54 protein-coding genes, 1 pseudogene and 1 riboswitch (2 of these 56 cut by a window edge) are annotated in these 57,671 nt (G+C 41.7%); of the genes and pseudogenes, 9 read left to right on the top strand and 46 right to left on the bottom strand.

Annotated elements, in window-relative coordinates:
- Positions 1-1,173, bottom strand: partial view of a DNA internalization-related competence protein ComEC/Rec2 gene (locus CXF88_RS10910; protein WP_277949090.1) — the beginning only. The gene continues 1,278 nt to the left of window position 1, outside the view; 1,173 of the gene's 2,451 nt are visible here — the first part of the coding sequence; the start codon lies at positions 1,171-1,173; the stop codon falls past the left edge of the window.
- Positions 1,174-1,249: 76 nt separating this feature from the next.
- Between CXF88_RS10910 and CXF88_RS10905 the strand changes: the two genes are divergently transcribed.
- Positions 1,250-1,756 carry a DUF2062 domain-containing protein gene (locus CXF88_RS10905; protein WP_101086854.1) on the top strand — a complete coding sequence of 169 codons (507 nt, stop codon included), beginning with the start codon at positions 1,250-1,252 and terminating at the stop codon, positions 1,754-1,756.
- Between the two features lie 72 nt (positions 1,757-1,828).
- Here CXF88_RS10905 and CXF88_RS10900 read toward each other — a convergent pair whose 3' ends face one another.
- A complete protein-coding gene (locus CXF88_RS10900; protein ID WP_101086853.1) occupies positions 1,829-2,260 on the bottom strand; it encodes a MarR family winged helix-turn-helix transcriptional regulator in 432 nt (143 codons plus the stop codon).
- Between the two features lie 199 nt (positions 2,261-2,459).
- On the opposite strand from CXF88_RS10900, the gene CXF88_RS10895 reads away from it, so the two are divergent.
- On the top strand, positions 2,460-3,254 hold the full coding sequence (locus CXF88_RS10895) for a siderophore-interacting protein (RefSeq protein WP_101086852.1): 795 nt from the start codon (positions 2,460-2,462) through the stop codon (positions 3,252-3,254).
- Between the two features lie 212 nt (positions 3,255-3,466).
- On the opposite strand, the pseudogene CXF88_RS10890 reads toward CXF88_RS10895, so the two are convergent.
- The 5 genes and pseudogenes from CXF88_RS10890 to CXF88_RS10870 form a co-directional block, all read right to left on the bottom strand.
- Positions 3,467-3,708, bottom strand: a pseudogene (locus CXF88_RS10890) (DUF3624 domain-containing protein).
- A gap of 14 nt (positions 3,709-3,722) precedes the next feature.
- On the bottom strand, positions 3,723-4,304 hold the full coding sequence (locus CXF88_RS10885) for a GNAT family protein (RefSeq protein WP_101086851.1): 582 nt from the start codon (positions 4,302-4,304) through the stop codon (positions 3,723-3,725).
- A 24-nt stretch (positions 4,305-4,328) separates the two neighbouring features.
- Positions 4,329-5,570: a lipoprotein-releasing ABC transporter permease subunit LolE gene (lolE, locus tag CXF88_RS10880; protein WP_101086850.1), complete on the bottom strand. Its 1,242-nt coding sequence runs from the start codon at positions 5,568-5,570 to the stop codon at positions 4,329-4,331.
- Positions 5,567-6,277: a lipoprotein-releasing ABC transporter ATP-binding protein LolD gene (lolD, locus tag CXF88_RS10875; RefSeq protein WP_197708448.1), complete on the bottom strand. Its 711-nt coding sequence runs from the start codon at positions 6,275-6,277 to the stop codon at positions 5,567-5,569. Before lolD ends, lolE begins: the two co-directional genes overlap by 4 nt.
- 8 nt (positions 6,278-6,285) lie before the next feature.
- Positions 6,286-7,530 (bottom strand): lipoprotein-releasing ABC transporter permease subunit, encoded by a 1,245-nt coding sequence (locus CXF88_RS10870; protein WP_101086848.1) that lies wholly within the window; start codon positions 7,528-7,530, stop codon positions 6,286-6,288.
- A gap of 157 nt (positions 7,531-7,687) precedes the next feature.
- Between CXF88_RS10870 and CXF88_RS10865 the strand changes: the two genes are divergently transcribed.
- Genes CXF88_RS10865 through CXF88_RS10855 form a run of 3 tightly spaced genes read left to right on the top strand, consistent with a single transcriptional unit; the run spans position 7,688 to position 12,860 of the window.
- On the top strand, positions 7,688-8,287 hold the full coding sequence (locus CXF88_RS10865) for a hypothetical protein (RefSeq protein WP_101086847.1): 600 nt from the start codon (positions 7,688-7,690) through the stop codon (positions 8,285-8,287).
- A 54-nt stretch (positions 8,288-8,341) separates the two neighbouring features.
- Positions 8,342-11,878, top strand: coding sequence for a transcription-repair coupling factor (mfd, locus tag CXF88_RS10860; RefSeq protein ID WP_101086846.1), 3,537 nt, complete (start codon positions 8,342-8,344; stop codon positions 11,876-11,878).
- Positions 11,868-12,860, top strand: a complete 993-nt coding sequence (locus CXF88_RS10855) for a peptidoglycan binding protein CsiV (RefSeq protein WP_101086845.1) — start codon at positions 11,868-11,870, stop codon at positions 12,858-12,860. Before mfd ends, CXF88_RS10855 begins: the two co-directional genes overlap by 11 nt.
- A 138-nt stretch (positions 12,861-12,998) precedes the next feature.
- Here CXF88_RS10855 and nagZ read toward each other — a convergent pair whose 3' ends face one another.
- The gene (gene nagZ / locus CXF88_RS10850) at positions 12,999-14,024 is read right to left on the bottom strand and encodes a beta-N-acetylhexosaminidase (RefSeq protein WP_101086844.1); all 1,026 of its coding nucleotides are present in this window, start codon (positions 14,022-14,024) and stop codon (positions 12,999-13,001) included.
- 233 nt (positions 14,025-14,257) lie between these two features.
- Here nagZ and CXF88_RS10845 point away from each other — a divergent pair, with 233 nt between their 5' ends.
- Positions 14,258-15,634: an L-serine ammonia-lyase gene (locus tag CXF88_RS10845; protein WP_101086843.1), complete on the top strand. Its 1,377-nt coding sequence runs from the start codon at positions 14,258-14,260 to the stop codon at positions 15,632-15,634.
- A 210-nt stretch (positions 15,635-15,844) separates the two neighbouring features.
- Here the strand turns inward: CXF88_RS10845 and CXF88_RS10840 are convergent, their stop codons facing one another.
- From CXF88_RS10840 to CXF88_RS10830, 3 genes are all read right to left on the bottom strand, one after another.
- Positions 15,845-16,312: a CreA family protein gene (locus tag CXF88_RS10840; RefSeq protein ID WP_101086842.1), complete on the bottom strand. Its 468-nt coding sequence runs from the start codon at positions 16,310-16,312 to the stop codon at positions 15,845-15,847.
- Between the two features lie 325 nt (positions 16,313-16,637).
- Positions 16,638-18,044 carry a molecular chaperone gene (yegD, locus tag CXF88_RS10835; RefSeq protein WP_101086841.1) on the bottom strand — a complete coding sequence of 469 codons (1,407 nt, stop codon included), beginning with the start codon at positions 18,042-18,044 and terminating at the stop codon, positions 16,638-16,640.
- A gap of 254 nt (positions 18,045-18,298) precedes the next feature.
- Positions 18,299-19,387, bottom strand: a complete 1,089-nt coding sequence (locus CXF88_RS10830) for a rhodanese-related sulfurtransferase (protein ID WP_242445136.1) — start codon at positions 19,385-19,387, stop codon at positions 18,299-18,301.
- A 237-nt stretch (positions 19,388-19,624) separates the two neighbouring features.
- Between CXF88_RS10830 and CXF88_RS10825 the strand changes: the two genes are divergently transcribed.
- Complete coding sequence (locus tag CXF88_RS10825) at positions 19,625-20,341, top strand: glutathione S-transferase (protein ID WP_101086840.1); 717 nt, start codon at positions 19,625-19,627, stop codon at positions 20,339-20,341.
- 176 nt (positions 20,342-20,517) lie between these two features.
- Entirely contained in the window at positions 20,518-20,718 is a 201-nt protein-coding gene (locus CXF88_RS10820) for a hypothetical protein (RefSeq protein WP_101086839.1), read from the top strand.
- 205 nt (positions 20,719-20,923) lie between these two features.
- Here CXF88_RS10820 and CXF88_RS10815 read toward each other — a convergent pair whose 3' ends face one another.
- From CXF88_RS10815 to hinT, 11 genes are all read right to left on the bottom strand, one after another.
- On the bottom strand, positions 20,924-21,472 hold the full coding sequence (locus tag CXF88_RS10815; RefSeq protein WP_101086838.1) for an NAD(P)H nitroreductase: 549 nt from the start codon (positions 21,470-21,472) through the stop codon (positions 20,924-20,926).
- Between the two features lie 158 nt (positions 21,473-21,630).
- Positions 21,631-22,224, bottom strand: coding sequence for a DoxX family protein (locus CXF88_RS10810; RefSeq protein ID WP_101086837.1), 594 nt, complete (start codon positions 22,222-22,224; stop codon positions 21,631-21,633).
- A gap of 92 nt (positions 22,225-22,316) precedes the next feature.
- A complete protein-coding gene (locus CXF88_RS10805; protein WP_101086836.1) occupies positions 22,317-23,162 on the bottom strand; it encodes a DUF6279 family lipoprotein in 846 nt (281 codons plus the stop codon).
- A 320-nt stretch (positions 23,163-23,482) separates the two neighbouring features.
- On the bottom strand, positions 23,483-24,481 hold the full coding sequence (locus tag CXF88_RS10800) for a phosphotransferase (protein ID WP_101086835.1): 999 nt from the start codon (positions 24,479-24,481) through the stop codon (positions 23,483-23,485).
- A gap of 36 nt (positions 24,482-24,517) precedes the next feature.
- Positions 24,518-25,228 (bottom strand): nicotinamide riboside transporter PnuC, encoded by a 711-nt coding sequence (pnuC, locus tag CXF88_RS10795; protein WP_101086834.1) that lies wholly within the window; start codon positions 25,226-25,228, stop codon positions 24,518-24,520.
- A gap of 5 nt (positions 25,229-25,233) precedes the next feature.
- Positions 25,234-25,494, bottom strand: a complete 261-nt coding sequence (locus CXF88_RS10790; RefSeq protein WP_101086833.1) for a hypothetical protein — start codon at positions 25,492-25,494, stop codon at positions 25,234-25,236.
- Between the two features lie 53 nt (positions 25,495-25,547).
- On the bottom strand, positions 25,548-27,749 hold the full coding sequence (locus tag CXF88_RS10785; protein ID WP_101086832.1) for a TonB-dependent receptor: 2,202 nt from the start codon (positions 27,747-27,749) through the stop codon (positions 25,548-25,550).
- Positions 27,750-27,804: 55 nt separating this feature from the next.
- Positions 27,805-27,912: riboswitch (TPP riboswitch) on the bottom strand.
- Positions 27,913-28,037: 125 nt separating this feature from the next.
- Positions 28,038-28,430 carry a YcfL family protein gene (locus CXF88_RS10780; RefSeq protein ID WP_101086831.1) on the bottom strand — a complete coding sequence of 131 codons (393 nt, stop codon included), beginning with the start codon at positions 28,428-28,430 and terminating at the stop codon, positions 28,038-28,040.
- Between the two features lie 37 nt (positions 28,431-28,467).
- Positions 28,468-28,935: a PaaI family thioesterase gene (locus tag CXF88_RS10775; RefSeq protein ID WP_101086830.1), complete on the bottom strand. Its 468-nt coding sequence runs from the start codon at positions 28,933-28,935 to the stop codon at positions 28,468-28,470.
- Positions 28,932-29,441 (bottom strand): PaaI family thioesterase, encoded by a 510-nt coding sequence (locus CXF88_RS10770; protein WP_101086829.1) that lies wholly within the window; start codon positions 29,439-29,441, stop codon positions 28,932-28,934. Before CXF88_RS10770 ends, CXF88_RS10775 begins: the two co-directional genes overlap by 4 nt.
- Positions 29,441-29,794 (bottom strand): purine nucleoside phosphoramidase, encoded by a 354-nt coding sequence (gene hinT / locus CXF88_RS10765; RefSeq protein ID WP_101087215.1) that lies wholly within the window; start codon positions 29,792-29,794, stop codon positions 29,441-29,443. The genes CXF88_RS10770 and hinT overlap by 1 nt, the downstream gene beginning before the upstream one ends.
- Positions 29,795-29,997: 203 nt before the next feature.
- On the opposite strand from hinT, the gene CXF88_RS10760 reads away from it, so the two are divergent.
- The gene (locus tag CXF88_RS10760) at positions 29,998-31,755 is read left to right on the top strand and encodes a PDZ domain-containing protein (protein ID WP_101086828.1); all 1,758 of its coding nucleotides are present in this window, start codon (positions 29,998-30,000) and stop codon (positions 31,753-31,755) included.
- A gap of 142 nt (positions 31,756-31,897) precedes the next feature.
- Here the strand turns inward: CXF88_RS10760 and CXF88_RS10755 are convergent, their stop codons facing one another.
- From CXF88_RS10755 to rpmF, 24 genes are all read right to left on the bottom strand, one after another.
- Positions 31,898-32,749 carry a CsgG/HfaB family protein gene (locus CXF88_RS10755; protein ID WP_101086827.1) on the bottom strand — a complete coding sequence of 284 codons (852 nt, stop codon included), beginning with the start codon at positions 32,747-32,749 and terminating at the stop codon, positions 31,898-31,900.
- Positions 32,750-32,751: 2 nt separating this feature from the next.
- Positions 32,752-33,153, bottom strand: a complete 402-nt coding sequence (locus CXF88_RS10750) for a curli assembly protein CsgF (protein ID WP_101086826.1) — start codon at positions 33,151-33,153, stop codon at positions 32,752-32,754.
- A gap of 12 nt (positions 33,154-33,165) precedes the next feature.
- Positions 33,166-33,744 carry a curli production assembly/transport protein CsgE gene (locus tag CXF88_RS22060; protein WP_242445135.1) on the bottom strand — a complete coding sequence of 193 codons (579 nt, stop codon included), beginning with the start codon at positions 33,742-33,744 and terminating at the stop codon, positions 33,166-33,168.
- On the bottom strand, positions 33,741-34,373 hold the full coding sequence (locus CXF88_RS10740; RefSeq protein WP_101087213.1) for a response regulator transcription factor: 633 nt from the start codon (positions 34,371-34,373) through the stop codon (positions 33,741-33,743). Before CXF88_RS10740 ends, CXF88_RS22060 begins: the two co-directional genes overlap by 4 nt.
- Before the next feature lie 137 nt (positions 34,374-34,510).
- Entirely contained in the window at positions 34,511-36,049 is a 1,539-nt protein-coding gene (locus tag CXF88_RS10735; RefSeq protein WP_101086825.1) for a curlin, read from the bottom strand.
- Positions 36,050-36,079: 30 nt separating this feature from the next.
- Complete coding sequence (locus CXF88_RS10730) at positions 36,080-36,613, bottom strand: curlin (protein WP_101086824.1); 534 nt, start codon at positions 36,611-36,613, stop codon at positions 36,080-36,082.
- A 493-nt stretch (positions 36,614-37,106) separates the two neighbouring features.
- Complete coding sequence (locus CXF88_RS10725) at positions 37,107-38,897, bottom strand: bifunctional protein-serine/threonine kinase/phosphatase (RefSeq protein WP_242445134.1); 1,791 nt, start codon at positions 38,895-38,897, stop codon at positions 37,107-37,109.
- Positions 38,898-39,011: 114 nt separating this feature from the next.
- Positions 39,012-40,478, bottom strand: coding sequence for a NarK family nitrate/nitrite MFS transporter (locus CXF88_RS10720; RefSeq protein WP_101086823.1), 1,467 nt, complete (start codon positions 40,476-40,478; stop codon positions 39,012-39,014).
- 11 nt (positions 40,479-40,489) lie between these two features.
- Positions 40,490-40,816: a nitrite reductase small subunit NirD gene (gene nirD / locus CXF88_RS10715; protein ID WP_101086822.1), complete on the bottom strand. Its 327-nt coding sequence runs from the start codon at positions 40,814-40,816 to the stop codon at positions 40,490-40,492.
- Positions 40,813-43,416 (bottom strand): nitrite reductase large subunit NirB, encoded by a 2,604-nt coding sequence (nirB, locus tag CXF88_RS10710; RefSeq protein ID WP_101086821.1) that lies wholly within the window; start codon positions 43,414-43,416, stop codon positions 40,813-40,815. The genes nirD and nirB overlap by 4 nt, the downstream gene beginning before the upstream one ends.
- A gap of 242 nt (positions 43,417-43,658) precedes the next feature.
- On the bottom strand, positions 43,659-44,351 hold the full coding sequence (locus tag CXF88_RS10705) for an ANTAR domain-containing protein (protein ID WP_157822792.1): 693 nt from the start codon (positions 44,349-44,351) through the stop codon (positions 43,659-43,661).
- A complete protein-coding gene (locus tag CXF88_RS10700) occupies positions 44,339-45,559 on the bottom strand; it encodes a glycosyl transferase (protein ID WP_157822791.1) in 1,221 nt (406 codons plus the stop codon). Before CXF88_RS10700 ends, CXF88_RS10705 begins: the two co-directional genes overlap by 13 nt.
- A complete protein-coding gene (gene cobA / locus CXF88_RS10695; RefSeq protein ID WP_101086818.1) occupies positions 45,552-46,436 on the bottom strand; it encodes a uroporphyrinogen-III C-methyltransferase in 885 nt (294 codons plus the stop codon). Before cobA ends, CXF88_RS10700 begins: the two co-directional genes overlap by 8 nt.
- On the bottom strand, positions 46,436-49,240 hold the full coding sequence (locus CXF88_RS10690; protein WP_101086817.1) for a molybdopterin-dependent oxidoreductase: 2,805 nt from the start codon (positions 49,238-49,240) through the stop codon (positions 46,436-46,438). The genes cobA and CXF88_RS10690 overlap by 1 nt, the downstream gene beginning before the upstream one ends.
- 511 nt (positions 49,241-49,751) lie before the next feature.
- Entirely contained in the window at positions 49,752-50,087 is a 336-nt protein-coding gene (locus CXF88_RS10685; RefSeq protein WP_101086816.1) for a cytochrome c3 family protein, read from the bottom strand.
- A 406-nt stretch (positions 50,088-50,493) separates the two neighbouring features.
- A complete protein-coding gene (locus tag CXF88_RS10680) occupies positions 50,494-51,369 on the bottom strand; it encodes an NAD(P)-dependent oxidoreductase (protein ID WP_101086815.1) in 876 nt (291 codons plus the stop codon).
- A gap of 13 nt (positions 51,370-51,382) precedes the next feature.
- A complete protein-coding gene (locus CXF88_RS10675; RefSeq protein ID WP_011636973.1) occupies positions 51,383-51,871 on the bottom strand; it encodes an acyl-CoA thioesterase in 489 nt (162 codons plus the stop codon).
- Positions 51,872-52,021: 150 nt separating this feature from the next.
- Positions 52,022-53,260 carry a beta-ketoacyl-ACP synthase II gene (gene fabF / locus CXF88_RS10670; RefSeq protein ID WP_101086814.1) on the bottom strand — a complete coding sequence of 413 codons (1,239 nt, stop codon included), beginning with the start codon at positions 53,258-53,260 and terminating at the stop codon, positions 52,022-52,024.
- A gap of 162 nt (positions 53,261-53,422) precedes the next feature.
- Positions 53,423-53,656, bottom strand: a complete 234-nt coding sequence (gene acpP / locus CXF88_RS10665) for an acyl carrier protein (protein WP_011496723.1) — start codon at positions 53,654-53,656, stop codon at positions 53,423-53,425.
- A gap of 163 nt (positions 53,657-53,819) precedes the next feature.
- On the bottom strand, positions 53,820-54,566 hold the full coding sequence (fabG, locus tag CXF88_RS10660) for a 3-oxoacyl-ACP reductase FabG (protein ID WP_011636971.1): 747 nt from the start codon (positions 54,564-54,566) through the stop codon (positions 53,820-53,822).
- A gap of 10 nt (positions 54,567-54,576) precedes the next feature.
- The gene (gene fabD / locus CXF88_RS10655; protein ID WP_101086813.1) at positions 54,577-55,503 is read right to left on the bottom strand and encodes an ACP S-malonyltransferase; all 927 of its coding nucleotides are present in this window, start codon (positions 55,501-55,503) and stop codon (positions 54,577-54,579) included.
- 32 nt (positions 55,504-55,535) lie between these two features.
- Positions 55,536-56,495 carry a beta-ketoacyl-ACP synthase III gene (locus tag CXF88_RS10650; RefSeq protein WP_101086812.1) on the bottom strand — a complete coding sequence of 320 codons (960 nt, stop codon included), beginning with the start codon at positions 56,493-56,495 and terminating at the stop codon, positions 55,536-55,538.
- An 8-nt stretch (positions 56,496-56,503) separates the two neighbouring features.
- Positions 56,504-57,532: a phosphate acyltransferase PlsX gene (plsX, locus tag CXF88_RS10645; protein ID WP_101086811.1), complete on the bottom strand. Its 1,029-nt coding sequence runs from the start codon at positions 57,530-57,532 to the stop codon at positions 56,504-56,506.
- A 15-nt stretch (positions 57,533-57,547) separates the two neighbouring features.
- Positions 57,548-57,671, bottom strand: the 3' portion of a protein-coding gene (gene rpmF, locus CXF88_RS10640) for a 50S ribosomal protein L32 (protein WP_011636967.1). Its footprint extends 47 nt past the window's final position; the window shows 124 of its 171 coding nt (coding positions 48-171); the start codon falls outside the window, past its right edge; it ends in the stop codon at positions 57,548-57,550.

Genomic DNA, 57,671 nt, shown 5'->3' with positions numbered 1-57,671 from the left:
CAGCGCTAAACGCCATTGAATAGACCACAATATAATAAGTCCATGTAAAATTTTATCCTTAAGCTGTATAGCTTTTTGGATACATTTGTCCCTCAAAGTGAACTTAGAAACTTCAATGTCTGGGTTAACAAGAGCAGTGCTTAAGCTAGAACGTTGATCTACCGAATCAGGTTTCACCGACAATAAAATAATCACCAATGCACCAAAAGATAACCACAACCCTGCACCTAGTGACGCAAAAGGATCGACCAACAATACAAAAAATAATGCATATACAAGTCGATCCCAATGATGACTAAATTGTTTAATAAAGCTGAATATCATCAATAAAAATAGCATCAGCAATGCGCGTTGAGTGGCAATAGCAAACCCAGATAAGTAGCCATAACCTAAGGTAAATGCTGCCGCAAATACCATTGCGAGTTGGATTTTAGCCAAATGCTGCCAAGAGAAAGCATAACGACTTACCCCAATCAAAATGCCATAGAATAAACCGAAAACCACCGCCAGATGTAAACCTGAAATCGCGACTAAATGCCCTGCCCCTGTCTGCCGCAACTGCTGCCAACGTTCAGAGGTTAACGCGCTTTTATCACCAAAAATCAACGCTTGTAAAATATCGCCCTGAGAAAAGTGTGCCAATAAAGGCGATAATGTTTCCATGATCTGTTGACGCATCGATCCACTGTGACTAAGCAACTCAGCTTGCTTAACTCGACCTTTGGCGACAATATGTTTACTAATAAAGTACTTTTGCTGGTTAAAACCACCTTGATTTTGGATACTCGAAATCCCTTTAACCTTTGCACTAAATTGCCATATTTGGCCAACAACAATTTTATCTGGCTTTTGCCATGTTAATCGGTAATATCGCTGCACATTATTAAGCGACAACGTCTCTAAAAAAGCGTCTTGATAAGGTTTTGCCATGACGCGCACATCAAAACTAATCCAGTCGCTGTTTTGGCTAACTAGTGATACTATCTGCGCCTTAAACTCGATTTGTTGCGACTTTTCAGCATATTGATGCATATATAGACAATGAAACAACAGGCTCAGCCAAATGACGGCGAATAAACAGCCAGCCATAAGCGGCCCTTTGCGAAGGCAAAGAAGCATAGCCAAGAATAGAATGGGCAAACACCATATTGGTGCCAGCGAAGGCCATAACATCGCTGATAAAGAACAGGCGCAAAAGCCATAGATAAATCGATTCATAATGAATTAGTTAAGACATTAATCGACAAATATGCCAAAAAAATTAATACAAAGATTTATGCCAAAACCAGAAACACTTCGTGAACATAAGTATTTACGGATGTTTGGCACACTATTGCACAAACCTAATTTATGGGTATTAAATCGCAAATCAGCGCCAGGAGCCTTTGCTGTTGGGCTATTTGTGGCTTGGATCCCCATGCCATTTCAAATGGTCGTTGCTGCTGGATTTGCCATTATATTTAACGTCAACCTTCCGGTTGCTGTGGCGCTGGTATGGATAACAAATCCACTGACGATGCCTATAATGTTTTATGGTGCCTACTTGTTAGGCGCTAAAATCCTAGGTCATAAAGCACAAGCATTTCAGTTTGAAGCCAGCTGGGCATGGATTGAAGCATCTGTATCAACCATCGGCCCACCCTTTCTCGTTGGTTGCTTAGCTCTTGGCATTATCAGTGCGCTAGTTGGGTTTATTGTCATTAAAAGTATGTGGCGCTATTCAGTTTTGTTTAAATGGCAAAAGCGTAAAGGTTAGAAAGTCTTCGATTGATTGGCTACTTTACCCATGTACTCGTATTAAGGTCGGTATAGCGGCCTTTTCTATGGGCTAAAGATGTTGATTTAAATTTTGCGCCATCTTCTTTGCTAAACGCGTAAAATCCGTAATTTCTTGGTCTGTTAATCCACTTTTCATTAACTCATTCACACGTAATTCTGCAATAGACAATTTCATAACAACCTTAACTCCCGCAGGGCTTAAACCTAAAAAATAGCTGCGTTTATCGTTAGGATTGTTTGACTTTTCAGCATACTTCAGATTAATTAACTCTTTGATCAACCGCGCCAGTTGCGCCTTATCAATCAATGTTTTCTGCACAATATCATTTGCTGTTACTTTTTTATCTTGATTAGCAATAATTTTTAATACCCGCAAATGTAACGGCGTTAACCCAAATTCAGCACTATCAATAGCATGACGCAATGAACGCTTTACACTGTGTAATAAATTAAACAGCGGCTCTTTTATATTTTCAGACATAAGACATCCTCAAATTCATTTTAATACCCCATAAACAGCATCAAATTCAATTACAACAAACAGCAACTAGTTGACTTTATCAACAACTATCAATATAGTTGATATTATCTACTAACGACAAGGGTAATGCAATTATCAGTTACAGCAAACGAATAATTACTCCCAACGTTTTGCTAACCCATACGACAGGCCAGTTAATATGAATAATCCACCAGCCAAAAAATCACCAGCCAGATTAACTTTTATCAGTGACATCATTGAAATCAGCCCTTATTTACGAAGAGTGGTGTTAAGTGGTGAGCAACTGGCCAATTTCCCTGTCGATCAACAAGGGGCCTATGTAAAAGTATTAATCCCGCAACCCGGTGCAACAAGCGTAAATATGACATTAACCGGTCCTAATGCTGCGATTAAGCGCTCATATACCATCAGGGAGTTTGATCATGTGCTTGGCCAACTTAGCTTAGATTTTGTGATAAATAAGCACACGGGGCCAGCAACCGATTGGGCAAAATCAGCTAACGTTGGCGATACTGTGGCAATTGCAGGGCCAGGGCCATTAAAAATGAATCGATTTGATGTTAGTAACTACCTATTATTTGGGGATTCCACGTCTATCAATGCCGTTGATGCATTGATAAAGCGGATCCCCGCTACAGCTAAAGGGCATATCATTATGTTGGTGAATAGCCAGCAAGAGCAAACACTGCTCAGCCAGCACCCATTATTGAAAACCCATTGGTTAGTACTTAATGACGGTATCACTGCTGAACAACAGATAGCTTGGTTGTTAGATAAACTTGAACAGTTTGGTGATTTACCGTCAGACATACACGTTTTTGTCGGCTTAGAAGCAACCCAAGTGAGATTAGTAAAGCAATACTTGCTTGAGCAACAACAATTACCATTAAGTGCAATCAGTGCTACAGGGTACTGGAAGCGAAATACTGATGCTGACACCTTTGGTAAACAAAAACAGATGCAGCCGCTGTAGTGACTTTTGTTCAGTTAAGCAAAACACTGATTAAGTGATGGGAAATAACAATCAAAATTTGACACTTTTCATTCAAACTTGTTATTTTTGAGAATGTAAATAATTTGGCTGAACAAGGTGCAGTATCTGATGACTTGCTGCGTCAATAGTATATCCACTGCCAATAAATGCTACACAATTAGCCGGTAAAAGGACTGTTTTGACGCGGTAGATTACAAGCGGAGGCTCTTTAGACTGCGATAAGTCCACACCACCAAATGCAGTGTAAGTAATCCACTGAAACTAAGAGCAAAGAAAAGTAATGCAATGGATTCTACAGTCTTAGGCGTGTCCGCATAGCAATACCACCAAAGTGGCCATGCAATTATGCTCAGTAGGGCTAATTGCCACATGCAGCGTTTACAACGGCCAATTTTTTGTCTAAAAACAGAGTCGGACATTGGTTACAGGACATAACAGCTTTCTTTATCATTTATGCTGAGGATATTGATTATCAAACTCGCTCGCCAACATGGCATATAGATACTCATCACCCCATGCACCTTTAAAAAACACATTGTTAATAAAATGGCCTTCACGACGAAACTGCAACTTTTCTAAAAGCGCTGCACTGGCTAGATTGAGGCAGTCAGTTTGAGCAATAACTCGATGGCGAGATAATTCCACAAACAAATATTGCAATAAACGCGTTAACGCTTGTGCTGCTATTCCCTGCCCTTGAAATGCAGGAGCGATCGTAAAACCGACTTCAACTTGGTTGTCATCAATAAAATGTACTGCCAGATCGCCCATTAACAACTCATGCTGATCACTAATGGCTAATTGATACCATTGCCCTGCTTTAGCAAAATCGTGGTAATGGGTCGAATTGAATAAGTTTAGCGCATCTTGATAGTGATAATCGGTCCAACTCTGATATCGCGCAACACTAGGATCAGCTCTATAGGCGGTAAATGCCGTTAAATCATTAAGACTAAATGGCCTGATGATTAAACTACCCGAGGTTAACGTAGGACACTTTAGTGAATCCAAACTAGCATTACTGTCCATATCAACCTCGTTCGTTTATAGAGTTTACCTGCCCGCTAATGCCGTGGCTGGCGCGATTTTAGTCGCTTTCCACGCAGGGTAAATAGTTGCAATAAGGCTCATGAATAGGCCCATAAACAATACAACTAATACATCTTGATAATGTAATTCAGAAGGAAGGAAATCAATAAAATAAATATCCGATGCTAGTAGTTGAATGCCTAACATCTGCTCAAGACTGCTGGCAATAGCACTTAAATTATACGCTAGAGTAACCCCTAATATGCCACCGATAGTACACCCCATCAGTCCATTTAAAGCACCTTGCAGAATAAATATCGTCATAATGGCACCACGATGAAGCCCCATAGTCATCAAAATCGCAATTTCAGAGGCTTTATCACGCACTGCCATAACAAGTGTCGACACAATATTAAAACACGCCACAGCAATAACCAGCGCTAACACCAAATACATCACTAAACGAACCAGCTGAATATCTTGGTATAAATGCCCTTGCGTGCGAGTCCAATCATTAATGTATAAATACTGCTCTTGGGCAAAACCTAAATCACGAGTAATGCTCGCCGCATTAAACACATTATTGACTTGAATTCGTACCCCAGAAACGGCAGAACCCAGCTCGAGTAAATCGGCTAAATAATCAAGCGACACATAAGCTTGAGTCGATTCAATTTCGCCACCTAGCTCGTACACGCCAGACACCACAAAGCGATGGCTTTGGGCCGACGTTAACTGACTGTTATTGGCATCTGGGGTATACATCGCCAAGGTGTCACCTACCTTCAAGCCCAACTTAGTTAATAAGCTGCGGCCAAGCACGATATGATTTTCATCACTGCTTAATGACTGCCATGCATCGACAGACATATAATCAGCAATGCTGGACACGTCAGATTCATGTTTAATATCAATACCGTTGACGATTAACCCTTGAAACCCGCCAGGTTTTTGCACTAATCCTTGCAAGCGCACAAAAGGGGCAACACCAGTAATTTGCGGCATATTTGAAGCACTTTTGGCTATATCGTGCCAATCGGCAATGGGTTGGTTAACCCCGACGAGTTCGCCGTGAGACACCACGCCTAATAAACGGTCTTGTAATTCTTTTTCAAAACCATTCATGGCAGATAACACCACAATCAGTACACCCACACCTAAAGCAATACCCGCAGTTGATGCAAATGAGATAAAGCCGATAAAGCCATTAGACTGCCTGGCACGGAAAAAACGCCAGCCAATTGTTAACGGTAACCACTTACTCATTCGGCTAGCCCTGCAGGAGATGAAGCAGCAACAACTTGCAAAATGCCGTCTTTCATTGTCAATTGACGATCCATCTTGGCTGCTAATTTATGATCATGAGTGACCACCACGAACGCCGTACCAAATTGCTGTGCTAACTCGCGGATCATCGCATAAACATTATCTGCACTACTGGCATCTAAATTACCCGTTGGCTCATCGGCTAACACTAACTTGGGCTTGTTTATTAATGCCCGTGCTATCGCAACACGTTGACGTTCGCCACCAGACAATTGCGCTGGGATATGATGTAATCGATGCCCCAAACCAACACGATCTAGTAAGCTTTTAGCATCAACCAAAGCTTGTTTTTTATCTCTACCTTGGATAAACGCAGGCATAGCGACGTTTTCAATCGCAGTAAATTCGGGTAATAAATGATGAAACTGATAAATAAAGCCTAAATCGTTATTACGCACTTGTGCTTGGCGTACCGCAGACAATTTATATAAGTCTTCGCCATCAAGTAATACCGAACCCGACGTTGGCGAATCTAAGGTGCCCATAATGTGTAGTAAGGTACTTTTACCTGAACCTGAACTCCCCACTATGGCCAATTGTTCGCCTTTATAAACCGTTAAATCGACTCCAGACAATACATGAGTAGTCACTTCACCATCATGATATTGCTTGCTGACATGATTAACTTGTAATAACGCGGTTTGTATTTGACTCATTATTCGTATCTCAAAGCAGTAGCGGGTTGAACCCTTGCAGCCGATAGCGCAGGGTAAAGAGTGGCAAGTAAGGTAATTAATAGCGAGCCAACAATAATATAACTCATTTGATTTATCGACAATTGCACTGGTAATGTTTGCCCAACACCTAAAATAGATACACCAAGACCAGATAGAATTTCATTTAAATTCAAGGTGACAGCAATACCAACAACCGTCCCTAGAATTAAACCTAACAAAGCATTTAATAATCCCTGCACAATAAATATGCCCATCACAGACGAGGTTGTGACACCTTGTGTTTTGAGTACAGCAACATCAGTGGTTTTATCGACCACCATCATCACCAATGCCGACACCATATTAAACGCGGCAACAGCAACGATTAAACTTAACATCAACGACATCATGTTTTTTTCCATCTTAACGGCCGAGAATAAGTGGCCAAAGTCTTGCCGCCAGTCGCTGGTTTGGATTTCAATATTTTGCTTAGCAAATCCAGCAACCACTTTGGGTGCTAACGCTGGCGCGGAAAATGGATCGTTCAAATAGACCCGTAATTCATTAATGGTATTACTGTCTTGGCGCATCAATTTACGCGCATCTTTATAATGCACATAGGCAACACTGGAATCGACTTGCGAGCCCATTTCAAATACACCTGCAACGGTAAATTTACGCTGACTCGGCACCGGGCCCATGGGTGAATAGACCACCCCGTCACCGCTTAACACTCTAACCTTATCGCCCGCTTTAACGTCTAATTTGCGAGCTAGATCAGTGCCGAGCACAATTGAATACTTGCCAGCTTGTAACGTTGAAAAAGCATCTGAATAAGTATGAGCCGCAATGCTCGACAATGATTGCTCAAGCTCTGGGTAAACTCCATACATTTGTATAGCTTGAATGTTACTGCTCGATTGGATCATGGCTTGAGTGGTCGCACTAGGCACAATGCCACGAATATTTTGTAGTAAATATTTATCCGCCAACAGGCTTTGGCTACTTTGTTGCCAATCCCTAAACCCCATATCACTGATAAGGGTCATTTGTGGCACAGCCCCTAAAATGCGATTTTTCAGTTGGCCTTCGAGTCCATTCATCACTGAACTGACCACAATCAATGCTGCAACACCTAAAAAAATACCCGATACCGCAAAGAAGGTAATAAAAGAGGCAAAAGCATTCGCTTTTCGGGCTCGCCAGTAACGGTAGCCAATAAAAAAAGAAAATCCTAAATTCATAAAAAAATACTAATCCTGTGCGCCTATTGGGGCGTATAAGTCAGACAATCAGGCAAAATGTGAATATGAAAACAACAAGCCAGCGTGTATGACTTGCTAAATCATTAAGTTGGGCACGATAATAGGGCTATTAGTGTGATAAATAAAGAGGCAAACCTTGATACCTGACAGCAATTCTTATTTTAGTGTGCCTCACCACTTTAATGTTTACTTAACTTCGTGGGATGCAAACCAAGCTTTACCCACAGATGATGAACTCCGCGACATGCAATCTGTTGGGTTAAAACTACTGACCGAAGTGAAAAGTCTTGAAGCAAATTGTTTACTGCAACTGCGCAATTTAGACAATGATGCTAAAGCCGTAGTGGATTTTTTAAAGCTACAATCGCGTAAAGTCGATTTAGTATTGCAACACGTGTTGGAAAAAGAAGTTCAAGATGGTGAGTTATTTAAAGGTGATCAATTTGGTGGCAGTGGAATTAGTATCATTTCATCACGTCCATTAGTTGTAAATGAATACGTTAAGACCCACATCTATTTGCATACAGAATTAGTGGCATTGCTGTGTCTGTGCCAAATACAAAGCTGCACCCCAATATCAACAGATGACGCCATCGAAACCGCATATTGGCGCTGTGAACTTGAATTTAGCCAAATACTTGAAGATGATATTGAGCAATTAGTTAAAGCAAGCTTGAATGTACAACAAAAAATGCTAAAAAAACGTAAACAGAATATCGATAAACAGCGTAGCTGAAGCCTCGCCTCATTCAATACGACTTGATCGCAAACGGAACTGACAACGATTTCAATGAACCTATTTAGTGTACTCACGCCGCCGAGTGTAAAAAAAGGCCAACAAACGCAAACTTTGGCAACATTGGGTGGCGTGTCGCAAGCCATCACCCTCGCCAACTTAATCAATAACCATCCTGGCACCAGTATTATTGTCACTCACGATACGCCTAGTGCGTTATCGCTTGAGGTCGAACTGAGTTATTTATTAAACCACATCAATGTGAATGTATGTTTGTTCCCCGATCGTGAAACCTTGCCTTACGATAGCTTTTCGCCGCACCAAGACTTAATATCGCAGCGACTTGAAACCTTAGCCAATATTGGTCAAAGCCAGCACAATGTGGTCATCGTACCGGTAAATACCTTAATGGTTCGCCTACCTCCTAAATCATTTATGACTGCCAATGTCATGGTGCTTAATAAAGGCGACACATACAGTTTACAGCAAGCCAGACAACACCTTACTGATACCGGTTATCATATTGTCGATCAAGTATATGAACATGGTGAGTTTGCTATTCGTGGCTCTATTATCGATATTTTTCCTACCGGCTCAAAACAACCATTACGCATAGAATTGTTTGATGATGAAGTTGAATCGATACGTTTTTTTGATGTTGATACTCAGCGTTCAGGCATGGCTCGCGATGCGATTCGCATGCTGCCAGCCAAAGAATTTCCCACCGACAGCAATGCTATTGAAGGTTTTAGACAACGTTATCGTCGTCGCTTTGAAGTCATTTCAAAAGAGGCCGAATCAGTTTATCAACTCGTCAGCCGTAATTTAATGCCCGCAGGCATTGAAAACTACTTACCGTTATTTTTCGATGACACGGCCACATTGTTTGATTATTTGCCGCAAAACAGTCAACTCATCACCTTAGGCAATATTGAAAAAGCCAGTTTAGCGCACTTACATGAAGTCAATGTTCGCTACGAAGACCGACGTGTTGATCCACTAAGGCCGTTATTGGCGCCCAAAGAACTTTACTTGCTTAATGATGAATTATTCGCGGCATTTAAATCTTTTACTCGTACCCAATTATTACAGCAATATATTGCCACCGACACCAATAATGCCGGCGAGCCGCTAGCTGAAGTTGCACTTCCAACGCATACCCTCATCGCTAACGTTGAAACACTGCCCGACATCAATGCTAACCATAAACTCAAACAGCCACTCATTGCGTTACAAGAGTATTGTCAGCAGCATCCAAAATTAGTGTTTAGTGCCGAATCGGAAGGCCGCCGAGAAGCCCTGTTAGACTTGTTTGCCAAAATTGACATTAAACCCAAGCAGTTTGCTCATCTTAACGACTACCTCGCAGCCAAAGACAATATAGGCTTAATCGTGTCGCCTTTAGCGCGAGGTTGTGTGCTAACCGACACCGCAAAAGGTGCAGTAAGTATCATTTGTGAAACCGAACTGTTTGGTCAGCGTATTTCGCAGCAACGTCGCCGCGAAAAACAAAAACAAGTTAGCACCGATGTTTTAGTCAAAAACCTAGCTGAACTTAAAGTCGGTCAACCTATTGTCCACCTAGAGCACGGTGTTGCGTTATACCAAGGATTAGAAACGCTTGATACTGGCGGTTTGGTTGCAGAATATTTAAAACTGGAATATTCAGGTGGCGACAAGTTGTATGTGCCAGTGTCGTCACTGCACCTTATCAGTCGCTATAATGCCAGCGGCGATGGTAATACCCACCTAAATAAGTTAGGTAACGAAACCTGGGCTAAGGCCAAGAAAAAAGCCATAGAACGTATTCGTGATGTGGCCGCTGAGTTGTTGGATGTATATGCTCGTCGTCAAGCTCGTCCTGGCGATGCAATGAGTATTGATGAAGAAGAATACGCCCAATTCAGTCAAGGTTTCCCATTTGAAGAGACCGTCGACCAAGAAAGTGCCATTCACGCAGTACTTGAAGACATGCAAGCACCACGCGCAATGGATCGCTTAGTCTGTGGTGACGTAGGTTTTGGCAAAACAGAAGTGGCCATGCGAGCAGCATTTGTCGCCGTGAATGCCGGTAAACAAGTGGTGGTGTTAGTGCCGACTACCCTGCTTGCCCAGCAACACTACGAAAACTTTAAAGACCGTTTCGCTGATTGGCCTATCGTTATTGAAGTGATGTCACGCTTTAGAACCGCTAAAGAACAAAGCAGTGTTGTTGAACAACTGTCTGAAGGTAAAGTCGATATCGTTATCGGCACTCATAAATTACTGTCATCAGAAGCTAACTTCGACAACCTCGGATTATTAGTCATCGACGAAGAACACCGCTTTGGTGTGCGTCAAAAAGAAAAAATTAAAGCATTACGTGCCAATGTCGACATTTTAACCCTCACCGCCACACCGATTCCGCGGACATTGAACATGGCCATGTCGGGTATGCGAGATTTATCGATTATCGCCACCCCACCAGCTAAACGTTTGGCAGTAAAAACCTTTGTGCGTGAATATGACAAAGCCACGGCACGAGAAGCCATCTTGCGTGAAATTTTGCGTGGTGGCCAAGTGTATTATCTACATAACAATGTTGAGACCATTGAAAAAACCGCGCAAAACATTCGCGATTTACTTCCTGAAGCCCGCGTCATAACCGCCCATGGGCAAATGCGAGAACGCGATCTTGAAAAAGTCATGACCGACTTTTATCACCAACGTTTTAACGTGTTGGTATGTACTACCATTATCGAAACCGGTATCGATGTGCCTAGTGCCAATACCATCATTATCGACCGAGCCGACATGTTTGGTTTAGCACAATTGCACCAGCTTCGCGGCCGTGTTGGGCGATCGCATCACCAAGCTTATGCTTATATGATGACGCCTCATCCTAAACGTATGACCCCAGATGCCCGCAAACGTCTTGCAGCCATTGAAGCCCTAGAAGATCTTGGCGCAGGATTTTTACTCGCCACCCAAGATTTAGAAATTCGCGGTGCGGGTGAATTGCTCGGCGATGAACAAAGCGGCCATATCTCAAAAATTGGTTTTAGCTTATACATGGAAATGCTGGAATCTGCCGTAAAAGCCCTCAAAGAAGGGAAAGAGCCTTCTTTAGCCTATATGATGAGTGCCAAAGCAGAAATCGATTTACGCATTCCGGCGTTATTACCAGAAGATTACGTCAGTGATGTTAATATGCGCTTATCATTGTATAAACGTATCGCTAACTGCGAAACCGACACCATGCTCGATGAACTTAAAGTCGAATTTATTGACCGATTTGGTATGTTACCTGTGCCAACCCGAAATTTAATGGCGATTACTCTGTATAAACATCAAGCAACCGCGTTAGGTATTGTCAAAATAGAAATGCACGCCAAAGGTGGCAGTGTCGAATTTGGTCAAGAAAATCACGTCGATCCGATGTTTATTATTGGTTTGTTGCAAAACCAACCACAAATCTATCGAATGGACGGGCCAAATAAGTTAAAGTTCAACATTCCTGCTGAGACAAGCAAAGAGCGTCTTGAGTTAATCAACACCCTGCTTGAACAGTTCGCTAAACATCAAATTTTGGAGACAAATAGTGCTTCGTAAACTTGCGATTTCTATCGCCGCTATCACAGCGCTATCCCACAGCTTTTCAGCCCATGCAGAATCATGGTTTGAAGTTGAAGTGTTTGTATTTGAACGCCAACAGCCGTCTGTTGAAAAATGGCTCAATGCCACACCACCAAAGCTCAGTAAAGACACTGTGGATATCATTACGCCAGTGATCAGTACCGATATAACCGGGGTTGCAGTTGGCTTAAATGGTTGTACTTCAACCGACTGGACCAATGGCGCCAGTAACTGTAATGACCCAAAAGTCAGTAACAGTATCGCGGCCCATCCAAGCGAAGTTCCGTTTAATATCGGAGCCAACAAGCCGCAATCCGCATATTTAGGTCAAGGCCCATTACTGCTGGCTCAAAGCCAGGGTAAGTTTAATGACTTAATTCGAACGATCAGTCGCGAACCTTATGTTAAAAGCCTAGTGCATTTAACCTGGCAACAAAATATGCAGTCGCGTAGACGCGCTAAACCAGTGCGTATATTTGGTGGTAAGGATTTTTCAAAGAATTTTGAATATCATGGCTTAGCGGTCAAAAAAGCAACTCAAACAGAAGCCATGCCAAGCACAGAATTTGGTGCCTTAGGTAACGCTTATGAAGCGCCAAAAATAGGTCCTGTATGGGAATTAGATGGCTCGATAAACATTTATCTCAGTCATTATCTGTATATTGAAAATAATCTGGCTTTGCGTAAACCGACTCAAAAAATGCTTGAATCAAGTCCTTTAGAGTTTAATGAATATGCCGCTCTAGAAATAGAAGGTAAAAAGCAACTAGCACCTTATTTAGAAAGCATCCCGCTTATCCAGAATCGTCGTGTGCGCAGTGGCGAGATCCACTACTTTGATCACCCGCAATTGGGTGTTGTGATGCAAATTCGAAAAATGTCTCAACCGACTAATGTTAAACCCATTGATTTAACCGAGCGTGCTACCACTAGCCAACCAGCACCTTATACTGGTTAACAGCTCGATAGCTTAAGACTAAAAAACCGGATCAATTGATCCGGTTTTTTTGCTTAATGGCCTGCTCATTTACTCGACAACCTCTGCCCGGGAGAATAAATACGCCCCCTTAACTCGAGCTGTGGTTATTGAGACAATCTACAATGATTGTGCAATGCGAGTAATGTCCATCGTCAATTGCTGCGCAGCTTGCCAACGCGATTGTTGCTCAAGCGCCTGCAAGGATTGTGCAGTATTACCCTTTAGCGATAATGCGGTATGTGTAGGCTCTGCAGCAGGCCAATCAAACTCGGTTAATAAAGCATTAACACCAACAGGATCATTACAGACCAAGATCATATCACAACCAGCATCTAATGCCGCTTTAGCACGGCCAAGGTAATTACCAGCAAAACTGGCGCCCTTCATGCCTAAGTCGTCAGAAAAAATCACCCCATCAAAACCTAATTGTTGACGTAAAATAGTTTGTAGCCAGTAAGATGAAAAGCCAGCGGGATTAGGATCAATATTTGAATAAACCACATGTGCTGGCATCACACCTTGTAGCTGCTGAGAACCTATCAAGAGCTTAAATGGCTGCATATCAAAAGCTTCCACTTGCTCTTTAGTCCTTGGATCAACTGGCATGGCAATATGTGAATCGGCAGCAACACTGCCATGACCAGGAAAATGTTTTCCTACCGCAGCCATACCGGCCTCATTCATGCCAATGATAAACTGCTGAGCTAATGCACTGACTTCATCAGGATTTGCACTAAAACTGCGCTTTCCAATCACTTCACTTATACCATTTACGTCTAAAACAGGCGCAAAACTTAAATCAATATCACACGCTAACAGCTCAACTGCCATTAAAAAGCCACACTCTTTCGCCCATTGTTTAGCTAATGTTAAATCGCCTTTAGCGGCAGGTAAAATATCACCCATGGCAGGAATTAAACTAAAACCTTCACGAAAACGTTGAACTCGGCCACCTTCATGATCGACCGCAATTAATAATTCAGGGCGAATTCTGCGAACACTTTTAACCAATTCAATTAATTGACTTTTATTTTCACAGTTGCGACTAAACAATATAATACCACCCACTTGCGGATGCTGTAATTGCTCAGTTTCTGTTGCAGATACAGTTAAACCTGCAAGATCCATCATTAAATAACTCAAATCTTTCCCTTATCTATATAGCTGACAATCATGCCAGGTTAATCCAGTCACATTATGCATCAAGTATAAGGCTGGCTAATGTGAGAATAATGCATCAAAAAATCTAATGAACTGTCATTGATTAATGTGTGGGATACTCTACCAAGAATAAGAGATAAACCGCCAACATTACTTTTGACGATTATACTCACTTATAACGAAAACAATAAACGACTCAGCAAGGGTTAAACAACATGATTAGCGTATTTGACATGTTCAAAATTGGTATCGGTCCTTCTAGCTCACATACAGTGGGTCCTATGAAGGCAGGTAAAATTTTTATACAGCATGTCGCTGATAATAATTTATTAGCGAATACCGATGAGTTACAAGCAGAATTATTTGGATCTTTAGGCCAAACAGGTAAAGGTCACGGCACAGGAAAAGCGGTCATTTTAGGCCTGATGGGTGAAGATCCAGAAACCGTAGATACCGATGGGATTGATGCCATTTTAGACATTGTGTCTACGACTCAAAAACTTACCTTAGCAGACGGACGTCAGGTGAAATTTACTCGCGAAGAAGGGGTAACCTACCACAGACGTAAAACCTTACCTGCACATGCTAATGCCATGACCTTATATGCATTGTCTAAAGGCGAATGCATATATCAGCGTACCTATTATTCAGTTGGCGGCGGGTTTATTCTTGATGAAGATGAAATCACTCAACGTAATGCGTCTCCAGCAACGCCAATAGAACAAGCACCTTACGACTTTAATAGTGCATTGCAATTGCTGCAATTGTGCTGCGACAACGGCTTAAGTATTTCATCATTAATGATGGCCAATGAACTTAGCATTGCCAGTGAAGATGATATCAAGCAAGGTTTGTGGAAAATTTGGCAAACCATGAAAAACTGCGTTGAACGTGGTTATCACAAAGAAGGCATATTGCCAGGCGGTTTAAAATTACGCCGACGTGCGCCAGCACTCTACCGTCGTCTAAAAGCGGAAGGGCGAAATAACACTGACCCATTGACCGCTATGGACTGGGTCGATTTATTTGCTTTATCGGTTAACGAGCAAAATGCCGCAGGCGACCGCGTTGTTACAGCGCCAACAAACGGCGCAGCAGGGATTATCCCATCAGTATTGTGTTACTACGATATGTTTGTGCAAGAAGTCGATATCGATGTGTGCAGCCGCTATCTGTTAACCGCTGCTGCCATTGGTATTTTGTACAAGAAAAATGCCTCGATTTCTGGCGCTGAAGTGGGTTGCCAAGGTGAAGTGGGCGTAGCCTGTTCAATGGCAGCCGGTGCGTTAACTGAAATAATGGGCGGAACCGTAGAACAGGTTGAGAACGCCGCTGAAATTGGCATGGAACATAACTTAGGTTTAACCTGCGATCCAGTTGGCGGCCTAGTCCAAGTACCTTGTATTGAACGTAATGCTATGGGTGCTGTAAAAGCGATTAATGCTTCACGCATGGCACTTCGCGGTGACGGTAATCACAAAGTGTCACTGGATAAAGTCATTAAAACGATGATGGAAACCGGTAAAGACATGCGCAGTAAATACAAAGAAACAGCAAAAGGCGGTCTTGCGGTGAATATCGTCGAGTGTTAATTCACGTATTCATTTAATCTGCTCAATTCGACATGCCTGTTAGCGAACCTAACAGGCATTTTTGTATGCCTTAAATGGCGAGTTAACCTGTTAATGATTCATCGTGAAATCAATTAACCGAACAACCTATTTTCCCTTGTACCAAAACCAGATAACAAGATGGTAGAAAATGCATACTAAATATGCCCGAAGCAAGACAGACCGTTGCCCTTAGTGAGCTGGTGCGAGGTCAACATAAGCTTTGGTTCCCCAAAGTGGAACGGTCGAAAGGCTGTGTTTGAAGCTTCCCGATGTTTCTTTGGTAGAGTAAGAGACATACATTAACGTTTGATTTTCAGCATCAAATATTCTTCTGATTTTCATGGTTTTGAAAAATATACTTTTTGATTTTTTAAACACAACTTCACCAGATTTACTTTTATCTATTTGTGCAATCATATCGGTGGTGATTTCCCCTGTTTGTCTGCAAGAGATAGAGCTATCACTTGGATCTGAAAAACTAAGATTTTCTTCTATTGAGGCGATGTGACAAGTGACACCTGTTACGATGTCATCCTTTAAAATGTTTAATTTTATGTCTTGTGTCGTAAACATCCCAAGTGATACATCACCGACTTCATTGTCAGAACAAGCCGTAAGAAGTGCCGTTAACCCTAGCACTATTAGCATTTTTTTCATCGGTAACACCTTTTAATATTATGAGTTTATATCATCAAAATAGGTTGTTATAAAAAATTGAGATGTTCTGTCATTAAAGGTAAACCATTATGGCTATGCCTTTAATGACAAATAAGTCCACACTGACGCGCGGCCACCGCAGGCCATAATAATAACTAACATTGTCATCATTTTGGTGAGCACGATAATCATATTAATTGACCATATTGATGGCAGACAAAGCATGCTTGTTGATCATTCTACTATTAGCACAATGATCAACCTTTAGCATAACCATCAGCCTTTAACATAACCATCAGCCTTCGCGAGCTAAGTGCAATGAATTTTAGTTAAATGCACTTTGAGCACAACGGGTTAAACCTGCGGTTACCGAACCGAAATGGTCACCCACCACCACTTTGGCATTGGGGTACACACTAGCAATTTTATTGTATATAGCTGGGCTTCGGGCCGTACCGCCTGTTACATATACAATATCAGGACTGGTTGGCATATCGCAATCTTGTTGCTCCGCTTTGGCGATAGCCGTTTGCATCGCTTGTTTCATTAATGCTTCAACTTTCGCTAAGGGATCATTAATGGCTTGCTCAAACTGTGCTGCTGTTAATGGGACTAACAGCCCCTTTTCAATAAAATCTAACGAACATAGAATGGTGTCATTGTCTGACAAACTGATTTTCGCTGCTTCAGCTTGGCGTACCACTTGATAACTCATTTGATTCTTTTGTACTTTTTGTAAACGAACTAATAGTTCAGGCTGCTGTGCTTCTTTGATTAGCTGCTCAACTAACTTACGAGAAGGTAAACTAACAAAGTCACGTTGGGCACTAATATCATTGACGGCCACCGCGTTCCAAAAAGGTGTTCTTGGCATAGGTTTACCGTTAATCATTAACGTGTCTGCACCAAAGCTTGGCATCAGTCCAGTCATCGCTAACGCGATATCTAAATCGTTACCACCAATCCGTTGACCTGAATGGCCAAAGCAGTCTGGGCTGCGGTCTTGTTGCTTAATGTACGACGGCCCCATCTTTACCACTGAACAATCTGTCGTACCACCGCCAACATCGACCACTAACACGGTATTGTCATCGCTAAGGTTTGATTCAAAATCCATACCTGCAGCTAAGGGTTCAAATAAAAACCTCACATCAGTAAAGCCTGAACGAGTAGCCGCCAGGCGTAAAATGGTTTCAGCTTGTTGATTACTGTCTTGGCCACCTATGCCTTGAAAATTAACCGGCCGACCTATCACCGCATGGCTCGCTGCGCTAAGCGATTTTGCGTTTAACGCTTTATCGGCTAGTGTTTTAACATGCTGCATCATCAAGGTGACAATGTCTTCAAATAAGGCTATTTGTTCAACACGTAATCCGTTGGCACCTAAAAAAGACTTTGGAGAACGGACATAGAAACCTTCTTCAGGCATGTCTAAATAAGCATCTATCGCAGCTTGGCCAACAAATACGGCTTGTTCATTCGGCGACAGATCAAGCTCATGACGCATTTGTTTTGCACGCATTAACTGAGAACTGCGCAGATGAGAATACTCTGCTTTTAAGTGTTCTGGTAATCCTTGGTATACCGCCTCGGCAATAAGCTCGCGATCCATTGCGTACAACGTTGAAGGCATAAAATCCGAATGAGTTGATAATGGTAATAACGATACCGCATCATCAATCATTACCCCAATCGCACAGTTGGCACTGCCGTAATCAAATCCAACAAACATTGACTTACCTTCTGTCATCTAATCGAAAAAAGCGCTCAAAATAACACACTTATGACACTTGCTAAACCCTTTATCACTGTTTTATCTCCCGCTTGGGTAAAGCGAGTCCCTTATCTTAAAAGGCAACGCTGTATATGGCGTTTAAAATGATAAAAATCTAACTAACCTGAAATAGGGTAACTGTTAATACTGTGCCCATAACAAAAAAGCCCAATCTTATGTAGATTGGGCTTTCGTTTTAGCAAAGGTATTCATTAGCCTTTGTTATTCATTTTTTCTTGTGCTTTACGCTGAGCTTCTTTTTGTTGGCGACGAGCATCAATCACTTGCTTTACATCGCTACCAATATGCGCTTCACCGCGTTGCTTGGCTAATTGTACTTGACGCTCACGCTCAATAAACCGCTGACGTTGTTCTTCAGGCACCTTATCAATGCAATGTGGACAGCTGACTCCTTGAACATAGGCTTCAGTTTGTTTTTCTGCTTCAGTAATTGGCATACGACAAGCATTACACTGATCGTATTGACCTTTTTCTAAGCTGTGATTTACCGCTACGCGGTTATCAAACACAAAGCATTCACCTTCCCATAAGCTTTGCTCTTGCTCGACTTCTTCAAGATATTTTAATATGCCGCCTTCAAGATGATATACCTCATCAAAGCCCTGCTCTTTCAAATATGCAGTAGATTTTTCACAGCGAATACCACCGGTACAAAACATCGCCACTTTTTTGTGTTTAGCCGGATCTAAATTTTGCTTCACATATTCAGGAAACTCACGGAAAGTCTCGGTTACTGGATTAACAGCATTTTTAAAAGTACCAATCTTCACTTCGTAATCATTACGGGTATCAACCAACACCACATCTGGATCTGAAATAAGTGCATTCCAGTCTTTAGGTTTCACATAGGTCCCGACGACTTTACGAGGATCAATACCTTCAATACCCATAGTCACAATTTCTTTTTTCAGCTTCACTTTGGTGCGATAAAACGGCATTTCAGCGTCAAAAGATAGCTTAGTCACGATATTATCTAAACCAGGTTGAGTGCCCAACCAGGCCAATAAAATATCAATCGCTGATGAGGTTCCTGCAACAGTGCCATTAATGCCTTCTTGAGCAAGCAACAAAGTGCCTTTGATTTCGTTTTGTTCCATGACACTCAGCAATGGCTGACGAACGGCCTCAAAATGCGGTAATGCCACGAATTTATATAACGCGCACACAGCGACTTGGGCTTGAGATGCAGCTGTTATAGCTTTTTGAATAGGTTCTTGTTTAGGTTCTTGTTTAGGCTCTTGTTTAGGCTCTTGTTTAGACGCTTGTTTAGGTTGTTGCATAAAAATGAGGTCTCCGCTGGCTGGAACTTAATTTCCAGTGCATATTACTGTGCATATAAATAAGGTCTGCACACTGTGCACAGACTCAAAAAAACGGCCGAAAGTATACCTAAATCACAGTCAAAAAAATACTAAAACCAGCAGATGTACTTTTTTACAATGTTGGTAGCGGTTAATTTTGGGTTTTCAGCCAAGAAACGTTACTCTATTAGCAAGACATCATTTTATAGACACCTAATGAATTCTGCCATTTTGTACACCTTTCGTCGTTGCCCTTATGCTATGCGAGCACGTATTAGTCTTCATTTGAGCCAACTGAATCCGTTAGTGCGTGAAATAGAGCTTAAGAATAAACCCGCAGAGCTGATCGCCATTTCGGCCAAAGGCACAGTGCCGGTTTTAGAGTTTACTAACGGCCAAGTGATCAGTGAAAGTCTAGATATTATGCGCTTTGTATTAACTGAACACCCAGCGCCAGAAAACCATTACTTAACCACAGAAGAGTATCAAGTCCTGCAATACTGGTTAGATAAATCAATGACTGAATCGCTCATTAATGCCAATGATAATCAATTTAAACCATGGTTAGATAAATATAAGTATGCCGACAGGTTCCCTGAATACAGTCAACTTTGGTATCGACAACAGGCAGAGCAGTTTATTCAGTTGTTGGAAAGGCAGTTGCTGCAACACAACTATTTGTGTACCGACAGCCCAACACTAGCTGATTTTGCTATTTTTCCGTTTATTCGACAGTTTGCTAATGTTGAACCTTCGTGGTTTAACACCATGCCATACCCTAAAGTTAACGCTTGGTTAACCACATTAATCAATAGCCCGCTATTTAACGTGACCATGTACAAATATCCATTGTGGTTACCACAAAAAACTATGATTGACCTCAAACATTCAGTACGTAATGATGAACAAGTAACACCTTTGTGCAAAAATTAAAAAATTATGAATATTTAATGGTTTACGGGCTATTAATCGGATAATTTTTAACGTAAATTAAAGGTGTTAGCAGTGAATAGCCGTTTAAGAACATGGATTTCTATTATTTTTACTGCAGATTTTAATTTTAAGCTTACACTTAGATAAGTCATTGCTGGAACGCAAAGGAACATGACATGAATAATATGGATATTACGTTAGTATTAATGCTCATTGCATTACTGATTTTACATATTCACTTTTGCTATCGAGCCTATACCTCGAAAGCACATATCAAACATGGTCAACGTGTAGTGTGGTCTATGCTGAGTTTGTTAATGGGACCATTAGGTTATTATGTCTATCAAAATATGATCCCACTCGAGTTCTACGAATAGATTTGTTTTAGAGCTTTGCTTTGAAGTTCAGTGAATAAAGACTGATTGTTTCTTAATATATTATTGAACAAGAGCTTGTTAACCCCCTTCTCGTCGTCCTGGTAATGCTTTTAAGCCGAGATCTTGGTGTTTGTTTTGCTTTGTACTTATGGCCTGCGGCCACCAACGTCGTGGCCCATTGGTCATAACCCCAACCTTGCAATGCTTACAAATATCGCGCAAATTGCTGGCCACTTTTAAGCGGTTTAGTGGGAGCGAGCACTGCTGGGGTGCCAACATATAAAAAGCCAACAATTTGATCGTCTGCGGCTAATCCTAATGCGTTATTCACATTAGCATCAAAAGCAAAATCGCCTGTACGCCATACCGCACCTAGCCCAATCGCAAATGCCGCCTGCTGCATTGCCATCGTGGCGCAACCCGCTGCTATATGCTGTTCTAAAACGGGTACTTTATCATGCGTTTGTGTTTTGGCGACGACCGTAATCACCATAGGCGCACGATAAGGCATGTTAGCGACTTTAGTCAGAAAAGTATCATCTGCACCACTTTTTTTAGCCGCATCAACAAAAATATCTGCCAACTTAGCTAAGCCATCATCTACCGCAATAATAAATTCCCAAGGCGTTAATGCACCGTGGTCTGGTACTCTTGCTGCTGCATCAAGCAAAAAAGTGAGTTGTTCGGCATTTGGTGCTGGGGCAACTAGGCGAGGCGTCGATTGGCGAGTCAATAACAGTTGTTTGGCGTCCAAGATACAATCCTTTTGAGTAAATTATGCTGCCGATATTAGCAAAAATCCCACGTATTAGGTGGGATTTTTTAGGGTTGTTCTATGTAACCTAAACTCGAAATAACAAACGCCTCTCAAACAGCCCTTTTTTATACTGAGATCAGGTGATGTAAACAAGGTTACTTTAACAACCGGCGTCCTATAAAGTAATCAACGCTGGTGTAACGGCCGCCACCAATCACAAATAATGCCAATAACATAATTAGATACGTCATCGCGAATTCAATACCGTTATTTAAAATAACAAAATTACCCGAACTGGTTAGCCATTCATAATTACCATGCTCTTGTAAAATAGATTTTGCCTCTGCTAGCTTTTCCGCTGCAGCCAACACTTGCTCATTCGCCAACCACGAACTTGGGTCGGCAATAGCCAACCAACCATTGGGTAAATGCACCGCAAAAACAGCAACTAGCATTGTGACCATCATTGGCAATGCCACGATTCGAGTGGCTAAACCGATCAACAGTAAAAAACCACCGAACAATTCAGTGCCTGCAGCTAACGCAGTCATGACTTCTGGCATAGGTAAACCGAGTCCCCAGTCGGGATTGCCGAACCATGCTGCGGTGTCTTCAAAATGTGACAATTTGTTGTATCCTGCCTGCATTAGCACTGGCGCAAGATAAAGCCTTAGCAGTAAGGCGGCTAAGCCTTCTGTATGTTTAATCACATTTAAAAACTGTTGATAAAATCCACTTAGTGTCTGCATAAATAATCCTAGCTGAAATCGTTGTTGTAGTAATAGACCCGCTAAAGATTAAAATTATTTCAGCTTTGGAGACTAACGGATAAAAATAGATATTATCTGTCTAAGTGTAATTCAGTTAAATCTTCTACTAATTCAGCTAATTTTTTATCAAAGTGCTTACGTTGTTTTTGACTAAATGTTTGATTAAGCGTAATCAACATTGAGCCAAACTTACGGGTATTTCCGGTAACATTATCGCGATAAACCTCTGATTTCAGTTCATCTGGCGAGATCATTAATAATTTCATTTGTTGGGTAAAATAATCAGTTTGCTGACGGCGTTTCAGTGCTTGTTCAAATTGACTTAGCCATTCATGGCGATACTCAAGCCACATGTCTAACGTGGCTAAACGCTGCGTATTAGCTTGATGAATAATGTTTTTTTGTTCATCTGTAGCATCGCCAGTCCATTCAGATAATTGCTTGGCGATTCTTTTATCGGAGTCTTTTATCAATTCAGCTTGATCTTTGCCGGCGTATTCTTCGATTAATTCTTGTTGTTCTTTTTTTAGCTGCGCCAGTATCTGATCAACTTGTCCATCAGATAAGCTCGCCATAATAGGTAACAGATCAGGCATAACAAAATCGAAAATTCGGGACCAATGTGCCTTCGCCATTGACACTTGGTTAAGCCATAGCTCTGGGGTCATTGTTTGTTGATTAGTCAATGTCGATAATAAAGACAGTTGATCACGATAACGCGGTAATTCTTGTTGGCGATGCCAGACTAAAAACGATTCAATAATAATATCAAATTTATCTTGCTGTTCTGAGGTTAACTCTACGTACTCTTCAACTTCCCACTCTATCGCCCAATCCAGAAAGAAATAGCTTACTTTGGTTGAGCAGCCGACAAAAAATAAGCTACTTAACAGTAGGATAATCAATTTTTTAGACACAGATAATTCCTTTATCAAAATTTATATCAAATCCAGTAATGATGTGATCAATCAGAGTCACTCAGATTTTTCAGTTTGAGACGCATTGTTGAAAGAATGGTTGTTCCCTTATGAAACAATGCAACAAAAATAGAAAGTCTGAATGACTCCCGCAGGACGGGTTTCAGAACCTTCTATGCTGCTTAATATGATTTTGACGTAGAAAAACTATGTCTATAATCTTATTACTTGTCTAGTAGGCGCTGAATGACCAGATATTTATTAGAACTGGTATTACTTCACTTATACTTTATCAGAAGCTTGTACTTTATCAGAGCATATTAGCAAGTGATTAATGTAAAATACTTTGTAAAGTATTGTAAGTATTGTGTAGATTTTTGCGGTTCTTTGGCTGCCATTAATAACGCCCACATTGCCGAGAATAACCAAAAACAATTTATTGCGGCGGGTAATGCCGCTTTGGCCGCAGACACATCGGTGAGGCTAGCAACCTGACAATATTGCATAATCACGTTATCGATTAATTGGTTAGCTTGCATCGTTGATAGTTGATGACTAGCCACGACGCTGGCTAAATCGAACAACGGATGGCTCGCCACAGCATATTCATAGTCTATACAAAGCAGTTGCTGAGGGGCACTGCCGCTAAGCAGTAAATTGTGTGGAGTTAAATCTCTATGACAAAAAGTCGGCAGCAACACACAGGCTTCTAACTGCGATAACCAATGTCGAACAAGCCCATTTAAGCGTAACAATTGCTGCCTCGCATCATGCCATTGTGGATCTTTTTGCGACCCCGTTAATGAATCTAATTGGTATGCATATTGTTGCCATTGCTCACTAACGGTAATGCTTTTCTCCGGCACCGGCAACACACTGAGTTTACAAAATAATGCACTAAGTAAAGGAACGGCATCCACAGCCGAAATGGATTGATTTGTCGATTGCCCAAGCGATAAGTGACTGCGCATTGAGGCAAATATGGACCAGTCTGTCTCTGGTTGATCAATAAACTCACTCAGATACACTTGCTTATCATCACTGACCCAAATCAATGCAGGTGCAATGTTAGCCACAATTGCAGCTTGCCAACATTCAACTTCAAGCGCTCTATCGCACCAATTACTGTGAGGCTGATTTACTCGTAAGACCTTATCGCCATCTTCACAAGATAACTTAATATTAACATTACTGATCCCTGTGTTAAGAAAAGACACCGCAGTACATTGCGTAGCAAGCTGCTGAAATAATGTGGTTGGCATGGCTTTGTTGATTATATTAAGCACATCGATAGGTAGAGATAACAACGGCTGGGACATCAAATATTTACTCTAATAAAATGATATTATGGTTGGTTATGCACCAACCACCTCTTGACTCGTATTGTGTTGCGTTATTATATGATGACGATATTTCTTACGCCACATCATGTATCCGCCAACTGCCATTGCGACGTATAAAACAAACAAACCCGATGTCAGCATTAAGCCTTTTTGGAAGTAAAGGTAAATAGACACAAAATCAATGACGACCCAATAGAGCCAATTTTCCAGCACTTTTTTCGCTACTAGATAGGTTGTAACGATAGCAAAACAAGTGGTTGCCGCATCGATATAGGGAAATGCGGCCGACGTGTAATGAGCCATTAAATATCCCACCAGCATAGACACTAATGATGTCGCGCCGATAAGCCGAGCGTGAGTACTCCAAGACCAACTGGTAATATTAAGGTGATTGGTTTCTATGTTGTGCTGAGTACCATTATGCAGCTCAGAATTGTGCAAATTGCTTTGCTGAGAAGGTGGCACGTGCAACCACAGCCAATAACCATATACCGCCATCCCCATATAATAAATATTAAGGACTGACTCCATCAATAACGATACATTCCAAAATAGTACAGTGTAAATGGCGGTACTAATAAATGCTGCCGACCAACACCAGATATTAGTCCGCATAGCAAGAATTAAGTAAGCAAGCGCTAGCATAACGGCAACAGCCTCCCAAAACGTCATTAATGACGCTTCACTAAAGGCTTGTTGTAGCGTTATAAATAGATCATTCATTGTGGTTATTCGCTATGAGCTAGGTTGAGCTCACCACCGATAAATTTACACACAAAAACAGCTTTGCCCCACTTTTGATGTGCGGCTTGCATTTCAACGGCTAGCATCGACATTACATCAGCATACTCGCCACAGACTTGGGTTGCCATCGCGTTAGTCACTCGTTGAATATTGTCATAACTATCCACTCTGCCGATAAACCATTGGATAGGATCGAGATAGTTTTCATTGAACGGATACATACTGATTTCTGCAGTTAACTTCATTTCTATTCCTTAATAAAAACCGCTGCAACAAAGGCTACAGCGATTTTGTGTCATTACATAAATTGAACTTCTAATGTCACACCAATTTGGCGCGGATCACCGTAACGAATATATTGTTTATCGACCCAATCTTGATCTGGTTCGTTGCCAAAGTAAAAGCCTCGCACACCATATTGTTCATCAAACAAATTGCGGCCCCATAAATATGCCGACCATGTTGGCGTTTCATAGCCTAAACGGGCGTTATAAATGGTATAGGCTTCTGACTGAGATTCATTGCTGTCAGAATAATAAAACTGGCTTTTACCACTGGCATTCACGTTTGCAAACCAACCAGAATCAGCAACATAAGTCATACCAGCACTGTAAGTAAATTTAGGTGAATGCGCTAAGTCGCGCCCAGATAAATCGACGGTAGAACCGTATTTGTCACTGTATTGATATTGGCCATATTCAGTTTCCAACCAACCGAAACTACCGTAGAACTCAATATTTTCTGTTAAATACCATTTTGCATCGAGTTCCGCGCCATAGTTACTTGAACTGCCAGCATTTTCGGTAAATAGAATAAAACGCTGCGGGCTATCTGGGTCTTGTAAAGAGGCGGCAACTTGTTGGTCTTGGCGGTCCATATAAAATAGCGCCAAGGTAGAATCCACTTCTCCATCAAACCAGCTCGATTTTAAGCCAACTTCATAGTTATATAAAATCTCAGTGTCGAACTGTTTCTTGTCAGACAATTCAGCAGGCAGTGTCATATTAAAACCACCCGCCTTATAACCGCGGGCGACACGAGCATAAGCATTGTGATTAGGATTAATGGCTTTTGACAACGCAATATGGCCGCCCCACATATCTTCTGATGGGGCAAAGTCATCTTTATTGCTGTCACTATAATCACTATCGCGGCGCTCGAAACGCAACCCAGTCGACAATAAGTAATCATCACCTAAATGGCTGTCTAATTGACCAAATATGGCATAGTTTGTCGCCTCATAATTTGACTGCAACACTTCATCTGGCCAGGTGTTGTATTCCGAGTATAAGTCGTTATCTTCTTTCAAATTCATCGCGTATACACCCAATAACCAGTCGGTACTACCGGCGAAGATGCGTCCTGCATCTTTGGATGATAAACGGAACTCTTGGGTAAAGGTTTTACGATCGCCCTTTTTGTCCCAGGTGTAATCATAAACACACGGCTCAGTACCTGAGGCCGCTCCTGCGTCGTCATACACAGTACATGCTTTACTCGCCCAATAATCCGAATTGGCCCAATCACCATCATATCCATTATGATGATCAGTTTGCGCAAATGATGTTAATGATGTGAAGTCAAATGCTTGCATACCCGTGTATATGAACTTAACCCCTGCTCCAGTCGTTTTTTGTGTATCAACACCGGGTTGGTCAGTTAAGGTATTACTGCGATTATTATCTAATGTCCACACATCGTAACCATTATCAAAATTGGCATGCAATAAGGTTAAATCAACTTGAAGATCGTCAGTAGCGTACCAACGGAACTTAGCCCTAGCCGTTAACTCATCACGTTCATTGGTATCATCACGGTTAAGATAAAGGTTGTCACGGTAACCATTTTGATTGTGCTGTTCTAGTGATACACGGTAGAGCAATTTACCTGAGTCATTGAGTGGACCAGAGCTAAAACCAGAAAGAGTACGAAGATTGTCATCACCTAAACTGACTTTTGCGCCATGTTCAAATGATTCGGTAGGGTCATTACTTTTTAAGTAAATTAATCCAGCTAGTGCATTAGCACCATATTGAGTACCTTGTGGACCGCGCAAGACTTCAACTTGCTGCATGTCGTACATACTCGACACCATGCCAAGGCCTGATAGGTCGATGTCGTCGACCACAAAGCCAACCGATGAGTTAGGTGCACCTTGATATTGTTCTTGTTCGCCGACACCACGAATTTGGAAGTATTTAGGACGAGAACTGCCACCAGACCAGTTAAAGTTGGCAATAGAATTGAGCACATCTTCAAAATGTTGCGCCCCTTCGTCTTCTAATTGCTGGGCATCAATAACCGTCACGCTTGACGGCATTTTATCAAGGCTGATATTACTAAAATCAGCATTAACAACAATCACTTCCATTTTTTCATATTCGGGAGTGACATTTTCAACATCGGCCGTTTTAGCCATAACCACAGGCGAGCTTAATGCCACCATTACCGCTAAGGCAATAGGTGTTTGGTGTAACCTAGTAGAGTTTTTCGTAAACATAGGACCTCAAATAGTGATTTTGAGATCCGGCAAGAGTAGCGAATAAGAGGTGCACATAAATAGTGTGGCCCATTCCTACGCCGGTATAAGCCGGATCAGGTTCTAAGGGTTCGTCATACAGACATCTCAGTTCAGGTTTTACTGAACACCCCTTGGCGATCACGATTATAAACTAACTTCACCATGAATACACGAGCAGCGATACAATTTGATAACGCAAAAATATAATTGATTAACTTTATATTAAATATCAGTAATCATGTCTCTTCAAGTTCTCTGTAGCGTGGCTTAATTTGAGAAAGCTTCGCGCACATAAATCTCAAATCGAATAGCTTGTGTATTGGGCGCTACCGCACCCACTTGCAACTGCTGTTTACCATGTAATTTAACCGACTTCCAACTGCTTGCTTCATCCTCAACTGTAAATCCGCTAGCATCGTACCAAGTGAATTTATATTGTAGACGTAGGTCAGTGCTCGATTTGCTTTGAATTAGCGCCGATGCTTTGATTAAGTCAGCAACCATGACAGATGAAATATCCACAACATTGACATCACTGGCAAAAGAGCTGCTATCGACTCTAACCTGCCCGCTTGAGTCTACCGAAATACCTGCCGTGTTATGCGCACAGGCGCTAAGCAACAATGCTAATGCGAACACAAATATTGACGTTATTTTCATGCTATCTCCTTATTTGCTGTTAATGTAAAGCGTTGACTTAATCTATCAAAAAATGTGCTCTGGCAGTGGCTATCAATTGTTTACGGTTGGTTTGCCAACAGTTCATACTGACGTTAGCCACACGGCGGCCTTGGCGAGTAATTTTACATTCTGCAAAGGTATCTTGATGTAAACCTGCGCGTAAATAGTCAATTGAGAAATCAACAATTTTAGGTACTTTCTTGGCTTGCATAAATACCATTAATTGCACAATTGCCGACATTTCCATAAACCCAGCAATCACTCCGCCATGTATTGCAGGTAAAATCGGATTACCAATGTTGTCATCTTTAGCCGGCAGTCTAAATACCATTTCATCACCAAAACGGGCCACTGACATGCCAATAAATTGTGAGTAAGGTACTTTCTCAAGTAGGTAACTATAATCATTCAGTTCAATGGCACGTTTAACCACATCTTGAACATCTAAACCCTTTTGTGTCTCTATTTGGGTTGGCTCACTCATGATTTCGCCCCCGGTAAATTCCCCATTAACACTTGACGAAACTCTTCGCCGACCATTTCTGGACTAATTCGCATAAAAGAACCCACCGCGTGAGCGATAGGTTCATCAATACTGTCTTGATATGCTATCGCACGGGTAAAAGCAACGCTTGACGATAAACGATAGCATTCAGCAAAGGCATAAACTGATTTATGAGGCTCTGCAGGTTTCATGTAATCGACACGTAAATCCAATGTTGGAGACAACTCTAACGATTGGTACTTCTTCAAAATGGCGCATACCACGGCTGTGCCACAAGCGGTATCTATCAAGGTTGTGATCACCCCACCATGAATGACTCCGGTGTCGGGGTAACCAATAATATCTTGACTGTAAGGTAACTCAATTAACACATGATGCTCACTGGCTTCTTGCACTGAAAGCCCTAAACGACGGCACTGAGCTAACTGGTTGACAAAACGGGTGGCGACTTCAGTTAATGGAAAAAAATCACTGTTAATTTTCATTATCCACGACTCAGCATTGGGCCTAATGGTTTACCCCCTAAAAGATGCATATGAATATGGTACACCTCTTGACCACCATGCTTATTGCAATTCATGATTAAGCGATAACCATCTTCAGCTATACCGGCTTCATCGGCAAGTTTGGCCGCTACTGTTATCATCCGCCCTAATGCTAATTCATCAGACGCTTTAACATCATTTGCTGTCGCGATTAAATGATTGGGAATAATCAGAATATGCGTAGGAACTTGCGGAGCAATATCCCGAAATGCGGTGACTAATTCATCTTGGTATAAAATATCCGCTGGAATTTCACGGCGGATAATTTTGCTAAATATGGTTTCTTCGGCCATTTGGATGCCCTCATTAGATAACTGCATTGATGCTATTGATAATACTATCAACTCTTTGAACTATCACTCCAGTAAAAACGCTTTTTATGGGTAATATTTTGCCTAAAATGGGATTCGTTTGCTTAAGTGAGTCAATTTTGGCAGCATTGGTTATTATAGCTCAATCGTTTTGATTGCGACTTGCCACTCATTCGGAATTCTTTATGCATTATCATATTCATGCGGTCGACCCAAAAGCTCATTTATTTGAAGTGACTTTTACGCTAAAAAACGCCAATCCATCTCAGATTTTTTCATTACCAGCATGGTTACCTGGCAGCTACATGATCCGAGATTTTGCCAAAAATATCATTGAAATTGATGCCAAAGAGAATCTACAATCGCTTGCAGTCACTCAATTAGATAAACAAACATGGCAATTGAATAACCAAGGCAGTGATATCACTCTGTGTTATCAAATTTATGCATGGGATTTGTCTGTTCGCACTGCACACCTTGATACTAATCATGGGTTTTTTAATGGCAGTAGCGTGTTTCTAGCGGCTAATGGTCTTGAGTCTCAACCACATACCGTCACCATTGCCAAACCTGCACTTGCAGAATTAGCTCATTGGACGCTAGCCACCAGCATGACTAGAGCATCAGGTGAACAATTTAGCTTTGGTGATTTTAGCGCTGAAAACTACGATGACTTAATTGACCATCCCGTTGAAATGGGTGAACTGGCCATCGAAACCTTTTTCGCTGCTGGTGTGCCACACGATATCGTACTCAGTGGCAAACACAGGGCAAATATGGCTCGATTAGCCAAAGATTTACAAGCGATTTGCGAATATCAAATTAATTTATTTGGCACTCCAGCACCCTTTAAGCGTTATGTATTCATGACCACCGTTTTGGACAATGGTTTTGGCGGTTTAGAACATAAAGCATCAACAGCGTTAATGTGCTCTCGCAACGACTTACCTTTGTCACTCGATGCGCCAGTAGATAAAGGTTATCGCACTTATTTATCACTGTGCAGCCATGAATATTTCCACTCATGGAACGTTAAACGGATTAAACCTGCTGAGTTTACGCCATTTGATTTATCACAAGAGTCTTATACTTCTCAATTGTGGGCGTACGAAGGTATCACGTCATATTACGATGATTTAATTACCTTTAAATCTCAGTGTATTGATGAGAAAGGTTACCTTACTTTACTCAGTCAAATTATGACTCGAGTATACCGAGGCGAAGGTCGCTTTAAACAAACCTTAAAGCAATCAAGTTTTAATGCTTGGACTAAGTTTTATAAGCAAGATGAAAATGCCGCTAATGCAATTGTCAGCTATTACACTAAAGGCGCACTATTTGCCTTGTATGTAGACTTAACTATCCGTATTGAAACCCAAGGTAAATACAGCCTTGATGATGTTATGCGTACACTTTGGCAACAATATGGTTTAACAGGTGTAGGTACTGAATCGTCAAGCCATCAACAGATTGTTGAAGCGCTATTAAATCGCCCTTGTGACGATATCTTTACTTATCTCGACAACACAGACGATTTGCCACTAAAAGAATTACTGGCTCAAGTGGGCGTGAATATGAGTTTACGGACCTGTGAAGGTGTAACTGATTTGGGTGGTGCTGGAGCTACAGGTTATAACATTGGTTTTGGCGCAAAAACAAAAGCGGAATCATTAGGGTTAAAAATTCTAACGGTTAGCCAACACAGTCCAGCACATCAAGCGGGATTAAGTGCGGGTGATTTATTGATTGCAGCAGACCACTTGCAAGTAACCAGTCAATTTGAACAGCAACTGCAAAGTCGACCCCTTGGCGAACAAATCACTTTGCATTGGTTTAGACGTGATGAATTGATGCAAGGAACATTAACGATCAGTGAAGCGGCTTTAGACACGATTTCGCTTAGCATCATTGATGCGACTAAAACACAATTGTGGCTTGGTTAAGACTAAGAAGCGATTATCAAGTTTGAAAATTGATTTACTGAGTACCATCAATATTAATCGAAAATTTGAATTAAAAAAGGATATCAATTTGATATCCTTTTTTATAAATCTTCTCTATTACTATACAAATGTACCAATATGACTAGCTCTGCTTAATCCGTTCTAATACTTGATTTTCAGTATGTGCTTCTAACCAGTATTTTTGTAATGTTGGATTTTTTACTCCTGATACAGGATCAAGTAAATTCCAAGCTCGTTTCCAAATACCGTCGGCAATCATATGTACGACCGCACTTTCAATAGCAGCTGCAATACATAAACTCACTGGTTCGTTTGAGGTATAACCCGCCTCAGACTCTAATAATTCTTGCGCATCAATAAATTTAAATACGCCAGCAGTAATTTCTTTTGAAATAACGGCCTTAGTGGTTGTCACACTGCTTAATAATCGACCTGTACGGATGTCGACCGCACGTAAATTAACCGTGATGCTATCGACACGGTATTGACCCGATACGCCGATCCCCAAATAACGAGCGCCTGCGCCACCGGTTTTAATATTGGTGTCGTAAGCCACTATGCCACCTTCCATTAAAATTTGGGCACTGTTTAATTGTGGCAACTTACTGGCATCACCATTGAGTCCTGCACGAACAATTTTTCGTTCTGTCAGTAAATTTTGTAACCCTTCACGCTCAACAGGCACAAACCAAGCAGAATCATTGAGCGCCTGAGCTAAGAAAGCCGTTCCAGACTGAGGTACTGCAGTTGAAAAGTTACTCGAAGGTATCGGCTTGTATTGACCCGTTTGATCACGAAAATCATACACTGCTGCCACCATACTTCCTTGGGGTGATGGCAAACTGACTAAATCATAATATGTCTCGCCCTTTGGCATTAAACTCGTGGTTGCTTCAATACCGTCGAATTCACTTTTTATCGATGAACACCCACTCAAAGATAGAATAAATAAGCTAAGCAGTAGTCTTTTCATGATTAGCCCCCTGTTGATGCGCCGACAATACCACCAACTTCGATGATGGTCGTCTCGCCGGTTAATAAGTCAGTAATGTGAACCAGTAACGATCCATCTTCATTGACCACATTTATCTCAAAGTCATCGGTTTTTAAATAACCTTCACCACCATTTGCCGCATCATTAAACAGTTGACTCATTAAGCGTGACTGTAATGAACTAGCAAGCCTGTCCAGCGCTGTAGGGGCTACATAAGAGGAACCACCTTGATGTTCATTTTGCGCTGACGCATTTGCCAATAAATAACTACCATTAAGGTAACTGCCCCCAAACGCAGGGTTAACTGGGGTATATACCAGTTGCGTCGCGACTAAGGGAAAACTAAATGATGTTATTGATAAGATTAGTAATAATTTTTTCATATGCATTCCCTGCTAAAACTCATCAGGAGCAAGATCGGGGTCTGAAAATGCCGCCCATCTTACCTGTTGTTGATATTGCAACAGGGAAGCATTGACCCGCTTTGCTGCCATGTTCGCTTGTGCATCAATATTTCGCGATGCTGGGGATAAAAACGTCACAAAAACCGGCTTGCGATTATGCAACACTAAAATTTTACTACCACTTCTTGCAGTGGCTTGTTCTACAACAGTGAGCCCCGAGTGGTTGCTCATGCCATTGATATCACGATAAGCGCTAACAAATTCTCGATAAAAACGGTGGCCAAATCTTGTCATGGCTCTATTTAAGATTAATCCGTCAATTAAATCAGCTTCACGCTTAGGCTTTGCATCACTGACACTCGCTACAGGTTCAATTGACTGCAATAAATTCTCTTGAGCTTTTGAGGCGGTGGATTCTGGAATAACTTCATCTGTGGTGGGGGCAATGTTAGCTTTTGTAAATTCTGGAACATTAACGTCAACATCTTTACGATCATCAGCGATAGCATCACTTAATAAAACGGCTTGACTCGCAATCAAGCAAATGAGTATCACTGATGGATATTTCACACTCTCACCTCATGCATGTGAGTTTGTGCCCAAGCAATGGCTTGACCACGACTAGACACACCAATTTTTCGAAACGCACGATAGAGATGCGTTTTAATGGTAGATTCACTGACAAATAGTTGATTAGCGATATCGAGATTAGTACTACCAGACAATAACGTTTGTAATACCTCACGTTCACGAATGGTCAGTTGTTCACTGTCATCGTCATGCTCATCGTTTAATATTGAACGTTGCAAGCCTTGCGGCATAACACTTCGACCTTTGAGTATTTCATTCAAACCTTGGCTTATTTCCGCTAAATTAGCATCAGAATAAAATACACCTATTGTTGTTGAAGGATGAATTAAAAATTTAGTATCAAGCTGCTTAGGAAAATTTAAAAACACTGTGTGAATCGCGCAATATTCGCGTTCAATGAGGCGTTGTAATTGGTAAGTTTGTTGTAAATCAATAGTCGACAAGTCAAATACAACAACTGAAATAGGCTCACTTGCTAACATTTTTGCCATTCCATTGGGCTGAGCTTTAGTCAATTTGATTAAAAACTCTTGTGGCCAGCGGCAATCAAGTAAATCGATCAATAACTGTGACCGAGAAACAATCATCCAATTTACGACTTTAAACATCATTTACACTCCATGTGAAGATGAACTAGATGCTCTTTAAACAGAATTTGCATCAATGTGAAACAAGATTAGCAAGGCTTTTATCATTTAACAATTAGTCAAAAGGGTGCTTACACACCCTTTATTATACTTATGTACTACAAACCTTGAGTTATCGTCACTGTGTTACCATAACCCGTGCTGGTAGCGATCGCTGAATTATGCATATCCGCTTGAGTAACATGAACAGTATTGTTACCTAGCCCTTCAACGTATACATCTGCGAAGTTCATAGCATCTGTTTGACTAATAACAATTTCGTTAGTATCACCCCACCAAGATTCAGCATAGGCCTCGTTATGATGACCAGTCTGATCTATATCAATGATTGTTGAAACATCAGCCGCATCGGCATAGGCTTTGTTATGATGGCCATTCTGATCAACGGTAACAACGTTATCCGTACCCCATGAACCAGCACCGATCCCTTCACCATAAAAATTACTACCATTTGGTCGGCTATTAACTTCATTATGATGGCCAGTTTGATTCACTGTAACGGTACTGAATCCACCAGAGTCAGTTGATGCACCCGCATAGTTATGATGACCTGATTGGTTAATCGCAATCGTGTTGTCATAACTGAACTCCCCTTGGAACACTATTGCTTCGTTTGAGAAACCCGCTTGCGCAATCGTAGCGGTATCACCCATACCTTCTTGGTCAACAGTAGCATTGTTACCAGAACCTGAATTACCGTTACCATTCCCAAGAGTTAACGCACTTTGAGTCACTGTTGCAGTGTTGCCTTCATTTGACTGATTGACGATTGCAACATGATCAAAGTCCATTTGCATTACCGTTGCGGTTTGATTCAAACCGTATTGGTTAACTTGAGCTTCATGATTACCGCCACTTTGAGTCACATGTGCATCATGAGATTCACCATTTTGATATACATTTGCCATGTTAGACAAACCAACTTGTTCAACTAAACCAATGTTGTCATTACCTTCCTGCTCTAATATTGCAACGGTATCGTCACTGGTTGCTCCACCATAATTTTGAGTGTTTTGTAATATATCACCAATATTATTTGAACCAGTTTGAGTTAATGTGGCACTAGCAGCATCTGATGATTCCTGCTGAATATAAGCATTATTGTTAGAGTTTCCAGATTGATTAATGGTTGCATCAGCAAAATCTGACCAATGATTATAAATTTCGGCGGTATCTTCACTTCCGGTTTGATTAATCGAAGACTGTGCACCGTCACCGTCATTTTGAGTGACGGTTGCTATGTTTCCATTGCCATTTTGGTTAACAGTTGCTTGAGCATTCTCACCGTTAAAAAATTCCTGTACGACATTTGCTTGGTTATCATTACCAATAGATTCAACAGATGCATTAGCTGTGCTTGTTGCATTATGTTGATCAATCAAAGAGGTATTTCCATCCCCCTCTTGATAGGATATAGCTTTTGAATTTGACGTTTCAGCTTGTGAAATCGTTGAGAGATTACTATCTCCAATTTGGACAATAGTTGCGTCATTAGCAACACTATTATTTTGTTGAACAACCACTGCAGTATTTAGATCTCCTTCTTGACTAACATCGGCTTCGTTGTTACTTGCATACGCACTTACTGAAGTTAATAAAACAGCAGATATTAATAAAGCTAATTTAGAATATTTCATCTTTGTATTCCCTTCATTTTATTGAATAGATTAATTCCTTTGAGTTACGTTCACATTCTGTGTTGTCCCCCATTGAGTGACACCGACAGCATTTCCAAAACCGTATTGTTGGATCCGAATGGTATTATCATTACCAGTCTGATTAATGATAGCTAAGTTACTAATTCCAATTTGGCTAACGTCCATCAATAAATTGAAACCAACCTGACTTGCAATCACTTGGTTATTAAACCCTGATTGGTAAATATTGGCTTCAATATCACTTCCAGACTGGAGTACAGCAGCACCATTGAGAATGCCTTGTTGAGTGGAAGATATTTGATTGTTATTGCCTAATTGAATGGAATTGAAGCGATTATTGAATCCATTTTGATTTACGTTGATTGATAACTCATCACCATTTTGACTCACATTAGCTCTATTATTAATGCCAATATTGAGCTCATCTATGTCGCTTAGATCTTGTTGTCCTAAGCTAGAAAAAGATATTAGACATAATAAAAAAGCAAGAATTCCAGTTCTTACATTAAAGCGAAGTTTATGAGTACGCTTGTTAAAGATCATGCTCCCTGCCCCTTGGTTATTTCACGTCATAACATTCAATCGGCTTAATAACGTTTCTATTGATAGTGTCAATATTATGGCGCTGTCAAATGGTATTTGAATCATCCTCGAGTATTAAACCAACATAGACCTATAGGTTATATTAATTTCAGCCCCCTACTTTATTACTACACAAACATATAAGATGATGATTTATATTTATATTTTTAAATATGCAATTCTAACCTAGCTATAAATTAGTGAGACATTAATATGAGAATTATAGGAAGAGCCGATTCTCCCAAAGAACAAGAAATTAAATATATACAAATAATAAAAAAATTAGAGTTTCCCTTAAAGTATGTATTTTGAAAGAGTAAGATGATGAAAAAAATTCAAAAGTAGATATTACTAATTAGTTACTAATTAAAAAAAATAAATTATTGATAATAAACAGAAAATATTTATAGTCTGTATATTTTAAGTAATATATATTTGAGAAAGCCCCTCATAATCAATTATTCAGCAAAGAAGCCACTAAACATATAAACAACACGATTGAAATCACTTGCCAAAAACGTACTGGGTTGCGAGTTATAATGGGCACATAATCATTTACTGTATGATTCGCTTTGGCAGTGGTTAATTGATGAATAAGCTCACAGGTATCCGCTTGGCGTAAATTAGGTTCTACATTGAGTGCTTTTTTTAATGCTACGTCAATCCACTCTGGCACCATTGGGTTTAATTTATGTACACTAATATATTCTAAACGTTGATAATCCTGCCGCGTTCGGCATTTCTCGAGTTTGCCTTTAAAAGGCAATTGCCCAGCCAACATCTCAAAAGCAATCACTGCAAGCGAAAATAAATCGGCACGACCATCGGCCTTATAACCCAGTATAACTTCAGGGGCGGTGTAATCAGCCGTACCCAAAATACGATCTCGAGTTAACGGACTACTAATTTCTGCCACTCCTTTGATATAACAAGAACCAAAATCGATGATTTTAACTACCCCTTCTCGGGTGATAAAAATATTATCCGGTTTTAAATCTTGATGCAGCGTTTCGCGACGGTGAAATGCTCTTATCCCTAATTCGATTTGTTTTAGCAACAGTAACACCTCTTCTACTGGGGCCTTTTTATGTTGAGTTAACCATTCACCTAAGCTTATCCCCGATAAAAACTCGGTGACATAATACAAAGCGGACTTTATGTTATGTTGCTCTACAACCTTAACGACATGAGCACTGCTAATACGCTGCCCTACCCAGCTTTCTAACATAAAGCGCTCTATGTAAGCGGCATCATCTATGTAATTGACGGAAGGTGTTTTCATGCAAAAGACTTGGTTTTGCCCATTGACGACTCTATACACTTGGCTGCGTTGTGATTGATGAAGTATATGAGTTACCTGATATCCATCAAGTTTCATTCCAACGCTAAGTGGGGGGGGGAATGGTTGACGCGACAAGCTTTGGTACACATCATCGATAGCTTGTTTAGGTAATTGTCTGACACTTAATAACTGCGCACTGAGATTATCTTTACTGCCTAAATCGAACGCCTTTTTATTCAACGCTAAGCAGAATTGTTCACACAAATCATCGCTAAGCGTTGGATGTTGCTGACAAAGAGCTGTCAATTTTCGGTGTATTTCAAATTCAGTGAGTACGTCATGAACTCCATCCGTTGTCAGTAAATAGAGGTCGTCAACTTCAACTGACAAGGTTTTATAGTCCACATCTAATTTAACATCCATCCCCAAAGCACGAGTAAGATATTGGTTTGATGAGTTAATATTAGTACTGTGATCATGAGTTAATTGCAGTAATTCGCCTCGGCGAAAACGATAAATACGTGAATCGCCCACATGCAACATGTGCACTGAACAAGACTTAAATACCAATGCACTAAAGGTACATACAAAGCCACGTCTGGCATCGCGATAGTCTTGCCCCAACCCATACAGCCAACGGTTTAATGCTGTTAATACTTTGGTACTCGATGTTTGCACACTCCAAGTTTCTGGGGTGGAATAATAATCCGCAAGAAAATTACTGACACTAATGGCAGACGCATGAGCCCCACCTTCAGCGGTACTGACACCATCACTGATAACACTAACAACACCTTTCGACGTAAGTGGTATCCCTGAAGGAATACGAATACCTATGGCATCTTCATTTTGCAGTTTACGTCCTTTTTCAGAAGCTTGGCCTACAACAAGCTGCAAAGTTGCAGCAAAAGGAAGCATGGCATCTACACTATCCATCGTTTGTTCTAATGACTCTGAAGCCATAAAACCTCTCACTCTAAGATTAAGCTGTTTTATCAATATAAAAACTCAAATTGCTTAAACATAAACAATTTGAGTTTTATGGCACAATGTTGCTCTGGCTACTTTACTCGAGCACTAACTTACGCTGATTAAAGTGACTTCGCCTTGATCGTTTACTTCAGCAATATGACCTTTGGGTTCTTTCATAAAAAATAATGTCACAAAACCAAATACGGCACTTATCGCAATCACATAAAAGAAAATTTGAGTGGATACGATAGAATATACGGTTAAGAAAAACACTGCACCGACGTTACCATAAGCCCCTGTCATACCCGCTATTTGCCCTGTTAAGCGACGCTTAATCAGCGGCACAGCAGCAAACACAGCCCCTTCGCCACCTTGAACAAAGAATGAACATGCCATAACGACTGCGACAGCCAAAGGTAATGACCATGACGAGTCGATTTGTGCTACCGACAAATAACCAATCGCTAACCCTGCAGTTAATATTAACAGGGTGGTTTTACGACCAAACTTATCACTTAACCAGCCACCGCCAGGACGAGACATTAAATTCATAAAGGCATAGCTTGATGCCAACATACCCGCTTGTGCCATGCCAAGCTCGAACGTTTCTGCAAAAAAGAGTGGCAACATCGATACCACGGCAAGCTCAGAGCCAAATGTAGTGAAATACAGCACATTCAATACAGCAACTTGCTTAAATTGATAGCGTTCAAACTCAGGTACTTCCATTGAAAACAAATGTTTATTCACTTGGTATGTTTGGTAAAAATCGAACAAGAACACCACCACCAACCCAAGATAAATAAGGTAGGTTGCATCTTGAGTAAACATACTCACACCTGCTGGAGACAGTTTCCAACCTAACAGCGCTAGCGTGGCATACATTGGCACCTTCATAATGATCAGTAACACATAGTCACTTTTACTGGTCACTTCTAAGCCGCCGCCCTTTTTGGGCTTAAAGTAAGTCGAACCTTTTGGGGTATCGGTCACATTGAAGTAATAAACAAATGCAAACAACAAACTCATTAAGCCGGTAATGCCAATGGCATAACGCCATCCGTCTGGGCCACCAAAAGCAAGTGCAACGGCAGGTAACGTAAAGGCTGCTGCAGCTGAACCAAAGTTACCCCATCCGCCATAAATGCCTTCTGCTGTACCTAACTCTTTTGCCGGAAACCATTCACTCACCATACGGATACCAACCACAAAACCAGCACCAATAAAGCCAATCAGAAATCGGGCTAAGGCTAACTGCTCAAAAGTGTCGGCTACCGCAAACATAAAACAAGGGATTGAACAGATACCCAATAAGGCAGAATAGGTGATCCTTGGACCATATTTGTCGGTTACCATACCAATGATAATCCGCGCCGGGATTGTTAATGCCACATTGAGGATCAACAAGGTCTTAATTTGTGATTTAGTCAGCCCTAAACTGTCGGCGATCACGCTAACAAGTGGCGCTGCGTTAAACCACACAACAAAGGTGATAAAAAACGCCATCCAACTTAAATGCATGATTTTCATCTTGCCGTGGAAACAGAAAATATTAAATTTTTCAGCACTCATATTGCACCCCTTTATGACTGAGCCAAGACAAAAACATTGCCTTGTTCAGTTTTAATTTCGAATGGTTTAACCACTAAATCAACATTTTCAATACAACGTCCACTATCCAAGCGGTAATGTTGTTTATAAAGCGGCGAAGCAACACAAAGCTCACCATCGATTTCACAAATAAGTCCTCGGGACAATAAACTCACACCACTGGCAGGATCTACATTATCAAGGGCAAATAAACCGTCATCCCCTAAATTGAAAATGGCAACCGCACGTCCTGCAACCCAAGCCGCTATTCCGGTGCCTTTTGGCATGCTTGCTTCGCTACACACATTGACCCAAATCATGCTAATTCCTCCACAGCGAGTTGTGCTGCATCGTCTGTAATATCGTTAATAGCTATCGTTCCTGCCCCTGCGTCTTTAATACTCGGGAAACGCTGCTCACGAATTCGTTGGTAAGCACTGGTATCTGCTTCTGGCGCATCATTTGGATTAACAAACTCATTAAAGCGCGCCAAAAAGGCCGGTTGTTCAAGGCTGGTTTTCCACTCACATTGGTATGTCGCGGCAATATGGTCCATCTGCTGCTCTAAGGTCGAGTTAATCCCCAACGCATCGTCAATAACAACTGATTTTAAATACGCTAGACCACCTTCTAATGAATCCATCCAAGTCGAGGTTCGTTGTAATTTGTCTGCAGTTTTGACATAGAACATCAAAATGCGATCGATATATTTATAGAGATCTTCAGTGGATAAATCAGTGGCAAACAAATCACCATGACGGGGGCGCATACCGCCATTGCCAGCAACATACAAGTTCCAACCTTTGTCGGTTGCGATAATGCCAATATCTTTGCTTTGTGCTTCAGCACATTCACGAGTACATCCAGAAACAGCAAATTTTAATTTATGTGGACTGCGTAAGCCCTTGTAACGGTTTTCTAAATCAATCGCGAAACCAACGGCGTCTTGCACCCCGTAACGACACCAAGTGCTGCCAACACAGGATTTTACCGTGCGCAATGATTTACCGTAGGCATGGCCTGTTTCAAAACCAGCATCAATGAGTTTTTTCCAAATTTCGGGTAGCTGCGATAACGTTGCGCCAAACATATCAATACGTTGGCCACCGGTTATTTTGGTATAGAGGTCATATTCTTGGGCAATTTGGCCCATGGCTATCAGCTTAGTTGGGGTAATTTCACCACCAGCGACTCGCGGCACAATAGAGTAAGTGCCGTCTTTTTGGATGTTGCCTAAGTAAGCATCATTGGTGTCTTGCAATTGCACATGACTGCTATCTTGATTCAACACATATTGGTTTTGTAAGCTAGCAAATATTGATGCGGCGGCAGGTTTACAAATATCACAGCCATATGTATGACCACTAGCTGAAGGTTTTCCATGCTGAGTGATTAAGGTATTAAAATCATTAATGCCTTCGACTTGACATAAGTGATACAAGGCTTGTCGGTCATGATCAAAATGGGCGCAAATTCCGGCATTAAAATCAAGCCCTGCAGCTTGCAAGGTTTGATCAATAATTTTTTGAACTAACGGCGCACAACCACCACAACCCGATGCCGCACGAGTACATACTTTAATCTCAGCTATTTTATGGTTGCCGGCGGTCACGGCCTCAACAATGTCGCCCTTGGTTACTTGATGACAAGAACACACTATAGAAGTGTCTTTTAAATCGGCTTCGTTTTCTGCACCGGCTAGCAATAACTCAACTGCGGAACCTTCAATCTCGTCTTGAGACAAATAGCTATCAAGCAAGCGGCTGTAATCGCTGTTATCACCAATCAGCACTGCACCTTTTAAAAATTTACCGGTTTCGTCTAACCATAATTTTTTATAAATACCCGCTTGGTTATCAGATAACTCAACAAATTGTGCGTTATCAAAACCACGGCTAGCACCAATAGCGGCCACATCAACACCCAATAATTTAAGTTTGGTACTCATGTCTGCGCCGGTAAATGACTGCGACACGCTATTAGATGTTAATGAAGCAATATGCGAAGCGACCACTCGGGCCATTTGGTAACCAGGTGCAACTAAACCAAATATTTTTTGTTGCCATAACGCACACTCACCGATGGCATAAACATCGGGCGCTGAGGTTAAACAGTAATCGTCAATTTCAATGCCGCCACGTTCACCGATACAGATATTTGAAACTCGAGCTAATGAATCTTGTGGACGAATACCGGCAGAAAACACAATCATGTCAGTTTCAAGATAAGACTCATCATTAAAGGTCATTCGGTGCATTGCCGTTTCACCGTCAATAATCGCAGTGGTGGCTTTTGAAGTATGTACACTCACGCCGAGCTGTTCAATTTTACTGCACAGTAATTCACCCGCTTTATCATTTAGCTGAACGGGCATCAATTGTGGTGCAAACTCAACAACGTGGGTTTTTACCCCGAGCTGCATCATGGCATTGGCGGCTTCTAAACCTAATAGTCCACCACCAACAACCACCCCAACTTGACTGTTTTGAGCTGCGGCCTGAATCGATTCAAGATCTTCAATGGTGCGATACACTAAGCATTGAGCACGATCGTTACCTTGTATCGGTGGCACAAATGGAAATGATCCCGTTGCAAGCACTAAGCGGGTATAAGAATAATGATCACCTTGCGCGCTAGTCACCGTTTTGGCGGCAATATCAATTGCCGTAATAGGTGTGTTTAAGTGAAGCGTAATGCCCCAATCTTGATAATCTTGCGCGCTGGTTAACATCAGTGGATCGGCGCTACCGGTCTCGAAATATTTTGACAGCTGCACTCGGTCATAAGCTGGACGCGGCTCTTCACCAAACACGTGCACATCAAACGTTTTATTGAGACCTAAACTGCACACTTGCTCAATAAAATGATGACCAACCATGCCATTACCAACGACCACTAACTTGGGTTTTGAGACTGCCATATCCAACTCCTTCATGCCTTGGACCGTAAAAAGCAAAATGGCGCCAACTCCGCTTAAGGAGTTGGCGCCATTGCCTGTTGAGATCCAAATTTTTAAAATAAATTGTTGAGGTAAACGACCCCGTTAATTGCTGCCATTCACACTATCGTCAATCTGATACTTTATTCATTATATGTATTGTTTGCAGGCTCTATGCCAACTACAAAAAAGACTTAAACCATTGATTTATTAACCTTAAAAAATCAACAACCTTTACTAAACGCTCTACTGTTGTCCATCTTGGTCACAACCGCACCAAAGTGAGGCGCACCATCGTTGTTCACTGCGGTGTTTAGTGATTTTGACTTACCATGATGCTGAGTAACAATAGCAATAATTTGCGCTGACATTTGAGCTAATGACAAACCTTTTTGCATCGCTTGTTGTTGAATAATCTGGTGCGCTTTGGTTTCATCGAACCCTTGCTGCATAACGATAAGCTTAGCCTGACTAAGTAGTTTTATACTGCGGATTTCATCATCCAGTTTCTTAAACTCGGCGAGTGTTTTACTCGCAGCATTAAAACGTGCTTGGGCCAAACTAATGACACTGGTTAAACGATTAACACTTAACATCTCAGGAATAAAAGTGATGCGACCGCAATCAAGTAACTCGGTTAATGCTGTCTGCTGCCATGTTTTGGCATTGACAACTATCACCATTGGCTTACTGGTTAATATACGCTGAATAAGTCCTTGGATTTGAGCGTGTAATGTGTCGGTTAATATCAACAAGGTATCAAATGTTTGTTGATGTAATCGTTGCTCAATTTGGCTCACAGAAGTTAACACCGTGACATGTCCAAACGCTGCCAAACAAGCTTGGTACTTTACAACTTCACAATCGACCACTGGCACAGCTGAAAAACTCAGGTCACAAAAAATTAAACTGCGCATAACCACTCCTCGTTCAGCCATTTGGCTAATGGATTGTTTGTTGAACTGAAGCGGTTTGCCCAACATTGTTGACTCAAGTAAACAGCTTGCTCCGCTGCCATAATCTTCTGTGAATTTGATTTTTGTGAAATTGATTCTGGTGAAATTGATTCCTGTGGAATAATCGCTGTATTTAATTTGTGGTTAAGTAATAACAATACTGCAGCCAACGTTGCCGTCATACTGCTAAGCGCCTGCTCAATCATGGTGCGCGACATTAATGATGTCAGCGCATCAGCAGAAAAAGGCTCTTTTTCGCGCCATAACAGCGCAAGAATGTCGCTAGATAATTCAGCTTGACCCACTTTTGCACCAGAAAAGCCTTCTAATAACGTAGGGATAGATAAGCTCGATACCGCTATATTATCTGTCTGTCCGTTGACGACAGTTATCGTGGTAGCCACTCTTGGATTACACTCGGTTTCACCTTGTAAGCCTTTAAAAATAGCCACACTGCCGGCGTGATATTCGCTTTTCTCAAATAAAATTTCGCATATTCCTTGGTGTACCGCATCTAACCCAGGGTGAAAATAACTGCGAAGGCTTATTGGTGCATTAGTTGGGTTCATGCAACGCGCTGCGGTTTGAATCAAACTGCGTAGACCTAATTCTTGATGTAATTGACGACACTCATCTAACACTGGTGCTAAGTCACCCGCTCGAACATAAACAATATTATCTGACTGCAATGCCACTTTGGCCATTTGTGATGATGTACAACACGCAATATTAAGTGATGCTAAACATGATTCAACATGACGGCGATGAGGTAACGCTTGACTGTCACCGTGTAACATCACCCGAATACCTTGTTTCGCCAATAACTTAGCAACCAGTAAAAGCCAAGGTAACTGTTCGCGCTTGCCCGCATACACAGGCCAATCGATATCAACCTCAAGCGAATGCCAACCTTTATCGACAGTGCGACGTAAGCCCGCCACCATCCCTGCTATTTCTTCAGTCGTTTCACCGCGCACGCGCATGAGCATCATGGCACTGGCCATTTGCACACGCGATACTTTTCCTTTGGCAAAACCTTCAAGCAGCAAGCAAGCCTCATCAAACGTTAATGCACGTGAGCCTTTTTCGCCCTTACCTAATGCTTTTATCAGCAAACGAAAGTCAAACTCATCCACGGATGTCAGCGTTAACTCACCAATTTTAGGCATATAAAGCCTCACGCCCATATTCAAATGAGGTTTGTGTTGCAGCTACATCAATATCGGCAAGCAAAGCATTCAGCTGTTGACCAACAGACACCACTTCACCAATGATGATTAACGTCGGCCCAGAGTCTTTAATGGTTAACGCGGCATCGGCCATAGAAGCGACTGTGGCATAAGTAACAATTTGATTCGGTCTTCCACCATTGGTAACAAATGCTACCGGCAGATTAGCGGCACTTTGAGCATCGAGTAACCCAATTGAAATGCTTGCCGCTTGTTCTTTACCCATATAAAACACCAAGGTTGATTGCGCTGCTAATAATGCTTGCCACTGCGTAGGTGCATTTGCATTATCGGCATCGGTCATTTTGGTGCCGGTGATCAGCGTAACACTGCGAGCCATACCACGATACGTTAATGGAATTCCGGTACTTGATGCACAACCTAACGCCGCGGTAACACCAGCAATAAATTGCGAACGGATACCATTTTGTGCAAGGTAAAGCGCTTCTTCTGCACCTCTACCAAAAATATGCGGATCGCCGCCCTTTAATCGCACCACTTTTAATCCTTGCTGCGCTAATGTCAGCAATAATGCATTAATGTCGTCTTGCTTTTTACTCGGCTGACCACAGCGTTTACCCACAAAATGACGCTGACAAGTTGGCGTCACTAACGTCAAAATGTCACTACTCACCAGACTGTCGAACACCAACGCTTCAGCTTGTGCCACTATTCTAGCGGCCTTAAGTGTCATTAACTCTAATTGACCACAACCCGCACCAACAATAGCCACATCACCCGCGTGTAATTCATTCGCCGCATGTCCTAAAGTACTTATAGGTTGACGACCTTTTATCATTGCTTCTACGGTATTCATTAGGCTACGTCCTCTGCTACTGATGGTTGATGGTCAATGCCGGAATAAGATAAGGCGTCTTGCCAACTTTGCTTGGCACACTGCTTAACTTCACTATGACAACTGCCACATTGACGGCCGCAACCGAGTAATAACTGGGTGCTATCTAACGCCTGCTCAAAACTGATATTCGCTAAACCGTCACTCATCACTTGGTCGTTAAATTGTTGATTGATTTCGTCGTTAATGTTCGCTTCGATTACCCCTGTACAAGCGCAGATTAACGGACTATTTCCGGCTTTTATTTGCTGATGTAGCTGCTTAATTAACTGTTTATCGACAGGCTTACCAATGAAATCATTCATTTGATATAGGGCCACATTGACTTGAGTATGAGACAAGACTTTTAATGCTTTAAGTAATCCTTTATCCATATTGCATTGGATATATAAAGGCTGGCCATCTACCGTTAAAGTCCACTTAAGTGAATGCACAGTCGCTTGATACGCAAAGCCGTCGTCGGTATCCGTAAAACCGATGTGATGACACACTCCGTTCTCTAGTGTTTGTGCAACTTGCCAACATAGCCCGTGAGCAGAAGAGTCGTGTTGACCAAAAACCACCCCTTGCAGCGCCAGTTCAACAGAGCTTAATGTCACAGGTTGACACTTAAACCCTGGTTGTTTTGATATTGGGTCGACGCGAGCATCTAATGCCTGATTCACGCCTTTGGTCAGCGAAAACTGCGCAGACCAATGCATTGACATCAAAGCCATATTTGTCGGTATGTCATCATCGACAACAGCGCGAGCCATCGTGAATGAGGCATGGGGAAAAAGGTCGGGGTTAGCGGTCTCTGTGGAGTATTGTTCAATTTGATTTTGAATAGCTTCAATGCGGACCAAGCCACCTTCGGTTAAAGACAATGCATTGAGTTGTGATGAATGCAGGTGAACGACAGGCTCAGGAATACTGGCTCGTAAGCTAGCAATATGTCCGGTGCGAGTCATGGTATGCCACTGATCTCGGCTGCGGCCAGTGTTTAATAACAAGGTGTTACTCGGTAATGATTGTTGCGGAACACTAACAACCGCAGGCGCAACAAACTGAGCTTTACCCGTCGCCGTAGCAAACTCTCCCTGGCTAAAAACTCGCACGTTTTGTTGACCAATTTGTGTCGCCAAAGCAATGGGCCATTGTGTCGGTGCTAGTGCATCATATTGCGCTTTGGATAAATCTGTTAGCCCAGTGAGATCAAACACCTTAGTCGGAAAAGCTTGTTTAACTCTAGCGGATAAAGCAGCAAACTCGCTAAATACACTGGCATTGTCATCAAAATTAAAACCATCAAAGCCCATTTTGTTCGCGACTTGGCTAACCGCCCACCAATCAGGTTTAGCTTGGCCTTTGGCTGTGATAAAGCCACGTTGACGCGTAATAGTGCGCTCACTATTAGTGACGGTACCGCACTTTTCTGACCAGCCTTGAGCTGGGAGTAATACATCAGCAAATTTGGCGGTATCAGAATCAGGACTGATTTCAGACACCACCACAAAAGGACAATCGGCTAATGCTTGTGCTATTTTTTCACTGTTGGGCAAAGACACCACAGGATTGGTGCCCATAATCCAAATCGCTTTGATTTTACCTTCGGCAAGGGCATCAAACATCTCAACTGCTGCTAAACCTTTTTGATCTGCAACACTGTCAACTTGCCAAAAATCAGCTAATAACTGCTGCTCCGATTGTGAAAACCCCATATGACACGCTAACTGAGTGGCTAACCCACCGACCTCACGGCCGCCCATGGCATTGGGCTGCCCTGTTAACGAAAAGAATCCACAACCAGCTTGACCGATGTGTCCTAACGCGAGGTGACAATTAATCATCGCATTGGTTGCATCGGTGCCAATGGTTGACTGATTAACCCCCTGACAAGATGCCGTAAGTACTTTTTTATTGTTGGCTACAAGTTGATAGAATTGCGTCAGCTGAGTGACTGAAACACCGACTTGTGTGGCAAGATCGGCTAAATTGACACTTAATTGTTGCGCCTGCAAACCCACGGTATCAAAGCCTTCTGTGTGTGCGGCAATATACGCGTGGTCGACACGATTTTGATCTGCTAGGTAACCGAGTAAGCCATGAAACAAGGTTAAATCAGCGCCCGGTTTAATGGCTAAATGTAAATCTGCTTGTTTTGCTGTGGCTGTTGATAACGGGTCGATTACCACTAAACGAGCATTATTGATTTTTTTTGCGGCTAAAATCCGTTGAAAAAGAACGGGATGAGTCCAAGCAGTATTGGCCCCTACAAGCACAATCACATCAGCTTGCTCTAGGTCGTCGTAACAACCAGGTACAACATCTTCACCAAAGGCGCGTTGCATCGCACTCACCGCTGACGACATGCATAACCGTGAATTAGTATCGACGTTGGCTGTCTTTAAAAAGCCTTTGGCAAACTTGTTGGCTACATAATAATCTTCAGTGAGTAATTGCCCTGATAGATAAAGCGCAACAGAGTCTGGGCCGTGCTCAGCAATGGTTTGTGCAAATGTATCGGCAATCAAGGTGCTAGCACGGTCCCAATCAAGTGGCATACCAGATCGTAGTTTAGGGTAACGCAGTACATTCGGTTGGGCTAAACTGTCGAGTAAGCGTTCGCCTTTGGCACATAAATGACCGTAGTTAGCCGGATGCTTGTTATCGCCGACTAATTCTAAATCTACAGCATCGATATCGGTCCAATCCGCTTTATTTGAAGACACGCTAATGCCGCATCCGACACCACAATAAGCACAACTAGATTGGATTGCTGACATACATCTACCCTTTCACATTAACGATTACATAATTGAAATACTGCGAAAGATGTGCCAAAAAAATAACTTACTGATTTACAATAGAAATAGAAAATACCTAAGTATTTTAAAACAACATTTGTGCAACAAAAGTGCGCAGCCTGCGCCCTTATGTTGCGCATCTACTTGAAAATAAAAGAATTTAAATACCTAAAAAGAGGTATACCACTGCAAGTGAAAACGTTTTATATATGTGTTTCACTCAGCCTCATGATTTTCTAACTTGACGAATTAACGTTAAGTGATGAATTTCTTCAAAGCATGTTAAAGGTTGAGGAGAGACAATTAATACACGAGGGTGAGATATTTTATTAGACTGACTAAAATTCGCTGCATCATCTAATAAGAGCAAGTTTGTATACAAATTGATTCAATTGACTAGTGCACTTTATGCGGAAGATCGTAAAGAATGATGGGGATATTAAAACAAAATACCGACATTACGTCGGTATTTTTCAGCTACTAAAATACTTTATTTAGCAACACGGCCATCATCGTGGCATGTATCACATGTTGGCATTTCGCCTACTTTAGCTTCATGTGGTGCATGACAATCTGCGCACATTAAAATACCATCATGCGGCTTATGGTTATCATCCATTTCGGCAAGTGTACCATGGCAACTTTGACATTGTTCAAATTCATAAGCGCCATCTTTTGATGGTTCGCCATCAGCGTGACAGTTTTCACAGCCACCCATTTCAACGTGAAACTCTGCGAGGGTCTCATCAGCAGCAAATGATGCAGAAGACATCATCATTACCGCGAAACCAGCCGCAAACAATGCACTCAGTAGTTTATTGCTCACTATTCATTCCTCCAATTTTAGTGTGTGTCCGCATTCTTTTATCTGACACAGATCATCACACTGCAGCACGACACTTTGCTTAAGGGTTATTTAACAACTTTGTTTATAGACCGTTTATCAAAAAATTTATAAACAATCTCAAATTGACTGACAATATAAACGTAGTTAATCAATCCACTTTAAGCAAAATTAATTTAGATTAAACAATAATAGCAGCGATAATTAGATGAAGATGTGCGCTATATCATGTAACTCGATGGTTTTTAGTCAATAAATCAACTTAAGGTCAGAAAGTAGCTAATAAAGCAAAGGCTAATGTTTGTGGATTTGTAGCCAATAAAAAAGCCCCAATCTATATTGGGGCTACATCCTCGCAATAATATGTTACAACCACTGTGTGTTGATATTAACTGCGCGACTTTTCTAAGCGGGCAAGTAAGCTAGAGGTATCCCAGCGATTACCTTTCATTGCTTGAACTTCTGAATAAAACTGATCAACTAATGCGGCCACCGGTAAATGGCTACCATTACGACGAGCTTCGTCTAATGCAATACCCAAATCTTTGCGCATCCAATCGATAGCAAACCCGAAATCATATTGACCTTGCCACATAGTTTGATAGCGATTTTCCATCTGCCAGCTTTGTGCCGCACCTTTGCTGATCACTTCAATCACTTTTAAGCCATCTAAGCCCGCACTCTTAGCAAAATGAAGTCCCTCAGCTAGACCTTGCACTACACCAGCAATACAAATTTGATTAACCATTTTAGTCAACTGCCCAGAACCAACTGGCCCTAACAGTTCAGCGCAGCGGCTGTATGCCGCAATAACAGGTTTAACGGTATCAAAATGAGTCTGTTCGCCACCCATCATCACGGTTAACGCACCATTTTCTGCTCCAGCTTGACCACCAGATACAGGCGCATCTAAAAAGGCAATCTGAAGTGGCTCTATGTGCGCAGCAATTTCACGCGCGACATCAGCAGAAGCCGTAGTATGGTCAACCAAAATAGCACCTGCATGCATACCATGAACAACACCTTGCTCACCTAGTACGACCTGACGTAAGTCATCATCATTACCCACACAGGTAAAAACAATGTCTTGGCCTTTGGCGGCATCTTTTGGTGTATCGGCCTTCTTACCACCATATTGTTCAACCCACTGAGCCGCTTTAGCCCCTGTACGGTTATACACAGTAACGTCATGACCCTGTTTAACCAAATGTCCCGCCATCGGGAACCCCATAACGCCTAAACCAATAAATGCTACCTTGGCCATGATTTCCCCTTATTTATTCAACTGAAGGTTTAACGTGAGCTTCCATTTCGGCACCGATACGCTTACGCATATCCATTAGTCTCAATGCACTATCACGTAAGCGAACATCATCGGCAGTAGCTGGTATCCACTCAGGAACCGATGTGGGATGACCTTCATCATCAACGGCTACCATGATAACGATACAGTGTGTCGTCAGATGACGTTCAGACTCTTTAGGATCGCCCGCCTTTACATCAATCGCAATATGCATAGACGTTGTACCGGTATAAATAACTTTACCAGTCACTTCAACAATATTACCCACATGGATAGGCTTAACAAATCGAATGCCGCCAGCATACACAGTAATACAATATTTACCGCTCCAGCCTGCTGCTGCTGCATAAGCGGCTAAATCGATCCATTTCATTACTGCACCGCCGTGAACCTTACCGCCAAAATTGACATCTGCAGGTTCGGCCAAAAAACGTAATGTAAGTTGTCTATCTTTACCGGCCATAATAGATCCTATTAGATAAATGTCATTACTTATCAGTCTACGCTAAATCATCATTTAGCGGGAATTGATAAATACTAATGTGACAAAAAAAACAAACCAAATAAATAAAAAAGGGAAGATTTTCATCTTCCCTTATTGGCATAAACTCGATTAAATTCTCTTGAACAATAACGAACCGTTTGTGCCACCAAAACCAAATGAATTACATAAGGCATAGTCAAACTGATGACGACGTGAAGTGTGGGCAACAAAATCTAAATCGCAACCTTCGTCTGGGTTATCTAAGTTGATTGTTGGCGGTACGTGCTGATCACGCAGTGCAAGCAAAGTAATAATGGCTTCAACAGCGCCTGCTGCACCCAACAAATGCCCTGTCATTGATTTAGTCGAACTCACAAGTACATCGTAAGCGTGAGGCCCAAACACCGATTTAACAGCAGCAGCTTCTGCTTTATCACCCGCATGCGTTGAGGTGCCATGCGCGTTAATATAACCCACAAGTTCTTTTTCAATTTGGGCATCATTAATGGCATTAACCATTGCAGCCGCAGCACCTGCACCGTCACTTGGTGGTGATGTCATATGGAATGCATCACCACTCATGCCAAAACCGACTAACTCACCGTAAATTTTTGCACCACGCGCTTTAGCACGCTCGTATTCTTCCATCACAATCACACCCGCGCCATCGCCAATAACAAAGCCATCACGGTCTTTATCCCAAGGGCGACTTGCTGCTGTTGGATCATCATTACGTGTAGATAATGCTTTAGCAGCACTAAAACCTGCTACACCTAATGGGCTAGTAACATCTTCTGCGCCACCAGCCACCATCACATCAGCATCACCGTAAGCAATGGTACGTGCTGCAAAACCAATATTGTGTACACCCGTTGTACAGGCTGTTGTGACCGCAAAATTAGGACCTGTCATGCCATACATAATCGACAAGTTTCCGGCTATCATATTGATAATGGTGCTTGGCACAAAAAATGGCGACACTTTACGTGGTCCACCATTTAATAATGCAGAATGGCCTTGTTCAATTAACCACATACCACCCATACCAGAACCAATAGCAGTACCTATACGAGCTGGATTTTCTTGGCTCATATCTAAGCCTGAATCTTTTACTGCTTGAATACCCGCAGCCATGCCGTATTGGATAAATAAATCCATTTTACGAGCATCTTTTTTGGTTAGGTATTGTTCGACGTCAAAATCTTTCACAGAGCCACTGAAACGAGTACCAAATTCACTAGCATCAAACTTAGTGATTGGAGCTATACCACTCTTACCAGCCAATAAGGCATTCCAAGTAGACTCGACATCATTACCCACAGGAGTCACAAGACCAAGACCTGTGATGACGACACGACGTTTAGACATGATATTCACCTTTAAATAAAATCTGCCACGATGCCATTATTGCGATTTAGCTAAAGAAGTATAAGGAGGGATGTTCTAATGCAATTAAATGGAACGAGCGTTTACAAATGCTTTAAACAAAAACAGGCGGCATAAATGCCGCCTGTTTTTGTGAATTCTTGATTACTGATTCTTAGAAACGTAATCGATCGCTGCTTGAACAGTAGTGATCTTTTCAGCTTCTTCGTCAGGGATCTCGGTATCAAACTCTTCTTCTAGAGCCATAACCAATTCAACAGTGTCTAGAGAATCAGCGCCTAAATCGTCTACAAAAGAAGCAGCTGATTTAACGTCTTCTTCTTTAACGCCAAGTTGTTCGATGATGATTTTCTTTACACGTTCTTCGATGTTGCTCATTAGTTTTCTTTCCTATTCAAATTACGCACTTGCGTAAGATTGCGAGTAGTTTATTCGAATTAGATAACAATGCAAGCTTAGATTTTGTGGTCTAACCACAAAAATTAACATTGAATTGTCACTAACACTGACTCAAATGAAGGTAGTTACCTACCTATCGCCCTTAAACCATGTACATACCGCCATTCACATGCAATGTTTCGCCTGTGATGTAAGCGGCTGAATCCGAGGCCAAAAACAATACTGCATTGGCAATTTCTTGTGCTTGCCCTAATCGTTCCATCGGAACTTGCGACATAATAGCTTGTTGCTGCTCAACTGTCAGCTCATCTGTCATGTCTGTCTGAATAAATCCAGGTGCAATAGCATTCACTGTTATTTGACGAGATGCAACCTCTCTTGCAAGAGATTTTGTAAATCCGATCAAACCAGCTTTAGCTGCCGAGTAATTTACTTGGCCAGCGTTGCCCATTGTACCTACTACAGAACCGATACTGATAATACGTCCGAAACGTTTTTTCATCATAGATCGCATTACTGGTTTAGACAATTTAAATAATGAAGTCAAATTAGTGTCAATAATATCTTGCCACTCATCATCTTTCATCCGCATTAATAAATTATCACGGGTAATACCCGCATTGTTGATAAGAATATCAACTTCACCTGCTTTTTCTTTGATCTGGCTATATAAATCAGCAACAGATTGAGAGTCAGTGACATTTAACACCATCCCAAAGCCTTTGTCACCTAGGTATGCTTGAATCGCCGCAGCACCTTTTTCACTGGTTGCCGTACCGATAACCATCGCGCCAGCTTGTACCAATGATTCAGCAATTGCACGCCCAATACCGCGACTAGCGCCTGTCACTAAAGCAACTTTACCGTCTAAATTAATGCTAAAGCTCATATCAACTCCTTTATTCGACTAATGCTGCAAATGAAGCAACATCATTGACCGCTTGAGCGGATATCGATTTATTAATTCTTTTTGTTAAACCGGTTAATACTTTGCCCGGTCCACACTCTATTAATTTTGTAACACCTTGTGTCGCCATAAATTCAACAGACTCGCTCCAACGCACTGGGCAATATAACTGACGCACTAATGCATCTTTAATTGCCTGTGAATCTGTCGGCATGGCCACATCAACATTGTTAACGACATTAATGGTAGGCTCTGAGAATGTCACTTCAATTAACGCTTTAGCGAGTTCATCAGCGGCTGGCTTCATTAGTGCACAATGTGACGGCACACTCACAGGTAATGCTACTGTCATTTTTGCCCCCGCAGCTTTACATGCAGCTGCAGCGCGTTCAACAGCCGCTTTTTCACCAGCTATCACAACTTGACCTGGGCTGTTGTAGTTAACAGGGCTTACCACGCTACCTTCAGCAGACTCTGCGCATGCTTTAGCAATAGCAGCATCATCAAGACCAATAATGGCAAACATGGCACCTGAGCCCGCTGGCACAGCTTGTTGCATTAACTTTCCGCGTAGTTCAACTAATTTAACTGCATCAATAAATTCAATCACACCTGCGCAAACTAAAGCAGAATACTCTCCAAGACTGTGACCTGCTAATAAAGAAGGCATGGGCTTGTTAGATGCTTGATATGCACGCCAAATAGCTACGCTTGCCGTAAGCAATGCAGGCTGGGTTTTATCTGTTTTATTCAAGGTCTCAGCTGGACCATTGGCAACAAGATCCCATAAATCATAACCTAACGCTTCACTCGCTTCAGCAAAGGTTTTTTCGATAACATCGTTAGATTGAGCTAATTCAGCTAACATTCCTACAGCCTGTGAACCTTGGCCAGGAAATACAAAAGCAACATTTTCCATAAACGCTTACCTGTATAAAATTAATTTGAAAATTAAAAACGAACTAAAGCACTGCCCCAAGCAAAACCACCGCCAAATGCTTCGAGTAGTAATAAATGTCCACGCTGAATTCGACCATCACGCACCGCTTCATCTAATGCGATAGGCACCGATGCGGCAGAAGTATTACCGTGTCTCGCTAAAGTCAGCACGACTTTATCTAGACTCATTTGCAACTTTTTAGCTGTGGCATTAATAATGCGGAAATTAGCCTGATGCGGCACTAGCCAATCAATTTCTGATTTATCGACATTATTAAGACGCAAAGTTTCGGTGACCACATTAGACAACTGCGTAACCGCAACTTTAAACACATCGTTGCCTTTCATCGTCATAAAACCAACGGCTTCAGAACTTTCATTAGCACGAGGAGGGAAAGAGCATTTTAATAAATCCCCTTGGCTGCCATCAGCATAGATATGCGTCGCAATGATACCTGGAGTATCACTAACACCAATAATCGCGGCGCCGGCACCATCGCCAAATAAAATGACGGTAGAGCGATCAGCAGGATCGCACATCCGTGACAATACGTCAGAACCTATAACCAGTACTTTTTTAGCAGAACCCGTTTTTACGAATTGATCCGCAACCGATAGTGCATAAATAAATCCAGAACACGCGGCAGCAATATCAAAGGCAGGGATATTTTTGACGCCTAATAAGGCTTGAATTTCGCATGCAGCTGCAGGAAATGCGTTTGATGCACTGGTGGTTCCACAAACAATCATATCAAGATCGCTTGCTTCGATCCCTGCCATTTCAAGCGCTTTTAGTGCCGCTTGATAACCCATTGTTGAAACCGATTCATCTGATGCAGCAATGCGCCGTTCAGAAATACCGGTTCGGTCAACAATCCATTGGTCACTGGTTTCAACCATTTTTTCGAGATCTTGATTGCTACGAACTTGCACAGGTAGATAGCTACCTGTTCCGAGAATTTTTGTGTGCATATATGAGATCAGCTATTGATGTCTAAAAGAATCGACTCCAAACGATCTTTAATCATTTCAGGAAGACGACGTTTTGCTTCTGTTGCTGCTAAATTTAATGCTTGTAAAAATGCAGCTTCATCCGCGTTACCATGACTCTTTACTACTATTCCGCGCAATCCTATCAGACTTGCACCGTTATAGTGGTCGGGGTTCATCTTACTGAGTACTGCTTGTATGCGTGGAGCGATGAGTTTGGAGAGTAAACGAACAAAAAAACCGTCATTTAAGCCGCGTTTTAATTGATGTACTAACAGTTTTGCGATGCCTTCAGAAGTCTTTAAGGTGATATTACCGACAAAGCCATCACAAACAATGACATCCACATTACCAGTGTAAATTTCATCGCCTTCAACAAAGCCGATATAATTAACTTGTTCGGTGTGTTGTAAAATTTGTCCGGCCTGTTGAACCTGGTCGTTACCTTTAATGGCTTCAATACCGACATTAAGCAAAGCGACTTTGGGACGGGATTTCTTATGGACAGCTTCACATAAGACAGACCCCATAATAGCAAACTGGAATAAGGTCTCGGAATCACAAGATACATTAGCCCCTAAATCCAGCAGATAAACGGGCTTGCCAGTCATTGCAGGTAAACAAGAAACCAGTGCGGGTCTATCAATACCCGGTAATGTTTTTAATAGCACCTTAGCCATCGCCATCAACGCACCAGTATTACCAGCGCTAACGCAGGCCTCGGCTTTTCCGTCACGTACCAGTTCAAGCGCTATTCTCATAGAACTGTTTTTACGCGAACGCAAAGCATGAATGGGCCTATCGCACATTGTCACGACTTCAGTAGTGTGGATTATTTCAATTCTGGATAAATCAGCTGAGTGAGCTTGGGGGAGGTATTTTTCTATTTCGGTTTTATTACCAACCAAAATAATATTTAAAGAGGTATGAAATTTCAGTGCCTGCATCGCTGCAGGCACTGTCACGTGGGGACCGTGATCGCCCCCCATCGCATCTAACGCAAGCGTCAGATTTGTCATCAGATAATCAACAAATTACTTGTTGATAACCTTTTTACCGCGGTAAAAACCATCAGCAGTCACGTTGTGACGTAGATGTAATTCACCGCTAGTTGCGTCTACTGATAATTGAGCAGTGCTCAATGAATCATGTGAACGA

This window comes from Shewanella sp. ALD9 (genome assembly GCF_002836315.1).
Lineage (GTDB): Bacteria > Pseudomonadota > Gammaproteobacteria > Enterobacterales > Shewanellaceae > Shewanella.
Note: the sequence above shows the minus strand (reverse complement) of the source record. Positions and strands in the feature narration are given on the sequence as shown.

Excerpts from the sequence above, each read along its gene's own strand:
- CXF88_RS10905 (WP_101086854.1), top strand. The coding sequence starts at position 1,250 with ATGCCAAAAAAATTAATACAAAGATTTATGCCAAAACCAGAAACACTT.
- CXF88_RS10900 (WP_101086853.1), bottom strand. The coding sequence starts at position 2,260 with ATGTCTGAAAATATAAAAGAGCCGCTGTTTAATTTATTACACAGTGTA.
- CXF88_RS10895 (WP_101086852.1), top strand. The coding sequence starts at position 2,460 with ATGAATAATCCACCAGCCAAAAAATCACCAGCCAGATTAACTTTTATC.
- CXF88_RS10885 (WP_101086851.1), bottom strand. The coding sequence starts at position 4,304 with ATGGACAGTAATGCTAGTTTGGATTCACTAAAGTGTCCTACGTTAACC.
- lolE (WP_101086850.1), bottom strand. The coding sequence starts at position 5,570 with ATGAGTAAGTGGTTACCGTTAACAATTGGCTGGCGTTTTTTCCGTGCC.
- CXF88_RS10870 (WP_101086848.1), bottom strand. The coding sequence starts at position 7,530 with ATGAATTTAGGATTTTCTTTTTTTATTGGCTACCGTTACTGGCGAGCC.
- mfd (WP_101086846.1), top strand. The coding sequence starts at position 8,342 with ATGAACCTATTTAGTGTACTCACGCCGCCGAGTGTAAAAAAAGGCCAA.
- CXF88_RS10845 (WP_101086843.1), top strand. The coding sequence starts at position 14,258 with ATGATTAGCGTATTTGACATGTTCAAAATTGGTATCGGTCCTTCTAGC.
- CXF88_RS10840 (WP_101086842.1), bottom strand. The coding sequence starts at position 16,312 with ATGAAAAAAATGCTAATAGTGCTAGGGTTAACGGCACTTCTTACGGCT.
- yegD (WP_101086841.1), bottom strand. The coding sequence starts at position 18,044 with ATGTTTGTTGGATTTGATTACGGCAGTGCCAACTGTGCGATTGGGGTA.
- CXF88_RS10830 (WP_242445136.1), bottom strand. The coding sequence starts at position 19,387 with ATGCAACAACCTAAACAAGCGTCTAAACAAGAGCCTAAACAAGAGCCT.
- CXF88_RS10825 (WP_101086840.1), top strand. The coding sequence starts at position 19,625 with ATGAATTCTGCCATTTTGTACACCTTTCGTCGTTGCCCTTATGCTATG.
- CXF88_RS10820 (WP_101086839.1), top strand. The coding sequence starts at position 20,518 with ATGAATAATATGGATATTACGTTAGTATTAATGCTCATTGCATTACTG.
- CXF88_RS10810 (WP_101086837.1), bottom strand. The coding sequence starts at position 22,224 with ATGCAGACACTAAGTGGATTTTATCAACAGTTTTTAAATGTGATTAAA.
- CXF88_RS10800 (WP_101086835.1), bottom strand. The coding sequence starts at position 24,481 with ATGTCCCAGCCGTTGTTATCTCTACCTATCGATGTGCTTAATATAATC.
- pnuC (WP_101086834.1), bottom strand. The coding sequence starts at position 25,228 with ATGAATGATCTATTTATAACGCTACAACAAGCCTTTAGTGAAGCGTCA.
- CXF88_RS10790 (WP_101086833.1), bottom strand. The coding sequence starts at position 25,494 with ATGAAGTTAACTGCAGAAATCAGTATGTATCCGTTCAATGAAAACTAT.
- CXF88_RS10785 (WP_101086832.1), bottom strand. The coding sequence starts at position 27,749 with ATGTTTACGAAAAACTCTACTAGGTTACACCAAACACCTATTGCCTTA.
- CXF88_RS10780 (WP_101086831.1), bottom strand. The coding sequence starts at position 28,430 with ATGAAAATAACGTCAATATTTGTGTTCGCATTAGCATTGTTGCTTAGC.
- CXF88_RS10775 (WP_101086830.1), bottom strand. The coding sequence starts at position 28,935 with ATGAGTGAGCCAACCCAAATAGAGACACAAAAGGGTTTAGATGTTCAA.
- CXF88_RS10770 (WP_101086829.1), bottom strand. The coding sequence starts at position 29,441 with ATGAAAATTAACAGTGATTTTTTTCCATTAACTGAAGTCGCCACCCGT.
- hinT (WP_101087215.1), bottom strand. The coding sequence starts at position 29,794 with ATGGCCGAAGAAACCATATTTAGCAAAATTATCCGCCGTGAAATTCCA.
- CXF88_RS10760 (WP_101086828.1), top strand. The coding sequence starts at position 29,998 with ATGCATTATCATATTCATGCGGTCGACCCAAAAGCTCATTTATTTGAA.
- CXF88_RS10755 (WP_101086827.1), bottom strand. The coding sequence starts at position 32,749 with ATGAAAAGACTACTGCTTAGCTTATTTATTCTATCTTTGAGTGGGTGT.
- CXF88_RS10750 (WP_101086826.1), bottom strand. The coding sequence starts at position 33,153 with ATGAAAAAATTATTACTAATCTTATCAATAACATCATTTAGTTTTCCC.
- CXF88_RS10740 (WP_101087213.1), bottom strand. The coding sequence starts at position 34,373 with ATGTTTAAAGTCGTAAATTGGATGATTGTTTCTCGGTCACAGTTATTG.
- CXF88_RS10735 (WP_101086825.1), bottom strand. The coding sequence starts at position 36,049 with ATGAAATATTCTAAATTAGCTTTATTAATATCTGCTGTTTTATTAACT.
- CXF88_RS10730 (WP_101086824.1), bottom strand. The coding sequence starts at position 36,613 with ATGATCTTTAACAAGCGTACTCATAAACTTCGCTTTAATGTAAGAACT.
- CXF88_RS10725 (WP_242445134.1), bottom strand. The coding sequence starts at position 38,897 with ATGGCTTCAGAGTCATTAGAACAAACGATGGATAGTGTAGATGCCATG.
- CXF88_RS10720 (WP_101086823.1), bottom strand. The coding sequence starts at position 40,478 with ATGAGTGCTGAAAAATTTAATATTTTCTGTTTCCACGGCAAGATGAAA.
- nirD (WP_101086822.1), bottom strand. The coding sequence starts at position 40,816 with ATGATTTGGGTCAATGTGTGTAGCGAAGCAAGCATGCCAAAAGGCACC.
- nirB (WP_101086821.1), bottom strand. The coding sequence starts at position 43,416 with ATGGCAGTCTCAAAACCCAAGTTAGTGGTCGTTGGTAATGGCATGGTT.
- CXF88_RS10705 (WP_157822792.1), bottom strand. The coding sequence starts at position 44,351 with ATGCGCAGTTTAATTTTTTGTGACCTGAGTTTTTCAGCTGTGCCAGTG.
- CXF88_RS10700 (WP_157822791.1), bottom strand. The coding sequence starts at position 45,559 with ATGCCTAAAATTGGTGAGTTAACGCTGACATCCGTGGATGAGTTTGAC.
- cobA (WP_101086818.1), bottom strand. The coding sequence starts at position 46,436 with ATGAATACCGTAGAAGCAATGATAAAAGGTCGTCAACCTATAAGTACT.
- CXF88_RS10690 (WP_101086817.1), bottom strand. The coding sequence starts at position 49,240 with ATGTCAGCAATCCAATCTAGTTGTGCTTATTGTGGTGTCGGATGCGGC.
- CXF88_RS10680 (WP_101086815.1), bottom strand. The coding sequence starts at position 51,369 with ATGGCCAAGGTAGCATTTATTGGTTTAGGCGTTATGGGGTTCCCGATG.
- CXF88_RS10675 (WP_011636973.1), bottom strand. The coding sequence starts at position 51,871 with ATGGCCGGTAAAGATAGACAACTTACATTACGTTTTTTGGCCGAACCT.
- fabF (WP_101086814.1), bottom strand. The coding sequence starts at position 53,260 with ATGTCTAAACGTCGTGTCGTCATCACAGGTCTTGGTCTTGTGACTCCT.
- acpP (WP_011496723.1), bottom strand. The coding sequence starts at position 53,656 with ATGAGCAACATCGAAGAACGTGTAAAGAAAATCATCATCGAACAACTT.
- fabG (WP_011636971.1), bottom strand. The coding sequence starts at position 54,566 with ATGAGCTTTAGCATTAATTTAGACGGTAAAGTTGCTTTAGTGACAGGC.
- fabD (WP_101086813.1), bottom strand. The coding sequence starts at position 55,503 with ATGGAAAATGTTGCTTTTGTATTTCCTGGCCAAGGTTCACAGGCTGTA.
- CXF88_RS10650 (WP_101086812.1), bottom strand. The coding sequence starts at position 56,495 with ATGCACACAAAAATTCTCGGAACAGGTAGCTATCTACCTGTGCAAGTT.
- plsX (WP_101086811.1), bottom strand. The coding sequence starts at position 57,532 with ATGACAAATCTGACGCTTGCGTTAGATGCGATGGGGGGCGATCACGGT.